The organism is Bifidobacterium sp. LH_419, assembly GCF_056356955.1.
Map to the genome: position 1 here is coordinate 1 of NZ_JBKEVG010000012.1, position 57,334 is coordinate 57,334.

The window sequence follows — 57,334 nt, forward strand, 5'->3', positions numbered from 1 at the left end:
TGGGTGGACGAACCTCCGGTACGCCGGTTGTCACGCCAGTGGCACCGCCGGTTGGCTGCGTTCGGAAGGGATAACCGCTGAAAGCATCTAAGCGGGAAGCCCGCTCCAAGATAAGTATTCCCTGGGCTTTTCGAAGCCCGTGACCCCCCATGTAGAACACGTGGTCGATAGGCCGGACGTGGAAGCCCCGCGAGGGGTGGAGCCGACCGGTACTAACGGGGAAGCGCGACACACAACCCACACCCCCAAGGAGTGTGGAGAGCATCGGCGAAGACTGCGCGAAACACACGCGACACGGAACAACGGTCCGTGACCACAAAAACGACAGGCAAGCGTCCACCATCCGGTCCCCAAACCACCAGCCATCAGGAGACACGGGACACGATTCCCTCCTGATAATTGAAGATTTGCGGCGGTCATGGCCCAGGGGAGACGCCCGGACCCATTCCGAACCCGGAAGCTAAGACCTGGCACGGCGATGGTACTGCACCCGACAGGGTGTGGGAGAGTAGCACGCCGCCGCACCACAACGAGAACAGGATCCCGGTCGAGCACACGCTCCCGGGGTCCACCCATACCCAGACACCGGACAAGCCACACACGCGGACGGGGGAAACAACCCGCCACGACACGCACGCCACGTCACCACACGCGCGTGCGACCACCCACCGACGATCACGCGCCACCACTGTGTTTTGTCAAGTTGATATGGGCCGTTTCGGCGTTTCTTTTGGTCCGTGTGAGCGGATGGTTTTAGGCCGTTTCGGTGTTGGCCGGTCCTGCTGTTGGTTTGGTTGTTGGTTATTGCATGAGGGCGTGGGTCTTGCGCCAGGATTCGCCCTCGAATCTGATCATCCTGCCGTGGTGGACGGTGCGGTCGATGATCGCGGCGGCCATGTTGGGGTCGCCGAAGATCCTGCCCCATCCGCTGAATTCGATGTTGGTGGTGTAGATGATGCTCTGGGTCTCGTATGCGTTGGTGACGACCTGGAACAGGAGTCTGCTGCCTTCCTCGTCGATGGGTACGTAGCCGAGCTCGTCGATGATGAGCAGCGGGGTCTTGCCGATCGCGGCGAGTTCACGGTCGAGCCGGTTGTCGGCTTGGGCCCGCAGGAGCCGCATGACCAGGCTCGCGGCCGTATGGTAGCGCACCGGGACGCCCTGCCGGCACGCGTTCCTGCCGAGCGCGATGGCGAGGTGGGTCTTGCCGGTGCCGGGAGGGCCGAACAGGACGAGGTCGTCGTGGCCGGTGATGAAGTCGAGGGTCGTGATCTGCTCGCGCCCGTAGTCGACGGGGAATCGGATCGGGGTCCAGTCGTAGCCGTCGAGTTCCTTGTCGGCGGGGAAGCCGGCGGCCTTGAGCAGACGCGAGCGTTTGGAACGTTCCCTGGAGTCGAGTTCGGCCCTCATCCAGGTCTCCATGAATTCCATCTGGCTCGGGGTCGCTTCGGCGAGTTGGTCGGCGAGGACCTGTCGGGTCAGGGGCAGTCGGCGCGCGAGGTCCATGATCGTTTCGATCCTTTCGCCGGTGGACGCGCGGCGGCGTTTCATGTCGGGCATGACGAGCGGCGGACGGTGCGAGCCCATGGCCTATGCCTCCTTCCTTTCCTCCGTCTCGCGGGGTTTCATGAACACGTCGTATCCGGTCAGGTCGGGGGCCGCCTGCTCGTACGGTCTTTCGCCGGCGGCGATGCGGCGGGCCATGGTGGTCAGGCTGGCCTCGTCGAGGGGATGGCCCTGTTCGACGAGGTGCTCGCCGGCCTTGACCGCGGCCCCGAACCCGGACTGGCCGCTGGCCTTGGAAATGAGCCGGAACGCGTTCCTGCGCGCCTTGGCGTCCATGCGGTCGATCGCGAGCCCGGGCTTGTCCGGGAAATCGTCGCGGATGGTGGAATCGGGCCATGCGTTGGTCTTGCGGCTTAACGCGGGCAGGAGGGTGGCGGGGTCGCGGATCGTGGCCGGCGAGTCCCCGTACACGCGGGGCAGTCTGGCGCAGGTGCGCCCGTCCCGGGTGCGGATGGTCACGTCGAACGCGCGCAGAGCGACGTCGAGCCTCCAGCCGCGCCACGAGGGGCCGGCGAGATAATAGTTGCCATCGACCTGCACGCGCCCGTCCTTGTCGGCCTTCCTGACCTCCCACCTGACCGCGTCGTACGGTTTGGCGGGCAACGGCTGCATGCCCGTCCTCTCCTCGTCGAACAGGCTCGCGATCGGCACGCCCTTGCGGTAGTGATCCGTCCTGGCCATCGCGTCGCAGCGTCCCAGCATGTACCGGGTCAGCTGGCCGTAGGACTCCGCGTTCAGGAGAGGCACCATGATATTGCGGCGCAGGAACCCGACCGCGTTCTCCACACTGCCTTTCTCGTTGCCCGAGTCCGGGTTGCAGAAACGCACCTCGAGCCGGTAATGCTCCACGAACAGTTCGAACACCCTGACGACGGTGACCTTGTCCCACGCGATCCGATGGCCGGCGCCGGTGGCGTTGTCGAGCACCAGCGTCAACGGGACCGCGCCGACATGCTCGAACACCGTGCGCAGCCCGGAGCACACGCATTCCGCGTTCTCCCCGGGCAGGGCCACGCAACAGCGCATGTTCGAGTACGGGAACGTGACGACCAGGCAATGCACGTCCGTCCGGCCCCCGCCGATCACGGCCTGCGCCACACCGAAATCGACCTGCGCCTCGCCCGGATGCCACTCGAGCTCGAGATACCCGTCCGACGGGAGCCGATGCTCCTCACGCCACCGCTTCACGTACCGCTGCACCGGCGAATACGAGCCCGCATACCCCTTCTCCGCGACGAGCCGGTCGTAAACGCGCTTGGCGGTGTGACGCTGCTTGCGCGGCATGAACCGGTCGGACTGCAGCCATTCATCGATCACGCCCCTGTACGGGTCGAGCTTCGACGGCCTCGAGACGGGATGCTCCGGTTCCGGCGAGCAATCCTCCCTCCCGGCGTACTTCGCGACCGTGTCACGGGCCACTCCCACCTCTTTCGCGATGCTTCTCCATGACACGCCACGCGCGTCAAGCACCCTGATACGTTGTTGCACGGACACCGGTACCGTCATTCCTTTCCTTTCCCGAGAAAACCTGATGGTTGCTTCCGACTCGGGAAACTAGTACGGGCAGGACGGGCCGGCGTTCGTTTCTCACCACACGCTGAAGTGGACTAAAACCCGCCACTCACACGGAAGACATCCACACGCTCACACGGCCCACTTCCCATTGAACAGACACACACCACCCGCCAACGGGAGGAAACACTATCGGACGGGGCTGGCGATACGGCCCAGGGCGATCGCGGTGGTCAGCACATAGGCCTCACGGGGATTCGGGGGAAACAAAGAGAGAGGGGACGCCGTTGTCCGATCCTGTTGGAGCATCTGATTTATCGACATGACCGTTGGGCGATCATGTTCGGCATCGAAGGCGATGCATCCTATCGATGCGCGACGCGCGGCAGGAAGACGGCTCATGCCATCCATGCCGCTGCTGTATCGTTCTTAGGCTGTTGCTGTTCAGCGGTTTTCGATGGCTTCGAATGCCTTGGTGGTGGCCTCGCTGTAGCCGGCCTGGGCGAGGGCGTTCATGCCGCTGGCCTCGAAACCACGCATAACGGCCGCCATGAACTTCTTTCCGTTCATCATGATGATGTCCTTTCGTTGGTGCGCCTGCGGCGCATGTGGGCGGTATCTCCGTCCATCGCCGCCCAGCATAATCCCATGCACCGACTTCTGTAAAGTTACTTTGTAAAATGCGTGTTTCGCGGTTCTTCGGTCGACGTCCTGTGAGGCGGGGTATCCGTTCTGGAATTGCTGAGCATCCATGCGGAGTGCAAAAAAGTATCAATTCTTGCCATCTAATGCGAGGAAACACCAGTGTTTCTCACGGGAGAATTGTATTAACGCTTCAACGAGGAGCGATAAAGACAACGAAGTTCAGGTAAGGAGACAACGTGGCTCGGGGATTGATGAGAACACTGCTGCCGGGGTTCCTGGCGATCGCGGTGTTCATGACGGGAGATGGCTTCGAGCTGACGTTCCTGTCGAAGTATGTCGTGGATCAGGGATTCAGCTCGTCGCAGGCATCGATGCTGTTCACGATGTACGGTCTGGTCGCGGCGTTGGCCGGATGGTCGTCCGGAGTGCTTGCGGAGATGTTCGGCGCCAAGCGCATCATGCTGGTCGGCGCGGTCTCGTGGATCGCTCTGCACCTGGTGTTCATCGGCGTGGCGTTGCCCAGCCACATCTATCCGCTGATGCTGGTGTCGTACATGCTGCGCGGCATGGGCTACCCGCTGTTCATCTATAGCTACGTGGTACTGCTCGCACAGACCGTGGACCCGGGCAAACTGGCCTCGGCCATGGGCTGGTTCTGGACCTCGTACTCCTTCGGCATCGGCGTGTTCGGTGCTTACCTGCCCGCGTTCATCACGCCGGTGATCGGCGAATACTACTCGCTGTGGGTGTCGCTGCCGTTCTCGATTGCCGGTCTGCTCATTTGCCTGTGGTTCGTGCCGAAGACCCGCAATGCCGATCTCGACGCGATGAGCACCGCCGACAAGCTGCGTGAACTCTCCCGCGGCGTCACCATCCTCAAGGAGAACCGCCAGATCGCCTTCGCCGCCGTGCTGCGCGTGATCTGCAACCTCACCCTCTACGGATTCCCGGTCATCATGCCGCTGTACCTCGCCACGCATACCAACGGCGGCGGCGCATGGTTCAAAGTCACCGAATGGTCCACCATCTGGGGGCTGCTCTTCGTCGTCACCGTGTTCGGCAACGTGTTCTGGGGTCGTATGGGCGACCGGTTCGGCTGGATGCGCCAGATGCGTTGGTGGGGATGCTGGCTCTCCGCCCTCGGCACGCTCGCCATGTACTACGTGCCCCAGTTCTTCGGCCGCAACTTGCCGCTCATGTACCTGTGCGCGGTGGTGCTCGGCATGGGCATCTCCGCCTTCGTGCCGATGGGTGCGGTGTTCCCCGCGCTGGAGCCCGAGCACAAGGGGGCCGCGGTCTCCGCGCACAACCTCGCCTCCGGTCTGACGACCTTCTGCGGTCCGTTCATCGCCACCGTGCTGCTGGAGACGGTCGGGTTCGCCGGCGTGTGCTGGGCGTACGCGATCTGCTACATCGGCGGATCGGTCGTCTCCCTGTGGATTCGACCGAAGCAACCCGGTTTCGATGAGAAAGGTCGTCGTATCGATCGGAGCACGTCCACGGAGACGATGCCGGCGATGGCCTCGCAGTCCCCGGCCGTGGTCTGATCCGTCTTTCCCATCCATATCAACCAACAACCATCAACAACCATCAACAACCATCCAATCAAAGGAGCATCATCATGAAGGCAGTCGTTCTCGAGAAGCAGGGCGTCATCAACGTGCGCGAGGTCCCGGACGTCCAGGCGCCCGGTCCCGGCGAACTGCGCATCGCGCCGCATACCGTGGGCGTGTGCGGCTCCGACCTGCACTACTACACGCACGGACGCGTCGGCAAGTACGTCGTCGAACAGCCGATGATTCTCGGTCATGAGGCCGCGGGCACCGTGCTCGAAGTCGGCCCCGGCGTCACCGATTTCAAGCCCGGCGACCGCGTCGCCCTCGAACCCGGCATCCCCGACATGACCTCGCGCGCCAGCCGACTGGGCATGTACAACGTCGACCCGGCCGTGCGCTTCTTCGCCACCCCGCCGATCGATGGCTGCCTGTGCGAAGAGGTCATCCACCCGGCCGCGTTCACCTACCACCTGCCCGATAACATGAGCTTCGGCGAGGGCGCGCTGCTCGAGCCCACCGCCGTGGGCATGTGGGCCGCCACCAAGGCGCGTATCAAGCCCGGCGACGTGTGCGTCGTGGCCGGATCGGGCACCGTGGGCATGCTCACCGCTTCCGCCGCGCTCGCCGGCGGCGCCTCCAAGGTGCTCGTCTCCGACGTCTCCGCCGTCAAGCTTGGCATCATCGGCCAGATTCCGGGCGTCATCCCGGTCGATCTGACGAAGGAGGATCTCGTCGAGCGGGTCCGCGAGGAGACCGGCGGCTGGGGTGCCGACGTGGCGTTCGAATGCTCCGGCGCACCGAAGGCCTACGAGACGTTCTGGAAGCTCATCGCCCCCGGCGGCTGCGCGGTGCTCGTCGGCATCCCGGTCAATCCGGTGTCGATCGACATCACCGAGCTGCAGGCTACCGAAGTGCGTATCGAGAACGTCTTCCGCTACGCCAACGTGTACCAGAAGGCCATCGATCTGGTCGCCAGCGGCAGGCTCAACCTCAAGCCCTTCATCACTGACACCTTCGCGATGAAGGACGCCAAGGCCGCCTTCGACCGTATGGACGAGGGCCGTCCGGGTGACATCAAGCTGCAGATCACCGTCGACCGCGACTGATCGCGGATGACGGACGGCTGCTTGGCGACGACGTGACGGCCGTCCGAGGGGTGCTATGGATAATCGATGACGGGCCGGCGGGATTCCCTTTTTCCGCCGCCGGCGCGCATCGGCATTTCCGGTGTTCCTCGGACGGTCGTCACGTCGTTTTCTGATGCCCGGTGGTATCCGTCGACGGGAGCCGGTGAACGATCGGCGATCGCGAGACATCGGGCGGCGGACGGTGCGGTATCGTGGAGGAATCGACGAGGAGGTTGGCGATGGATGCGCGTGACGCCGGCATGATCCCATACTCGGATGCTGGATCGCTGGAGGTGATCGTCCCCGATGGGGACGCCGCCATACGATGGTCGAGCCACGGGTATCCGAGCGCATTGGCCCGATGGCACTACCATCCGCAGATCGAAATCCACCTGATCCGTGAGGGAAGCGGACAGCTCATGGCCGGGGACGGACTCATGCCGTTCGAGGCGGGGCATGTGGCGATGATCGGCTCGAACCTGCCTCACAACTGGCTGTCGGACATCATCCCCGGCGAACGGCTCGCCCATCGTGACGTGCTGTGCCATGTCCGCCCGCAGACGCTGCGATTGCTGGCGTCGGCGTTCCCCGAGACCGCCGGGTTCGAGCAGGTGGTGCGTCGCGCGTCGCATGCACTCGTCCTGTCGGGAGACTCCGCGCACGAGGCGGGAGGCCTGCTGGAGACGATGGGGGAGCATGACGCGGCGCGGCGCGTGGCCGACCTCATCGCCATCCTCACGGTGTTCCAACAGGCGCCGGCGGATGAGGTTCGCACCGTGGTGACCCCGGGATACAATCCGCAGGTCGCCTTCGGTGCCGAGGACGACGTCAACGTCGCCATCGCCTATATTTCGTCGCATCTCGATACGGTCACGCTGTCGGATGCCGCCGAAGCGGCCTCGATGAGCGTATCGACCTTTTCCCGCTTCTTCAAACGGGTGGCCGGCATCGGTTTCGCCGATTTCGTCCGTCGCCTGCGCGTGGGGCGCGCCTGCCGCCTGCTGACCTGCACCGATCTGCCGATCGCACGTATCCAACGGATGAGCGGCTATGACAACGCCTCCAACTTCAACCGCCGGTTCCGCGACGAGACCGGCGTGACACCGTCGCAGTACCGTCACGCGCATGCATCCTGATGTGCGTCGCTCACGTCATCTCAGCAACGGGATCGTGCGCGTGGGTGAGCTGTTGAGGGGAAGTGTAATGCATGCACGCCGTTGTGTATGCAAGCGCTATGATAATCCAATCACGGCGGAAACATATTGATATTCCGCAGAATGATATCGCAGTTTTCTTGAGCGTGGCTCATATTGTGCAAGCGCTATTATCGTAGATGTCAACCAATCGGACATCACGATACGCAGCACACGACAAAGGAGTTCACGTGGTAGACCGCAATCTCTTCTCGCTCGGTACGCTTGGCGCACATCCGGCGATGAACCCGGACCGCATCATCCAGGGCGACCGGTGGCGCATCGGCGTCATCACCGAGTCGCTCATCCGCTTCGAATGGTCCGATTCCGGCCGGTTCGTCGACGACGCCACGCAGTCCGTGCTCAACCGCGACTTCGGCCCGGACGCCGCACCGGAGTTCACCGTCGTCGAACGCGACGGATGGCTGGAGATCGAAACCCCATCGCTTCACATCTCCTACAACCAGGCCCCGTTCAGCAAGGAGGGCCTGTATGCCACCATCAAGAACGTCAAGGCCATCGACAACACGTGGCATTACGGCGACGATCAGATGCGCAACCTCGGCGGCACGGCGCGCACCCTCGACTTCGCCAACGGCCGCATCCCCGTCGGTCCCGGCGTCAACGGCACCGACGGCTGGGCCGTCATCGACGATTCGGAGTCGAACATCATCCGCGAGACGCCGGAAGTCAACGGCAAGGCGAACCCGTTCGGCACGTGGGTGACGCCGAAGCCGGAGCCCACCACCGACTTCTACCTGTTCGCCTACGGGCACCGCTACCGCGAGGCCGTGCACGACCTCTACCGCCTGACCGGACCGACCCCGCTGCTGCCGCGCTTCACGCTCGGCAACTGGTGGAGCCGCTACCACCGCTACACCGAGGCCGAGTACATGACGCTCGTCGAACGGTTCGAGAAGGAGGGCATCCCGTTCACCACCGCCGTGGTCGACATGGACTGGCATCTCGTCGACGACGTCGACCCGAAGTACGGTTCCGGCTGGACCGGCTACACGTGGAACAAGGACTTCTTCCCCGATCCGAAGCGCTTCATGGCGTGGCTGCACGAGCAGGGCATGAAGATCACGCTCAACGTGCACCCGAAGGACGGCGTGCGCGCGTTCGAGGAACGTTACCCGGAACTCGCCGAGGCGATGGGCATCGACCCGAAGACCGAGGAGGCCGTGCAGTTCGACCTCACCGATCCGAAGTTCATGGAGGCCTACTTCGACAAGCTCCACCATCCGATGGAGGACGAGGGCGTCGACTTCTGGTGGCTCGACTGGCAGCAGGGCGGCACCACCCGCCAGCCCGGCCTCGACCCGCTGTGGGGCCTCAACCACCTGCACTACCTCGACTCGGCGCGCGCCGACGGCAGCGACTACGCCGCGCGCAACCCGCGCCCGCTCACCTTCTCCCGTTACGCCGGCCCCGGCTCGCACCGCTATCCGATCGGCTTCTCCGGCGATACGGTCGTCAACTGGGAGTCCCTGAAGTTCCAGCCCGAATTCACCGCCACCGCCTCCAACATCGGCTACGGCTGGTGGAGCCACGACATCGGCGGCCACATGTTCGGCTACCGCGACGAGGAGCTGGAGGCGCGCTGGTACCAGTTCGGCGCGTTCAGCCCGATCAACCGCCTGCACTCCACCGACTCGCCGTTCAACGGCAAGGAGCCGTGGAACTTCCACGGCGACGTGGCCGCCGCGATGACCGCCGCGCTGCGCCTGCGCCACGCGATGATCCCGTACCTGTACACGATGAACCGCCGCGCCGCCTACGAGGGCGAGCCGCTCGTCCAGCCGCTCTACTGGGACTGGCCGGAGATCCGCGACGCGTACAAGCTCGTCGACGAGTTCCGCTTCGGCACCGAACTGCTCGTCGCGCCGATCGTCGCCCCGGCCGAGAAGAGCGTGCAGCGCGCGAAGGCCGACGTGTGGCTGCCGCAGGGCACGTGGTTCGACTTCTTCGACGGGCGCCGCTACGAGTCGCGTCCCGCCGCCGGCCGTCGCATCGAGGCGTGGCGAGGGCTCGACCGCATGCCCGTCTTCGCGAAGGCCGGCGCGATCGTGCCGCTGCAGGAGGAGACGGCCGGCGAGCCGCTCAACTCGATCGCGAACCCGAAGTCCCTGCGCGTCGTCGCCTTCCCCGGCGCGAGCGGCGCGTTCACGCTGTGGGAGGACGACGGCGCGCCCGAGGCGTCCGTGCGTTGGGCGTCGACCGCGCTGTCGCTGACCGTGGGTGAGGCGGACGGCGACGCCGCGACGTTCACCGTCGCGCCGGTCGCCGGTGCCGCCGGCGTCGTGCCGGAGACGCGCGACTGGACGCTCGTCCTCCGCGGCGTCGACGCGGCGGCCGCCGCGAACGTCGCCGTCACATCCGGCGGCCGCGCGCTCGCCGCCGACGTCAGCTACGACGCGGCGACGTTGAGCACCGTCGTGCGTGTCTCCGGCGTCGCTGCGACGGACGGCCTCACGGTGACGTTCGCCAAGGGACTGCCGCTCGCCGGCGACACCGTGGTCGAGGACGCGTTCGCTGTGCTCAAGGACGCGCAGATGCTCTACCTCACCAAGGAGACCGCCTACGCGATGGTCAAGGAGCTCGGGAAGGACGCGCTGCCAGCCATGCACACGATCGAGGACCTGCACGGCGTGGACGAGAGCCGTGAATTCGATTCGCACATGCCGCAGCCGGTGATTCAGGCGCTCGCCGAGGTCCTCACCCGCGCCTGAACGGATTACCAACGGCTATGCGCGATTTTGGTGCGCGAATCGGGTGATTCGCGCACCAAAATCGCGCGGAGGGAACGGGCGCCTCACTCGCCGCAGATCTCGCTCAGATAGGTCTCCACGTATCTGAGGGCCGCGCCGATGATCGTCTGGTCTTCGGCGTGGGTGCTGCGGCGCAGCGTGAACCGTTCCGTGCCGAACGGGCTGCGTTTGATGACCCGCTGCTTGAGGTCCTCGATGTCGGAATCCTCCAGATACTGGGAGGCCTCGCCGCCGACGATCACGTCGCCGGCGATCACCGAGCGCGCGTTGACGATCGCCTGCGCCACGTAGTCGAGCCATTCGTTCATGCGCTCGCGGTGGTGGCGTTCGCCCTGTTCGAGCACGCTGAAGAAGCCGGGGATGGACTCGTAGTCCTCGGTGAGGGATTCGGGCGAGCAGTACGGGTCCATGCAGCCGCGGTTGCCGCAGTAACATTCGCGGCCTCCCGGCACGAGCGTCATGTGCTCGATGGTGCCGTTGCACATGTTCGGCCCCTGGTACAGTTTGCCGTTCACGATCACCGCGCCGCCCGGCCGCCGTTCGAGGTAGACGCATACGGCGTCGGTGAGCGAATGGTCGAACCAGAGTTCGGCCATCGCAGACGCGTCGGAATCGTGGATCATCATGCACGGGCGGTGGATGGACTGCGTGATCGTGTCGAGCGTGAGTCCCGTGTTGCGCATGATGTTGCCGAAGATGATCCGGTCGCCGGCGTGGCTGACGATGCCCTGGACGGAGAAGGAGACGCCGAGCACCGGCCCGTGCTTCTTCTCCACCTCCGCCGCGAAGTTCTCGATGATGGCGCCGACGCGCTGGTAGTACACGTTGGCGTTGCGGTAGGGGAGCGTGCGTTCGAGCCGTTCGACGACGGTGCCGTTGAGATCGACCGCGCACATGCGCACCTCGTTCGAGCGCATGGCCACGCCGATGGCGGTGCGATGGTCCGGGTTGAACTCGTAGCCGCGGGCCTTGCGTCCGCCGGTGGACTGCTGCAGTTCGCCCTGGCGGATGATGCCGTCCTGCTCCAGCGCCCGCAGGTTCTGGGTGATGGTGGGCAGGCTCAGTCCGAGCTCGCGTTCGATCTCCTGCTTGGTGACGTGTTCGTGATGGTACAGGTATTGGGTCATGGCGATGCGGTTGTGTGCCTTCACCGCCGTCGATGGCATTGCCTTCATGCGAGACCTCCGTTGGATGCAATACCGACAGTATGCTTGTGCTGATAGTGTACTTTTATAAAAGTGATTTTGCATATTGTCGGGCGTGGCGCGCGTATAGTGGCGCAATGACGCGGATGTGGGCGGTTGACTTTTGTGAAGTGGGTTTATGTATTCTAGTCTTAGGGGACGGCTTTTAGAAAACCACTTTTAAAAAGTGAGGCAGTGGGGCGTGTGGGGCGGCTGTGATTTTCATCAAAAAGTGAACAAAAAGCACCAAATTTCCGGCATTTGAGCGCTTTTGTTCGCCTTATCGCACAAAACATTACATAAAACGCCCATATTCGCACGCGAAACGCCGTCGATTTTGTGCGCATGCAGGTCGTTGACCAATTCGTTATATTGTGACGCAGGCCACAGAGAACGACATGAAGTCGGACCGGCCGAACGTTGTCCGCCCCAGCGGCGGGAGATTACAGAACACGAGTTTTGCTTAACGCACATCGAGGAGGATTCATGGCAGAAGCAAAGAAGACCGAGGCTCCCACCAAGCCGAGCCCGGAGGAGAAGCAGGCCGCCGCGCAGGCGGAGGTCGACGCGCTCGTCGCCAAGGGCCTCAAGGCCCTGGACGAGTTCGAGAAGCTCGACCAGAAGCAGGTCGACCACATCGTGGCGAAGGCGTCCGTCGCCGCGCTGAACAAGCACCTCGTGCTGGCGAAGATGGCCGTGGACGAGACCGGCCGTGGTCTCGTGGAGGACAAGGCCACGAAGAACATCTTCGCGTGCGAGCACGTGACCAACTACCTGGCCGGCCAGAAGACCGTCGGCATCATCCGCGAGGACGACGTCATGGGCATCGACGAGGTCGCCGAGCCGGTGGGCGTGGTCGCGGGCGTCACCCCGGTCACCAACCCGACCTCCACCGCGATCTTCAAGTCCCTGATCGCCCTGAAGACCCGCTGCCCGATCATCTTCGGCTTCCACCCGGGTGCGCAGAAGTGCTCCGTGGCCGCCGCGAAGATCGTGCGCGACGCCGCCATCGAGGCCGGCGCCCCGGAGAACTGCATCCAGTGGATCGAGCACCCGTCGATCGAGGCGACCGGCGCACTGATGAGGCACGACGGCATCGCGACGATCCTGGCGACCGGTGGCCCGGGCATGGTCAAGGCCGCGTACTCGTCCGGCAAGCCGGCCCTCGGCGTCGGCGCCGGCAACGCCCCGGCCTACGTCGACTCCGACGTGGACGTCGTGCGCGCCGCCAACGACCTGGTCCTCTCCAAGCACTTCGACTACGGCATGATCTGCGCCACCGAGCAGGCCATCATCGCCCACAAGGACGTCTACGACCGTCTGGTCGCCGAGCTCAAGCGCCGCAAGGCCTACTTCGTGAACAAGGAGGAGAAGGCCAAGCTCGAGCAGTACATGTTCGGCTGCACCGCCGGCTCCGGCCAGACCCCGAAGCTCAACTCCGTGGTGCCGGGCAAGTCCCCGCAGTACATCGCCAAGGCCGCCGGCTTCGAGATCCCGGCGGACGCGACCATCCTCGCCGCCGAGTGCTCCGAGGTCTCCGACAACGAGCCGCTCACCCACGAGAAGCTCGCCCCGGTGCAGGCCGTGCTCAAGGCCGACGGCAAGGAGCAGGCGTTCGAGATGTGCGAGGCCATGCTCAAGCTGGGCGCCGGCCACACCGCCGCCATCCACACCAACAACCAGGAGCTCGTGCGCGAGTACGGCCTTCGCATGCACGCCTGCCGCATCATCTGGAACCAGCCGAGCTCGCTGGGCGGCATCGGCGACATCTACAACGCGATCGCCCCGTCGCTGACCCTGGGCTGCGGCTCCTACGGCGGCAACTCGGTGTCCGGCAACGTGCAGGCCGTGAACCTGGTCAACATCAAGCGCATCGCTCGGAGGAACAACAACATGCAGTGGTTCAAGATCCCGGCCAAGACCTACTTCGAGCCGAACGCGATCAAGTACCTGCGCGACATGTACGGCATCGAGAAGGCCGTCATCGTGTGCGACAAGGTCATGGAGCAGCTCGGCATCGTCGACAAGATCATCGACCAGCTGCGCGCCCGCTCCAACCGCGTCACCTTCCGCATCATCGACTACGTCGAGCCGGAGCCGTCGGTCGAGACCGTCGAGAAGGGCGCCGAGATGATGCGCGAGGAGTTCGAGCCGGACACGATCATCGCGGTCGGCGGCGGCTCCCCGATGGACGCCTCCAAGATCATGTGGCTGCTCTACGAGCACCCGGAGATCAGCTTCTCCGACGTGCGCGAGAAGTTCTTCGACATCCGCAAGCGCGCGTTCAAGATCCCGCCGCTGGGCAAGAAGGCCAAGCTCGTGTGCATCCCGACCTCCTCCGGCACCGGCTCCGAGGTCACGCCGTTCGCGGTCATCACCGACCACAAGACCGGCTACAAGTACCCGATCACCGACTATGCGCTCACCCCGTCCGTCGCGATCGTGGATCCGGTCCTGGCCCGCACCCAGCCGCGCAAGCTCGCCTCCGACGCCGGCTTCGACGCCCTGACCCACAGCTTCGAGGCGTACGTGTCCGTGTACGCGAACGACTTCACCGACGGCATGGCCCTGCACGCCGCCAAGCTGATCTGGGACAACCTGGCCGAGTCCGTCAACGGCGAGCCGGGCCTGGAGAAGACCAACGCGCAGGAGAAGATGCACAACGCCGCCACCATGGCCGGCATGGCGTTCGGCTCCGCGTTCCTCGGCATGTGCCACGGCATGGCCCACACGATCGGCGCCCTGTGCCACATCGCGCACGGCCGCACCAACTCCATCCTGCTGCCGTACGTGATCCGCTACAACGGCCAGGTGCCGGAGGAGCCGACCTCGTGGCCGAAGTACAACAAGTACATCGCCGACGAGCGCTACCGCGACATCGCAATCAACCTCGGCATCGATCCGGGCAAGACCCCGGCCGAGGCCGTCGAGAACCTGGCGAAGGCCGTCGAGGACTACCGCGACAACAAGCTCGGCATGAACAAGAGCTTCCAGGAGTGCGGCGTGGACGAGGACTACTTCTGGAGCGTCCTCGACCAGATCGGCATGCGCGCCTACGAGGACCAGTGCACGCCGGCCAACCCGCGCATCCCGCTGATCAACGATATGAAGGACATCGCCGTGGCCGCCTACTACGGCGTCTCCCAGGCCGACGGCCACAAGATTCGCGTCGAGCGCGAAGGGGAGGCCGCCACTGAGGAGGCCTCCGAGCGCTGAACACGCTAGGCTAGGCGGTCTCCGGCCCTCTCGTCAGAGTGAGACCTGCGACCGGCCTTCCCCATAACGATGAGGTCCCCTTCCGTCAGGAAGAGGACCTCATCGTCTTCGCACATCCTTTTTCCCGCCGATTCAGTCGCCAACTGATGCCGTCCCACGTGATCCTCCCGATAATGGCCCGTGAACAACGTGTCGAACGAGAGAACAAGGAGCACGACATGCGTATGGAACGGAAGATCGCGGGCGGCGTGGCCTGCGTGATGGCGGCGGCGATGATGCTTGCCGGTTGCGGCGGTCCGACGGGCACCGGATCGAATGGCGCGTCCGGCGGCTCGGCGTCACCGGTGGCGAAGCCGCTGGACCTCTCCAAGCTCGAGACGAGCGTCGCGTCGACGCCCGTCGACAACCAGCGTCAGGACATGATGTCGTTCACGAACGGCACGAACGTCACCATCGTCGCCGTCTCACTCAACTACCGGCAGAAAAGCGATGTGACCGACGACCAGCGGCAGGCGGCGTTCGCCGACCTGCGGCAGGCCGTGACGATGATCGAGGACTCCGACTACGAGGAGCTCAAGACCGAACCGCTCAAATGCACGAGCAACCTCATCGTCAAGCCGGGCGCGACCAGCGAGAACGGCGAATGCACGATCGGCGGGTGGAAGGCCATCGGCGACTTCACACCGCTCATGGAACCGGACACGATGTCCGTCGCCTACCTGAAGGGCACGAACACAATCGGCAAAGCCACCTACGACTTCGTCAACAAGAAGACCACACTCGACAAGGCCGAAAGCAAGGCGAACCAGTGGGGCGACGACAAGCTCACCAAGACCCTGCCCAAGCCCGAATCGACGATCATCGGCGGCTCGGTGAACGACACGAGCGTCGGATACAGCGTCTACGGCACCACGCACGACAAGTTCGCCGCCTACGTCGAACAGTGCAAGCAGAAGGGCTTCACCGTCGACGGCGAAGGCGACAACTACGCGTCGATGAAAGGCTCGAACGGTTCCGATCTATCCGTGCACTACTTCCCCGACGACGAGAAGATGACCATCAATCTCCACACCGCCGACTGAGCCCGGAGCGGTCCCGTTCCCCTCGCCGTATGAGCAAGCTCACGGGAGTCGGAAGCTCTCGCGACATCATCGTCCTGTACAGTGGTCGACAACGGACGATCATCGACGAAGGGGCGTGACATGGGACTGTTCGACGGCATCAGGAACATCGTGGGCGGCGTGCTGGGCGATACGGTCGGCGACGCGGCGAACGGTGCCATCGGCAACATCGCCGAACAGTTCGTCGGCGGCGTCGACCTGAGTACGATCGGCGACCTGCCGGCGGCTGTGATCGAGCAGTTCGACGCCGGCCAGCTCGGCGAGATCGCGCAGATCGCCGGCGACCATCTCAACGCGGAACAGCTCGGCGACCTGACCGCACTGGCCGAGGAGCACATCTCCGCCGACCAGATCGGAAACGTGGCCGGCATGATCCAGGAGCAGGGCACGAACCTCGACCTCGGCTCGATTGCCGAACAGGCCGGTCTGCCCGGCGACGTCATCGGCCAGATCTCCAGCCTGCTCGGCCGCTGAGCCCGCGGCGGGTGCTGCCGTCACCGATGGCATCGACGCCGAATGGCCGGACGGACCCGCTCAGGCGGCGAGACGGCTGCGGATCGCTTCGGTGACGGTCACGCCGCCCAGCACGGCCATGATGCCCGCGGACACCAGACTCAGGATGCGGCGCGAACGGCCCGACTTGAGCCTGCCGGCGAAGAACGCGGCCATGCAGGCGAGCGTGACGAGCACCATCATGCTTTCCGTGAAGTGGATGAGCCCCAGCGAGACGCCCATCCGCAGGTGATCGACGCCCGGCACGAGGAACTGGGGGATGACGGCGATGTAGAACACACCGATCTTCGGGTTGAACAGGTCGGTGAGGAAGCCGCGCACGAACGAAGTGACGATGGGGGAGGCGAGCGGGCCGCGTCCGGTGCCCGCGGTCGCGACGGCCGCCGTCGGTTCGGCTGGTTCGGCCATCTCCGGTTCCCCGTCCTTGCCGGCCTTCGGCCTGCGGACGAGACTGAACGCCAGATAGAACAGGTACAGGCCGCCGAGCAGCCTGATCGCGTCATAGGCGAGCGGGAACGCGTTGATGATCGCGGCGAGACCGACCGCCGCGGCCACCGCCCACGCGAGCACGCCGAACGAGATGCCGCACGCCGCCGCGATGCCGCGCCGACGCGTCGAATTGATGGTCTCGTTGACCACCATCATCATGTCCAATCCCGGCAGCAGGGCCATCGAACCCGCCACCAGCGCGAACCCCAGCAGCGCCTGCACATACGTCATGTCGCATCTCCTCTCCCCATCGGACGCCCGCTTCCCGGGCATCCCGCGAACCGTCGATCGCCACCCACTGTACCGTCCGCACGTTGCGGCGGACGCGTCGCGTCCCGTTGGACGGCGCGGGTGTACGGTGTCGCGTATGAGCGTTTCCCCCGTGAGCCGTCCCGTGCGTCCCGCATACGACGACGTGATCTTCGATTTCTGCGACGTGCTGGTCGACTGGAGGCCGCGCGCCGCGGTCGACGGCGTCGTGCCGGACGCCGCCGCCGACCGGCTGTTCGACCGCGACGACCCATACGGATTCTGGCATTACGACGAACTGTCCGACCCGGGCTGGAGTGAGGAACGCATCCTCGCCGACTACGCCGCGCATCATGCGGCCGACGCGGCCGACGCGGGCGAACCGCCGGAACTCGCGGCGTTCCGCACGTATTTCGCACGCCAACGGCTCGCGCTCACCGGCATGCTGCCCGGCATGGACGGACTGCTGCACGACCTCGCCGCGGCCGGCGTGCGCTGCTGGGGACTGACGAACTTCACCGTGAAATACGTGGACGCCGCCCGCGAACTGTTCCCCACGCTCGGACTGCTGCGCGACGTGGTCGTCTCCAGCGCCGAACGCATCCACAAGCCCGACGCGGAGATTTACCGTCGCGCGGTCGCCCGCTTCGGCGTCGACCCGGCGCAGGCGGCGTTCGTCGACGACAAACAGCGCAACGCCGACGCCGCGGCCGCCGCCGTGCCCGGTCTGACCGGCATCCGCTTCACCGACGCCACGTCGCTGCGCGCCCGGCTGTTCGCATAGGGCGTTCACGCGGTTGCTCATGCGTGGTCCGGACGCGAGCGACCGCGGAATCGGCGCCCCGCTTACTGCAGGCAGGCCTCGATGTTGTTGCCGTCCGGGTCGTGGATGAACGCGGCGTAGTAGGTCGGGCCGTAGTTCGGGCGTGGACCGGGTTGGCCGTTGTCCGTGCCGCCGGCGGCGAGACCGGCCTCATGGAACGCCTTGACGACGTTCTGATCGGCGGCGCGGAACGCCAGATGCGCCGGGACGAGCGGATTGCCGTCCTTCGGCGACTGGATCCACACGCTGTCACCGTCCGCATCGTTCGCGAAGCACACGGCGCCCGGGAACTCATGCTTCTTCACGTATCCCAGCGGTGCCAGTAGCTTCTCGTAGAACTCCGCACGCTCGTTCGCATCCTTGACGAACAATCCGACATGATCGATCATGACAGCCTCCTTATGACTGGTCGCGCATATGTGCGGCGGCGATTCCGCCACCTCCCAGTCTAGTGATGGCGGAACGATTCGGACGGCGTGATCTCCCGCCATTTCATCGATTCTCAATCAAGCGAAACGATGAGGACGGCCCACTATGTGTCACAATGTGAAGAGCCGGCTCCTGTTCGTTCACTTGTCGACATGGTCCTTGAACAGATCGACGATGATTCCGGTGACGGCGCACAGCAGACCGCCGATCACCCATGACATCCAGAACAGCGACCCAGGGACGAGGAACAGCAGCGTCAGACCGACGATCGTGGCGACGAGCATGATGATGCCGCTCAACGCCCCGGACAGTTTCACGGATTGCGGCACGTCACCGGAACGTTGACGCCGACTCCGCTCGATTTCCTTGTTGTAGCCGTCGATGTTCATCATGTCGTGTCGCATGCCGCAGTAGACGAATCCGAACACCGCGGCCGCGGACAGCAGCAGCATGACCGCGTTCGGCCACCCCGCGGTGACTTCCCGCACCTCGTCCATGTACACGACGACCGCGATGCCGATCAGAATCGCCGCCACGCCCGCGACCACGCCGCATGCCAGAAGCCGGGATTCCCTGCGGCGGTCATCCTCAGTGTAGAAGTCCTTGACATACGGGTGATTCCGCCTGAACGCTGCATGCGCCATGGCACCCGGAACCAACAGAACCAGTCCGATGATCACTCCCACGCAGATGCAGACGAACATCAGGAAGTCATTGAGCGGATTGACGCCGATGATCGAATGTTCCGGGTCGAACAGGTTGGCGACGCCGACCGACGCGATGATTGCCGTCACACCGGATGCGATCAGCATCGAGAACCGGAGGCGGTGGGCGTCGTATCCGGTGATGTCCTTCGGCAGTGGCGCGGTCGGAGCTCCTTCCCGTTGTGCGACCGTGTGAGACTCATCGGCGATGGTCGGGGCGGTCTCGGTCGTTCCCGTGGTGACTGTCGGTCGATCCACGTCGCCAAGCACCAGATCGTCAAGCGTGCATCCGAACAGGTCGCAGATCGCCAGCAGCTTGTCCATTTCCGGGTACGCCTTCTCGGATTCCCACTTCGAGATCGCCTGCCGCGAAACGCCGAGCAGCATGGCCAGCTGCTCCTGCGTCATGTTGCGCCTTGCACGCAGGGTCTGCAGATTGGTGCGGAAAGTCATCGTCATCATCCCCTCTGGTCGGTGGTGTCGGCTCATCACGTCCGAACGATGATTCCACTGTGACACGGTGGCGTCGCTTTCGCCACCATCTTGCGGTTGCCATGGTGAAACGCAACCGGACAATGCCGCGACCACGGCGCAACCGGTGGTTGCATGGGCGTCAATCCGCCGTTTTCTCACGAATCCCAAGTATGAGGGGGGTCAGGAACGGCGATTCACCGTTTGCCGCGCAGATTGTAGGGGTCGTAGGTGTCTCCGTCCGTTTGTGCGCGGCGTTCCTCACGGATCTCCTCGGCAGTCTCGCGGGTGATGCGCCTCAACTCTTCTCGTTGCCGGTCGATTATCGTCTGGTCCTCGCTTCGCCATGGTCGTTCGAGGCCGATGATTTCCATCAGCCGCACCGCGCCGGCAGCGATGCTCGTAGCCGCGACAATCGTCATGTCCGTGTGCCAGAGGGCGGCGATCCACGGCAGGGAGAACGGCAACACGATTCTGGCGACGATCAGCGGCCATGGCATCGGCGAAATGATGCGGTTGGCGGCCCGGCGCGGTTCATAGTCGCAACGTGAATCAATCAGCGATATCCCGATCCATGTAATCGCCAGCATTGCGGCGAGCGTGCCGCCATCGAACACGATGCGCGCGATGAAGCGCAGCCCCAGCCACGCAATGATCAGACTGATTGGGAACGATACGATGGCATTCAGCAACAGGTGGCCGACGAATACGTGGGCGTATCGGGGCCTGTCCGAGCCGGTTGATCGGCTGTCGGTGTCGTCGCCATTACGGCCGTCCATATCGAACCTTTCGCTATGCCGGATCGGAACGAAACGTCAGTTCCTGGTCGGATCCTTCTGGAGGGTGAGGAAGACGAGGGCGATGGCGAGGAGGATCGCGATGGAGAGAACGCCGATGCTCGCGTTGCCGGTGATCGACGTGGTGGTGGCCACGAGGAACGTGCCGAGAATCGATGCGGTCTTGCCGAAGATGTCGTAGAGGCCGTAGTACTCGTTGGCGTGCTCCTTGGGAATGATCTTGCCGTAGTAGGAGCGGGACAGCGCCTGGATGCCGCCTTGGAACATGCCGACCAGAATCGCCAGCACCCAGAACTCGACGGCCGAGCGCAGGAAGAACGCGGCGAAGAACACGATGCACATGTACGCGATCACCGCCGCGACGATCATCGGCTTGCATCCGAACCGGCCGGCCAGACGGCCATACAGTATCGCGCACGGGAACGCGACGAACTGCGTCACCAGCAGCGCCACGACCAGCTGCGTAGAATCGATGCCGAGCTCGGTGCCGTACGAGGTGCTCATCGAAATCACCGTGTTCACCGCGTCGATGTAGAAGAAGAACGCGATCATGAACATCCACAGCGGCTTGTTCCTCACGAGCTTGCGCAGCGTGCCGCCGAGCTCGGCGAACGTGCCGCGTACCGCCTCGCGCGTATGGTCGCGCGTCGCACGGTAGTGCACCTGCCGGTAGCTGGTCAGCAGCGGGATGGTGAACGCCACCCACCAGACGGCGGTGATGACGAACGTGGCGCGCGTGCACGCGGCCGTCGACCAGCCGAACAGCGCCGGACCGCCGAAGATCAGCGCGATGCACGCGATGAACGGCACGGTCGAACCCACATAGCCCCAGCCGTAGCCGTGCGACGAGACCTTGTCCATGCGCTCGTTCGACGTGGTGTCGATGAGCATCGAATCGTAGAAGGTGAGCGAACCGTTGAGGCCGATCGTCGCCAGCACGTACACGATGAGGAACGGCAGCCAGGTCAGCGGCAGGGCGAGCGCCGCGCACGTGACCACGCCGGTGCCGAAGAACCCTAGGAAGAACTTGATCTTCATGCCCTGCACGTCGGCGATCGAGCCGAGCAGCGGCATGAGCAGCGCGATCACCAGCGAGGCGATGGTCTGCGCGTAGCCCCAGGCGGACACGATGTTGCCGTCCGCCGGCATCAGCGACTTCGCGTAGATCGGCACGACCGCGGTCGACAACAGCACGAACGCGGAGTTGCCCACGTCGTAGACGATCCACTTCTTCTCGCGCGGCGTGAGCTTCGCCGCGGCGGGCGACGCCGCGGCCACTGGCTGTTCGGACATGATGGAACTCTCCTCGACGACGGAAACTGCAATCCATCGTAGGGGAGTCCCCATGCCGCCCAGCGCGCCCGCCGGTGAACGCAGAGTGAATTATCGCGCGTATCTGTGTGTTGTCGGGTCACGGTCGGACCGCCACCGGACCGCTACCGCGCTGCGACGCCGGCCAGCGTGACCGCCTCCTTGTAGCTCGGGCAGACGGGCACGCCGGCGCGATGGCGCTGGATGGCGAGCGAGGCGGCCGCGTTGGCGATGTTCACCGCATCGGCCAGCGACCATCCCTTCGCAAGCATCGCGCACATGGCGCCCGTGTGGCAGGAGCCGGCGGAGCGCGTGTGCACGCCCTTCGTCGGATAGCCCTCCACATGCTGCACTTCGCCGCCGGGTTCGCGCACCCATGCGCCGCGCGATCCGGCGCGCACGACCAGCGGCGCGCGCAGCGTGTTGCCGAGCGCGTCGCACAACGCGTTCATCGCCTGGTCGAATCCGCCGCCGACGGTCAACGCCCCCGCCTCGCCGAGGTCGACGCCGAGACGTTCCGCCAGCGTGTTCGCCTCCTGCCGGTTGCAGGACCATGTGGGCCGGGCGAGCACGAGATCCTCGAGCAGGTGGTCGTTGACGAGCTTGAGCGTGTTCGTCGGATTGATGACGAGCCGGTAGGGGCGCGACTTCGGGTCGTCGCCGGCCCGGTGCATGAACTCGTCGATGCCGGCCGCCGTATGGTCGAGCAGCGTGTTGCCGCTGACATGCACCACGTCGCCCGCCTCCGGTTCGACCGCGTCGAACGTGCGCGCGTCGCCCTGCGCCTCCACGCCGTAGCGTGCGACGAACGTCTTGCGCCCGTCGTCGTCGTGGAAGACGAGACGGAATCCGGAGTCCGCGTCGAGCCGACACGGCCCCACGTGCGTGATGCCGTCGTGCTCGTACGCCTCGCGGATCATCGCCGCCCACACGCCGTTGCCGATGATGCCGGCGTGTTCGGCGGGCACGCCCATGCTGCTCACCGCGTCCAGCACGCGGTAGCTGCCGCCGACCACCGGGCGTGCGGCGTTGGAGACCGCGAAACCGCCCGGCTCGGGCAGTTCGTCCACATCCATCATGATGTCGACCCACACTTGGCCGAGTGAGATCACCGACGGGGTGTGGCCGCCGCTTGTGGAGTCCGACGACTTCGCGGCGGCCGCGGCCTTGTCAGCGGCGTCCGACTCCGCCACGGCCCGGTCGATGCGTCGTTCCTCCTGCCGCTGTTCGATGAATTCGCCCAGTCGTGTTCCCTTCGTTTCCCCGTTGATGTGCTTCGACAACATGGCGTCCTCCTTGAGCGGTCGATTGCACGCGTCCGACGCGATGCACTGCCACCATTCTATGGCCGTGGGCCCGGTGTATGGTGGATTTTAGGCCGTTCGGGGTGTGGCGCAACGGTCATCGGAGACGATTCTGCTGCGTATTCGCAGCGTATTCGCCGCGCCGCCGCCGCGTGCCGACCGTGCGCCGACCGTGCGCGGAACCGCATAGGATACCACGCGTGTTGCGTTTGTCGGGCCGCTGGGATATATTCGTGAAGTTGTGTGTTCGGCTAAGCGTGTTCGCATGCCCGGTCGAATCGCGAAAAAGACTTGATAGTCAAGGTTAAAGGGAGTCCATCATGGCAGCTCGTTGTGACGTGTGCGGCAAGGGTCCGCAGGTCGGATACACCGTGTCTCACTCGCATATCCGCAACAAGCGCACCTTCCGTCCGAACCTCCAGTCGGTCCGTACCACCGTCGAGGGCGAGAACGTTCGCCTGCGCGTGTGCGTCAAGTGCATCAAGGCCGGCAAGGTCCAGCGCGCGGTTGCGTGAGTGCGCGGATAGCGTCAACGTATCGAAGCCTCCATCGGTTCGCCGATGGGGGCTTTCGTTTTAGCCGCCGCGCGCGTCGTCGCGTGTGGGAGAATGGGACGTTATGAGCATCACCTGGGACACTCCGATCGCCGCGCTATTGGCGAACAAACGCCGCGCGTCCACGCTCAAGTCGTTCGGCATCGTCACCATCGGCGACGCGCTCACCTACTATCCGTTCCGCGTCGCCGACCCGGTGCCGGCGCGCGCGCTCGGCGAGGCGCGCGTCGGCGAGGCGATGGCGTTCGCCGGCACGGTGCGCTCGGCGCGCACGTTCCACGGTTCGCGCAACATGCGTCTCGTCGTCAACGTCGACGACGACGGATTCGCCGCCTCCCGCGGCTTACTGCCGTCGGGCGCGCAGTTCGTCTTCTTCTCCGGCAGGAAGGGGTATCTCGACTGGATGGCGCGCCGTCTCGCCCCCGGCACCGTCGTGGTCGCCTCCGGCGTCCCCGGCGAGTATATGGGTCAATTGCAGTTCAACCATCCGCAGGTAATCACCGTCGCGCCGGAATCGTCGTCGCCGATTGCCGGGCGGACGATGACGCCGGACGCGAACGACCCGTGGCGTGCGTTCGCGCCGTCGCCCGCCGCGCCCGCCGCGACGGCCATGCCGCGCGCGAACGGCTATGACGCACCGACCGTCGCCGAGGCGCTGGCGCGCGTTACCCGGCCGCGCCCCATCTACCATGCGTCCGCGCGACTGTCCAGCGAACGCATCCACGAGACGATCCTGAGTCTCATGTGGGCGCTCGGCGGGCGCGACATGCCCGCGCCCGGCACCGACGACATCACCCTGCAATCCCACGACGACGAGGAGCGCTTCGCCGGCACGCTCGCCGACGCCATCCCCGACGTGCTGCCCGAGACCATCCGCGCGGAACGGGGGCTCATGCACCGCGCCGAGGCGTTCCGCGCGATCCACGAGCCGAAGACCGTCGCCGACTTCCACAAGGGCATCGCCACCCTGCGCTACGAGGAGGCGTTCGTCTGCCAGGCCGCATTGCTTGAGGCGAGGCGCAGCGCGCACAAGTCCGCGGCGCATCCGTGCCCGTTGCCGGACGCGGACGCCGACGCCCCGTCCCTGCGCGACCGGTTCATCGCCTCCCTGCCGTTCATGCTCACGAACGGCCAGCGCGAGGTCATCGACGACATCGCCGCCGACATGACGCGCGACACCCCGATGCAACGCCTGCTGCAGGGCGAGGTCGGCTCCGGCAAGACCGTGGTCGCGCTCGCCGCCATGCTCCAGGCCGTCGGCGCCGGCTATCAGGCCGTGCTCGTCGCGCCCACGCAGGTGCTCGCCGAACAGCACGTCGCGACCATCACGCGCATGATCGCCGCGATGGACGACGCTGCCGGCGACGGTACGGACGCCGGCGACGCCGGTCCGTCCGTGCCGGTGACGCTGCTCACCGGCGGCATGAAGCTCGCGGCGCGGCGCAAGGCGCTCGCCGCCGCCGCGAGCGGCACGCCGGGCATCATCGTCGCCACACACGCCGCCTTCTCGAAGACGTTCCAGGCGCCGAGACTCGCGCTCGTCGTCATCGACGAGCAGCACCGGTTCGGCGTCGAACAGCGCGAATCGCTGAACGCGAAATCGACGGACGGCACCGCGCCGCACCTGCTCGTCATGACCGCCACGCCGATCCCGCGCACCGCCGCGATGACCTGGTTCGGCGACCTTGACATCTCGTGGCTCACCGAACTGCCCGGCGGGCGCAAGCCGATCCGCACGATCGTCGTCAACGAGGCGGACGGGCGCACGATGGCGCGTATGTTCGCGCATATCCGCGCGCGTATCGATGCGGGGGAGCGCGCCTACATCGTGTGCGCGCGCATCGACGCGGACTCGGACGACGACGGCGGGGCGCGGCGCGGCGGGCGCGGCTCGCGCGGCGAGGCGGCGGTGCCGGACGGCATCGACGACGCGTATGAGACGCTCGACGAGAACGGCGAGGCGGTCGCGAGGCCGCCGCTGCACTCGGTGGCGGAGATCACGGCGCGGCTCAAAGCGCTGCCGCAGTTCGCCGGCATCCGGTTCGCGACGCTCACCGGACGCGACAAGGACGATGTGAAGGCCGAGGTCATGGCCGGCTTTGCCTCGGGGGAGACGCCGATCCTCGTCTCCACCACCGTGATCGAGGTCGGCGTGGACGTGAAGCAGGCCAGCTGCATCGTGATCTTCGACGCGGACCGCTACGGCCTGTCCCAGCTGCACCAGCTGCGCGGGCGCGTCGGCCGCGGCGGCACGGACAGTTGGGCGTTCCTCGTCTCGCGCGCCGAAGCGGGCACGACGGCCGAGGCGCGGCTCGAGGTCATCCATGATTCGCTGGACGGCGCCGAGATCGCGCAGGCCGATTTGGAGTTCCGCGGCGCCGGCGATGTGCTCGGCGACGCGCAGTCCGGCGCGAAATCGAGCCTCAAACTGCTGCGCGTCGTCAAGGACGCGGACCTCATCACCGATGCGCGTGCGCGCGCCGAACGATTGCTCGCCGACGATCCCGCGCTCGACGGGCACGCGCAGCTCGCCGGCGCGGTGCTCGACTTCACGCGCGGCAACGAGACCTTCCTCACCTCCAACTGACGCCCGTTTTTCGGCTCCCCTTGTCAGGGGAGCTGGACCGCGTAGCGGGACTGAGGGGTAGTCCGTGCCGGCAATGGACGACGTGGCGTACCGCTAAAGTCGATGACCATGCGAGTGATCTCAGGACGATTCAAGGGCGTGGCGTTGGCCACGCCGAAGACCGGCACCAGGCCGACCACCGACCGCACCAAGGAGGCGATCTTCTCGCGTCTCGACGCGTGGGGCGTGCTCGACGAGGCGCGCGTGCTCGACCTGTTCGCCGGCACGGGGGCGCTCGGCATCGAGGCGCTGTCGCGCGGGGCCCGCGAGCTGGTGGCCGTGGAGGCGTCGAAGCCGGCGGCCGCACTCGTCGTGAAGACCGTCGCGCAGCTGAAGCGCAACCGGTCATGGTCGTCGGACCTCTCGGCACGCGTGATCATGCGCAAGGCGGAGGCGTACGCGGCCTCCGGCGCGGGCGCGGCCGGCGTGTTCGACGTGATCTTCATCGACCCGCCGTACGCGTTCGAGACGGAGGCGTGCGACCGGCTGCTCGCCAATCTCGCGACGAACGGATTCGCGGGGAAGGGGACAGTGATCATGCTGGAGCGTTCCGTGCGGTCCGAGCGGCCGACGCCGCCGGATGGCTGGGAGATCGCGGACGACCGCGACTACGGTGAGACGGCGGTGTACTACATCGAGCGGATCGCGGACTGAGAGCCGATCGGGGGCCTCGGGTTCCGGTGCGCCACGCCGGAGATACCTCGAATCGGGATATGCATGTATAGTCATATCTCGAAACGAGATATTGTGTGTGCGGCATGCGCATGTGCGGCCGCATCACGAACGAAAAGGGGAAACCATGTCCTTCGTCACCGCCCTTGAAACCCGCCGCTCCCAGTACGCGCTGACCGACGCCTCGCCGGTCAGCGACCAGGAGATCGCCGACCTCGTCAAGAAGGTCGTCGTCGACGTGCCGAGCGCCTTCAACTCCCAGCCGCAGCGCGCCGTCGTCCTGTTCGGCGACGCCAGCAAGAAGCTGTGGGACATCGTCAAGGAGACCCTGCGTAAGGTCGTGAACGACGAGGAGGCCTTCAAGTCCACCGAGGCGAAGATCGACTCCTTCGCCGCCGGCCACGGCACCGTGCTCTTCTACGATGATGAGGACGTCACCAAGCAGCTGCAGGAGAACATCCCGGCCTACGCCGCCAACTTCCCGGGCTTCGCCCGCGACGCCGCCGGCATGCTCCAGCTCGCCGTGTGGACCGCCCTCGCCGAGAAGGGCCTGGGCGCCTCCCTGCAGCACTACAACCCGCTGATCGACGAGGCCGTCGCCGCCGAGTTCGGCCTGCCGAAGAGCTGGAAGCTCCAGGCCCAGATGCCGTTCGGCGTCGTCGCCCAGCCCGCCGGCCCGGTCGAGAAGCAGCCGGCCGACGCCCGCGTCAAGGTCTTCGGCCTGTAAATTCAGGTGGTTGTGGCCCCCTCGTCAGAGGGGGCCAAATCATATCTACCGCAGTTTGCGGGGGTGGGCGGCGGAGACCTCCCAGCCCAGGGCCATCAGGGTCTTGCGGTCGGCCTTGTCCAAGGACTTGCAGTCCAGCCGTTCGATGAGATCGGGGCGGATCTCATCGGTGCGCGTCAGCGCCTCGTCGCGGCGGTAGCGGTCCACCTTGCCGTGATCGCCGGAGAGCAGCACGTCCGGCACCTTCAATCCGCGCCATTCCGCCGGCTTCGTATACTGGCGGTGTTCGAGCAGCGCGTTCGCGCCCGTGTATGACTCCTCGACGATGGAATCGGCGTTGCCCATGAATCCCGGAACCAGACGCGTGATCGCCTCCACCATCACCGAGGTCGCGACCTCGCCGCCGTTGAGCACATAATCGCCGATCGAATACTCGCGCACATCCACGCCGCGCGAACGGTAGTACTCGGGGATGCGCGCGTCATAGCCCTCGTAGCGGCCGCAGCCGAACAGCAGATGATCCGCGTGCGAGAGCTCGGTCGCGTCCTTCTGCGTGAACAGCGGCGCGGACGGGTTCGGGAAGATGAGCACCGGGCGGACCCCGTCGTGAATGGTATCGGCGTCCTCCTGCGGGTCCAGGCCCAGCAGCTCGTCGAGGCATTCGGCCCAGACGGCCGGCTTCATCACCATGCCGGCGCCGCCGCCCACCGGGGTGTCGTCCACCGAATGATGCACGTCATGCGTCCAGTCGCGCAGGTTGTGCGCCGTGATGCTCAGCAGGCCCTTCTCCTGCGCCTTGCCCATCAGGCTCAATCCCATCACGTCGAAATACTCGGGGAACACGCTCACGATATCGATCTTCATAAGCATCCACCCTATCGCAAGGGGTGCGGCCGGCGGCTTTCAGGTGAATATCTCGAATCGTGGTGCGGAACGTGAGATTACGGGGGCTTGCAGCGTGATATCACGAAAAATGATGGCGTCTCCAATCCGTGGACGGTCTGGGACTGATAACGCGCCATCAGATGATTTGATGACAAACGTTCCCGGGGCTCGAAACGAGGTATTACTCTTGCGCGGTGATGACGCGAGGGGGACGGGTCGTCGATTCCATACCTCTCGTGCGAATCGAATGAGAGGAAAACGCATATGACCAAGAAAACGACTTTCGCCACGCGCGCCGTCTCGGCGCTCGCGGCCGGCGTGGCCGCCCTGCTGCTCGTCGGATGCGGCGCGAGCAACGCGACCACCACCACGTCCACGCCCACGACGGTGGACGGCAAGCTCAACAAGATCGTCGCCACCGGCGACGCCTCGAAGAGCCCCGCCAAGGCCAACGCCCGCAAGGACACGTTCGTCGCCACCATCAGCTCGCCCAGCGGCGTGTTCCTGCCCTACTTCCAGGACAACGGCTGGGACGGCAACGCCACGCAGCCGATCTTCAACTCGCTGGTCCTGACCGACACCGCCGGCAACCCGATCCCCGACCTGGCCGAATCCTGGGAGGTCTCCGACAACGGCCTCGACTACACGTACCACTTGCGCAAGAACCTCAAGTTCTCCGACGGCAGCCCGCTGACCACCAAGGACGTGGCGTTCACGCTCACCCTGCTCAACGACCCGGCCTACTCCGGCAGCGCCGACTTCACCGACATCGGCATCAAGGGCGCCGACGAATACAAGAACGGCAGCGCCGACTCGATCTCCGGCATCAAGGTCGTGGACGATCAGACCATCACCATCGAGACCACCAAGGTCAACCCGCTGGCGCTGACCACGCTCGGCGGCCAGGTGCTCTCCAAGGCCTACTACGGCAAGGACTACAAGAAGGGCAAGCTCGACTACCTCAAGGACCTGTACTCCAAGCCGATGGGCGACGGCCCCTACCAGCTCGACAAGTACGTCGACGGCCAGGAGATCCGCTACAACGCGAATCCGTACTACTACGGCGGCAAGCCGAAGATCGCCCACCTGATCTTCAAGGTCACCTCCAAGGACACCGCGCTCGCCAACTTCCAGAACGGCGAGACCGACTTCGACGGCTTCTCCCCGGACCCGGACAACGTCGACCAGCTCAAGTCCTTCGGCTTCGCCTCCGTGCGCGAATCCACCGTGCCCGACATCGGCGAGATCTGGATCAACAACAAGAACGCGATCCTCAAGGACAAGAAGGTGCGCCAGGCCCTCGTCTACGGCCTCGACCGCCAGCAGATCATCGACGTGACCTACAAGGGCTTCGGCCAGGTCGCCAACGTTTACGCCGCGCCCACTCAGTGGTCCTACACTGACAAGGGCGTGAACCCGTACAAGTTCAATGCCGACAAGGCCAAGAAGCTCCTCGACGAGGCCGGCTGGAAGGAAGGCTCCGACGGCATCCGCGTCAAGGACGGCAAGAAGCTCACCATCCACTACCTGACCAGCAAGGACGACGACCAGGTCGTCCCGATTGCCACCGAGAACTACAAGGCCATCGGCGTCGACTTCCAGCCCGAGGTGCTGGACGGCGATACGATCATCCAGCGCTGGACGCAGGGCGGCGACTGGGATCTGGTCGGCGGCTTCCGCACCAATGGCCTCGTCGATCCGGATGACGCGATCAAGGAGTTCTACAGCACCAACCCGAGCGTCAACCTGACCGGCTACGACAACCCCGAGGTCACCAAGCTGGCCAAGGAGGGCATCTCCACCCAGGACAAGGCCAAGCGCAAGGAGATCTACGCGAAGATCTACAAGCTCCTCAACGCCGACGTGCCGACCATCCCGCTGGCCTACCGCCAGTCCGTGAGCGCCTGGAACGCCCGCATCAAGGGCGCCGACAAGTACTCCACCGGCAACAGCGACGTCTCCCAGGTGCTCGCCAAGCTCGAGATCGCCGACAAGTGACGCGACCGACGCTCCGGTGACGCTCCGACGCCATCGAACGGTCCCGTGACGCCCCTCGCCGGGCGTCACGGGACCAACCTATGACCCCCGAGACACAAAAGCTTCCCCATGGTTCGATACACACTCAAACGCTTCGGCCAGATGATCGTGATGATGTTCCTCCTCTCGATCCTGGTCTTCTTCCTCTTCGCCCTGATGCCGGGCGACTTCTTCTCCGGCAACCGCAAGCTCACGCCGGCGCGACTCGCCGAGCTGCGCGCCCTGTACGGACTCGACAAGCCGCCGCTGCAGCGCTACTTCATCTGGCTCGGCAACGTGCTCCACGGCGACTTCGGCTGGTCTCTCAAATACAACGAGAAGGTCACCGACCTGCTCAAGACGTACATGTTCAACTCGTTCATCGTCGCGCTCGCCGCGATGGTCGTCGCCTGGACCGTGGCCGTGATCATCAGCGTGTATTCCGCCGCCCACCAGTACTCGACCATCGACAAGATCGTCACGATCGTCGTGTTCGCCTCGATGTCGTTCCCCTCGTTCTTCGTGGGGCTTCTCGCGATCAAGTTCTTCGCCGTGGATCTGCACTGGCTGCCCGTCGGCGGCATGATCGATACCGGCAGCACCAGCACGGGGCTAGCCCATGCGCTCGAGGTCGGACGCCACATGATCCTGCCGGTGCTGCTGCTCGCCTTCTTCTCCGCCGGGTCGCTCACCCGGTACTTCCGTTCCGGGATGCTCACCGCGCTGCGCGCCGACTTCGTCAAATGCGCCCGCGCCCGCGGCATCAAGGAGCATGCGGTCGTGTACCGGCATGCGCTGCGCAACGCGATGCTGCCCGCCATCACGCTGCTCGGCTTCGAGCTGCCGGGACTGTTCTCCGGCGCGATCATCACCGAGCAGATCTTCGCATGGCCCGGCATCGGCCCGATCCAGCTCGAAGCGTTGAACGCCCGCGACTACGAGGTGCTGATGACCTGCACGCTGCTGCTGTCGTTCCTGACGATCCTCGGCAACTTCCTCGCGGACATCGCCTATTCGCTCGCCGACCCGCGCGTCAGGCTCGCGCAGAAGGCGCAGGCGTGAGATGGGGGTGACGACGATGAAGACGACGAAACCGAAGACGGCGAAATCGAAGAAAACCGACCGCACGCTCCCGCTGTGGCGCCGCTACGCGCGCGACCTCGTGCGCATCCGTGCCGCGCAGATCGCGATCGGCATCCTGATCTTCATGCTGGTGTTCAGCTATCTGGGCCCGCTGTTCAGCCCGTACGGTCAGAACCAGCTCGACGTGCGCGTCGCCGAACAGGCGCCGACGCTCGCGCACTGGCTCGGCACCGACGACTACGGCCGCGACGTGCTCACCCGACTCATGTACGCCGGTCGCGTCTCGATGCTCATCGGCATCCTCTCGACCGTCATGTCGATCGTGCTGGGCGCGCTGATCGGCGTGGTCTCCGGCTACTTCGGCGGACTGGTCGACGCGGTCGTCATGCGCGTAGCCGACCTGCTCATGTCCATCCCGAGCCTGCCGCTGCTCATCATCATGGCGGCGTTCCTCTCCGCGTTCAAGGTGCCGGCCGATTCGCGCATCTACGTGGTGATGGTCATGCTGAGCCTCATCGGATGGCCCGGCATCGCCCGCATGCTACGTGGCGAGGTGCTGTCGCTGCGCGAGGAGCTCTACATGAAGGCCACCGAGGCGCTGGGACTGAGCACCCGGTCCCGCCTGTTCCACCATCTGATGCCGAACGTCTACCCGCTGCTCATCGTGCAGACCACGCTGAGCGTCGCCGGCGGCATCCTGATGGAGTCGACGCTGAGCTTCCTCGGCCTCGGCGTGATGCCGCCGAACGCCTCGTGGGGCAACATGATGGCCGTCGCCTCGAACCTCATGGACTTCCAGAAACGCTGGTGGCTGTGGATTCCGCCGGGATTCGCGGTCTTCATCACCGTGGTCAGCATCAACGTGCTCGGCGACCGCATCCGCGACGTCGTCGACCCCCGCTCGAAGGAGGCGTGAATTGTCGGGCGACAACATCATCGGCCGGAACGACCGGAACGACCGGAACCAGCGCGGCGACGGCCCGCTGCTGCGCATCGAGGACCTGCACGTGTCCTTCCCGCAGGAGGACGGCGGCGTGCGCACGGCCGTCGACGGCGTCACGTTCGACGTGCCGCGCGGCGAGGTGACGTGCATCGTCGGCGAATCCGGCTCCGGCAAATCCGTGACCGCGATGTCGGCGATCAACCTGATCGACCGGCCGGGCCGCATCGACTCCGGCAGCATCGTCTTCGACGGACGGGACGTGCTCGCGATGAACGCCAAATCACTGCAGCGACTGCGCGGCGAAGACATCTCGATGATCTTCCAGGAGCCGATGCACTCGCTCAACCCGGTGTTCACGATCGGCGACCAGATGGTCGAGACGATCCTGACGCACATGGACGTCACCAAGAAGGAGGCGCGGAGCAAGTCCATCGCATGGCTGGAACGCGTCGGCCTGCCGAACCCGGAACGCATCATGCGGCTGTACCCGTACGAGCTGTCCGGCGGCATGGTGCAGCGCGCGATGATCGCCATCGCATTGAGCTGCGAGCCGAAGCTGCTCATCGCCGACGAGCCGACCACCGCGCTGGACGTGACCATCCAGGCGCAGATCATCGACCTGCTGCTCTCGCTCAAACAGGAGATGGGCCTGACGATCCTGTTCATCACGCATGATTTCGGCGTGGTCGCGGAAGTCGCCGACAAGGTCGTCGTCATGTACGAGGGCCACATCATGGAGCAGGGCGACGTCTACGCGATCTTCGACCATCCGACGCACCCGTACACCAAGGCGCTGCTCGCCACCAGGCCCGTGATCGGCGACCGTCGCCGCCGTCTCGCGACCGTACGCGACATCGCGCCGGAATTCGCCGACCTGTCCGACGGAACGTTCTTCAGCAAACGGTACGGTTTCGACGGCGCGACGGCGGACGGCGGCGCCGCGGACGGGACGGACGCAGGCCACGCCGGTCCCGCCGCGGCCGCGACGGACGCCGGCAACGCGACGGACGCGACGGACACGCTCGGCGGTCTCGACGACGTCGACCTGTCGCGCCGCGACCTCGGCGACCCGACCGCGCCGCTCGTCGAGGTGAGCCATCTCAAAAAGTACTTCCCGATCAAAACCGGATTGTTCAACCGGACGACCGATGTGGTGCGCGGCGTCAACGACGTGAGCCTCACGGTGAACGCCGGCGAGACCGTGGGCCTCGTCGGGGAATCCGGTTCGGGCAAGACCACGCTCGGACAGACGATCCTGCGCCTGCAATCCAAGACCGATGGCGAGGTGCGGTTCCGCGGGCGCGACGTCTTCGCGCTGCCGCCCAAGGAGCTGCGCACGCTGCGCCCGCAGATGCAGTACATCTTCCAGGACCCGTACAGCTCGCTCAACCCGAGGCTGCCGATCGTCGACGCGATCGGCGAGCCGATGGTCGAGCACGGGCTCGCCACGAAGGACGACGTGCGCGACAAGGTCGTGCGGATGCTCGGGATTTGCGGCATGAACGCCGACGCGCTCGACCGCTACCCGCACGAGTTCTCGGGAGGCCAGCGGCAGCGCATCGGCATCGCCCGCGCGATGGCGCTGCGCCCCGATTTCGTCGTTGCCGATGAGCCGGTCGCCTCGCTCGACGTGTCGATCCAGGCGCAGATCATCAACCTGTTCAGCGATCTGAAGGAGATCCGCCGGACGGCGTTCCTGTTCATCTCGCACGACCTGAGCGTCGTCGAGCACCTGTGCGACCGGATCGTCATCATGTATCTGGGCGTCGTGGTGGAAAGCGGCAGCCGCGAGGAACTGTTCAATAACCCGCTGCACCCGTACACCAGGGAGCTGCTCGACGCGATTCCCGTGCCTGACCCGCGTCGCCGCCACGCCGCGACCGGACTGCGCGGCGGGCGCGGCGGGCGCGACGGCGATCCGGCGACGCACCGCCCCTATGCGCAGGCAATCCGCGAGGGACATGTGCCGGCGCTGCACCGGGTCGGCGACGCCGATCACTGGGTCGCGGAAGTGTGAATGCGAGCGAGGCTGCGACCGCGTCCGGTCACAGCCTCGCTTTTCGTCTGGGTGGTTCGGGTGGTTCGAGCTCGCCCGGTCAGATCCCCGGAATCAGGCCGCCGGGCGGGTCGAGCGTGAGGTAGCCCTCCTCCACGTCGATATCCGGCACGAGCTCGTCGACGAACGGCACGAGCGCGGTCTTCTCCATGACCGGCGTGCCGTCCTTCGCCGTGCCGACCTGCACCGGTTCGGCGAGCCTGATCCTGAGCAGCGACTGGGCGGGGGAGTCGATCACGTCGACCACCTTGCCGACCACGTGGCTCTCCTCCACGCCGAGGCCGTTGCCTTCGGCCATGCGGGCCTCGAGTCCGATGAGGTCCTTCGGGTACCATTCGTCCGCTTCGAGCATCTCGTCCGGATCGTCGGCCTCGCCGTACAGTTCGGTGCCGTTGAGCGCCTCGGAGGCGTCGCGGTTGTCGCAGCCCTCCAGCTTGATGATCCAGCGCTTCTTGAACGTGCGCGAGGATTCGACCACGTATTCGGTCGCGCCGTCCTTCGAATAGAGCACGGAACCGGGCTCGAAGCGCCATTCCGGTTCGTCGGTGAACACCTGGACGGTGACCTCGCCCTTCATGCCCTGCGCCCGTCCGATACGACAGACCCTCAGCAGTTCGAGCTGCTGAGGGTCGTCATGCATATTCTGATCTGCCATGCCAAGCAGTGTACCCCATCGAGTACCTAGTCGTCCGTCGGCCTCGCCAGTCGGTTCAGTGGCGCACGTCCATGATGTCGACGCGCACCTTGTGGTCGGACAGCGCCTGGATCACGGTGCGAATCGCGTTGGCGGTGCGACCGGAACGGCCGATGACGCGGCCGATGTCCTCCGGGTTCACGCGCACGCGAAGCAGTTCGCCGCGCGCGTTCTCATGGGACTTGACGGACACGTCGTCCGGGAAATCGACGATGTTCTTGATGAGATGTTCCACTGCCTGTGCGAGCATTCCAATCAGCCTTTCTATGCAGCATTGCCTTCGACCACGGGTCGCTGATTACTCAGCCTACCGCGTCGAAGGCAATGTCGTCGTCAAGTACGCCTTGCGGCGTGGCTCACTCGGCCTCGGCCGGAGCCTCGGCTTCCTCAGCCGGAGCCTCTTCGGCGGCGGCAGCGGCCTCAGCCTCGGCCTTGGCCTTCGCCTCGGCTTCGGACTTGGCGGCCTTGAGCTTCTGGGCCTCGGCCTCGACGGCCTCGACGCGGGCGGCGGCATCCGGGCCGGCCTCAACGGTCTTCAGGGTGCCCTCGGCACCGTCGAGACCCTTGAACTTCTGCCAGTCGCCGGTGATGTTCAGCAGCTTGTAGACCTGCTCGGTCGGCTGGGCGCCGACGCCGAGCCAGTACTGGGCGCGCTCGGAGTTGATCTTGATCGTGGAAGGCTGGGTGTTCGGATCGTAGGTACCGATCTCCTCGATGGCGCGGCCATCGCGCTTGGTACGGGAATCCATGATGACCACGCGGTAGAACGCGTAGAACTTCTTACCCATGCGCTTCAGACGAATCTTGGTTGCCAAAGTGGCTCTCCTTAAAAATATCAGGGGTGTGTGTTCGGTTCGCATTGTGGGGCGCAGCTCGCCGAGCCCACGTGTTCCTCGCGGCACGGGGTGTAGAGGGCGCCACGCACTCGCGAATAACCGGTTCATTATAGCGCCGTGCCCCGGACTCGCGACACGCCTATGCGCGTGCGCTTCGGTGCGTGGGTCTCTGCGTGCGTGCCTCGGTGCATGCCTACGCGCGCACCGTGAGGCGGGCGGTCAGCGCGAGATGGTCGGTTTCGGGGATCTCGAACGATGCGACGGCGTCGAAGTCCGCCCCGCGCGTGGCGAGGATATGGTCGAGTTCGATGCGCGGCCACTTGAGCCAGCGGGGGAACGTGAGGTTCGGCCCCTTCGCCTGGGTGAGGCTCGCGTCGTGGAATCCGGTCTTCAGCAGCGCGCGGAAGCTCGGATGCTCGGTGGAGGAGTTGAGGTCGCCGAGCACGACGGCGATGGCGTGGTCCTCCTGTTTCGCGGCCTTGGCGAGTCCGCCAAGGCCGATGATGCCCGCCGACCATTCGCGCGGCCCCCTCATCGGCGACTTCGGGTGCGCGGACGCGAACGTCACGTCGCGTCCGCCCGCCATCGGCAGGGTGATCGACGGCACGTCGGCCGCCGGGATGGCGATCGCGTCGGATGTGGCGTCGTCCGGTTCGACGCGGGAGAGGATCACGTTGAACCCGCCGTTGTCGGTCTCCTTCGACTCGCCGGACTGGCGGTAGGGGAGCAGATCGGCGATGCCGGCCGCGTCGAGACGCGCGAGCAGGTCGTCGGTCGCCTCCTGCAGCGCGAGCACGTCGACGCCGCGCATGCGCGCCTCGCGCGCGATCGCGGCGGCGTCGGCGCGTCCGTAGCGGCAGTTGAGCGTCATCAGCGTGAGCGACGACGGCGGTTCGGCGGGTGACGTTTCACGCGATGTTTCACGATTGTCGGAATCTGTTTCACGCGACGTTTCACGGGATGCGTCACGCGCCATGGCCTCGGTGCGGTGCTCCCGCCGCGGATGCGGGTCCGTGCCCCAATACGCGATGCGGCGGGTCGAAGCGGACAGGGCGACGCCCAGCAGACAGCACATCGGACCCCACGCGTGGATGATTCCGGCGACCACGGCGCAGGCGACGAGCGGCACCCACAGGAACGGGATCAGGGCGATCATGTACGGGAACGGCATGCGCGCCTCCATGCCCGCGGGCAGCTCGCTGAGCAGCACCCACAGCATGCCGACGATCATCACGCCCCAAAGCAACCAGACCAGCATGAACAGACACCTTTCTTGAGGACAATTAAATAGGCCCCCTCGTCGAGGGGGCTGGCAGCCGTAGGCTGACTGGGGGAGAGACCGACCAAGGACGGACTACCCCTCAGTCGCCTTCGGCGACAGCTCCCCTGACAAGGGGAGCCGAGACGTGGTCTACCGGAGCAGGCCGGCCAGGCCGCCGCCGAGGTTCGGCGGGAGTTCGCCGCCGTTCGCGTCCAGCGCCTGCTGGAGGCCGGCGGGCAGGGCCGGGTTCTGCGGCTTGGCGAACGCGGAGCCGCCCGACTTCTTGCCGGACAGACGGTCACGCAACGCCTTCTCCTCGGCCTCGCGCTTCATCGGATTGCCGGAACGGCCCTTCTTGTTTTTGTTCTTGCCCTTGGCCTTCTTGTTCTTCTTGCCGCCGCCCATCGAACCGCCGAAGCCGGGCACGCCGCCGCCCAGACCGGCCTTGTTCGACATGCGCTTCATCATCTTCGCGGCCTGCTCGAACCGCTGGAGCAGCGCGTTGACGGCGGAGACCGTGTTGCCGGAACCATAGGCGATGCGGGCGCGGCGGGAGCCGTTGATGATCTTCGGGTTGCGACGCTCCTCGGGCGTCATCGAACGGATGATCGCCTCCGTGCGGTCGATCTCGCGCTCGTCGAACTGCTCGAGCTCCTTGCGGTGGGCCGCCATGCCCGGGATCATGCCGAGCAGCGACTTCATCGAACCGAGCTTGCGGACCTGCTGCAGCTGCTCGAGGAAGTCGTCGAGACCGAACTCGCCCTCGGCCATCTTCGCCGCGGCCTCGCGGGCCTGCTTCTCGTCGAACTGCTTCTGCGCCTGCTCGATCAGGGTGAGGATGTCGCCCATGTCGAGGATGCGGGAGGCCATGCGGTCCGGGTGGAAGACCTCGAAGTCCTTCAGTCCCTCGCCGTTCGAGGCGAACAGGATCGGCTTGCCGGTCACGGACGCGACCGACAGGGCGGCGCCGCCGCGCGCGTCGCCGTCGAGCTTGGACAGGACCACGCCGGTGAAGTCCACGCCCTCGTCGAACGCCTTCGCGGTGCGCACCGCGTCCTGGCCGATCATCGCGTCGATGACGAACAGAATCTCGTTCGGGTTCACGGCGTCGCGGATGTCGCGCGCCTGCTTCATCAGCTCCTCGTCGACGCCGAGACGGCCGGCGGTATCGATGATGACCGTGTCGTACAGCTTCTGCTTGGCGAAGGCGATCGAATCGCGCGCCACCTTCACCGGGTCGCCGGTGGTCTGGCCCGGCGCGGACACCGCGTCGCCGCCGTCCGACTGCACGCCCTTCTCCGGGGCGTACACCGGCACGCCGGCGCGCTCGCCCACCACCTGGAGCTGGGTGACCGCGTTCGGACGCTGCAGGTCGGCCGCGACCAGCAGCGGGGTGTGGCCCGCATCCTTGAGCCAGTAGCCGAGCTTGCCGGCGAGCGTCGTCTTGCCGGCACCCTGCAGGCCGGCGAGCATGATGATCGTCGGCGGGTTCTTCGCGAAGTTCAACGGACGGTCCACGCCGGCACCGAGGATCGCCGTCAGCTCCTCGTTGACGATCTTCACGACCTGCTGCGCCGGGTTCAGCGCGTCGGACACCTCGGTGCCGAGCGCGCGTTCGCGCACACGCGCGGTGAACGGGCGCACCACTTCAAGCGCCACGTCGGCGTCGAGCAGCGCGCGGCGGATCTCGCGGATCGTGCCGTCGATGTCCGTTTCGGAAAGCTTGCCCTTGCTCTTCAGATGCTTGAACGCATTCGAGAGCTTGTCAGTCAAAGAACTAAATGCTGCCATAATGGGCAACAGTCTAGCCGTGGCGGGGGAAAACGAAGGGGCACCTTCCTTGCCTCCCTCTGACGAGGGAGGTGGCCGGGCGAAGCGAGGTCGGAGGGAGAGACCGGTCGACCCCGTCCACAGTCTCTCCCTCAGTCGCGGCATCCGCCTACTTGAGGCTCCAGGTGGAGCCCTGCGGGCCGTCCTCGATGGCGATGCCGGCTCCGGCCAGCGCATCGCGGATCGCGTCCGCCTTCGCGAAGTCCTTCGTCTTGCGGGCCTCGGCGCGTGCGGCCAGCTGCTCGCCGATCAGCTTCTCCAACGCCGCATGCTCCGGCGACTCGTCGGCGCCGTCGCCGGCGCCGCCCGCGGCTCCGGCGGACACCCACGGCTCGGCCAGCGGGTCGAGGCCCAGGGTATCGAGCATCGCGCGCACGGCGACGAGCGAGGCGCGCACCTCGGCGCGGGCCTCGTCCGAGTCGGCGTGGTCGGCGAGCTTGGAGAGCAGCGTGTTGCCGGATCGGATTGCCGTGAAGATCGCGGCGGTCGCGCCGGAGACGTTCACGTCGTCGTTCATCGCGGCCGTGAAGTCGGCGGGCAGATCGTCGGCGGAGACGGCCTCGATCTCGTCGCGCGCGGGCTGGCCGCCCAGCGCGACACCGGCGCGTTCGATGAAGTTCGCGATGCGGTCGTACGCGGCCTGCGCCTCGACGAGCGCCTGATCGGACCACTCCAGCATCGAACGGTACTGGACGGAACCCAGCGCGTAGCGCACCACCCACGCGGAATGTTCGGCGAGCACGCTCGGCACGGACAGGCCGGTGCCGAGGGACTTCGACATCTTCTCGCCCTTCGCGGTGACCCACGCGGAGTGCATCCAGCGGGCGGCCGAATCGTAGCCGGCGGCGCGCGTCTGCGCCATCTCGTTCTCATGGTGGGGGAAACGCAGGTCGAGGCCGCCGCCGTGGATGTCGAAGCCGTCCTTCAGGTAGCGGTGGCTCATCGCCGAGCATTCGATATGCCAGCCCGGGCGGCCCACGCCGAACGGGGTGCTCCAGCGGGCGTCCTGAGGATCGGTGTCCTTCGGGGCCTTCCACAGGGCGAAATCACGCGGGTCGTGCTTGTCGGGGGAGGCATCGGCCGGATCGACCGGATTGTACTTGTCGTCGCCGGCGGCGTCAACGGACGGGCCCATGCGGTCGGCCACGGCCGCCGCCTCGTCCACCTCGGCGGTCTGCTTCTGGTGCGTCAGCTCGCCGTAATGCGGCCACGACGCCACGTCGAAGTACACGTTGCCGGTCGGCTCGCCGTCCGCGTCGGTCACCACGTAGCCGTGGCCGTTCGCGATGATGCGTTCGATCAGGTCGATCATGTCGGACATGTGGCCGGTCGCGCGCGGCTCGACCGTCGGCGGCAGCACGCCGAGCGTCTCGTAGGCGTGCGTGAACTCGCGCTCGTAGTAGTAGGCGCGCGCCCACCACTGCTGGCCCGCGGCGGCGGCCTTGTCGAGGATCTTGTCGTCGATGTCCGTGACGTTCCTCACGAACGTGACCTTGTAGCCGAGCTTGAGGAACCACCGACGCACGATGTCGAACGCGACGGCGGCGCGGATGTGGCCGATGTGGGGCGACGACTGCACCGTCGCGCCGCACACGTAGATGCCCACCTCGCCGGGCTTGATCGGCGTGAACACGCTCGTCGTATGCGAGGCGGTGTCGTAGAGCTTGAGGCCCGCGGCGGCCTTGGCGACCTTCACCGGAGTGAACGCGCTCGGCATCACGGAAGTGCTGAAATCATGCGGTTCTTGGCTGTTTCCCATAAGTCAACAGAGTATGTGCGGACGGCGACGGGCGCAACCGGATGGCCGACGCGCCCGTCGTTTACGTGGGTCGTGCCACAATAGGAGACATGACGCCACAAGTGCTTGTTCTGCAACATGTCCCATGGGAGAAGCCCGGCCGCATCGCCACCGCCTTCGACGAGATCGGCCTCGGCTATCAGATCCTCAACGTGGTGGACAGGAAGAAACCCGACCTCCCCTCGTTCGACGAGGTCGCCGGCCTGGTCATCATGGGCGGCCCGATGGGGGCCACCGACTATGACAAGTACCCCGGCCTGAAGGCGGAGGCGAAGCTGGCGCGCGCCGCCATCGCCGTGAACAAGCCGGTGCTCGGCGTATGCCTCGGCCACCAGATCATCGCCACCGCGCTCGGCGCGAAACTGCACCGTGGCGAGCAGCCGGAGATCGGGTTCGCGCCGATCAAGCGCGTCGACAAGCACGACTACTTCTCCATGTGGGACAAGCAGATCAACGTGCTGCACTGGCACAACGACGTGGTCGGGCTCCCCGAGGGCGCACAGCTGCTCGCCCGCTCGCCCCTCACCAAGGTGCAGGCGTTCCGCGCCGGATCGGCCCTCGGCCTCCAGTTCCATCTCGAGGTGAGCTCCGCCCTGATGGAGGAGTGGCTCGACGAGCCGAGCATGGTCAAGGACCTGAAGGCCGCCGGCGGTTCCAAGTCGAAGCTGCGCGAGGACTTCGCGCAATACAACCCGCTGCTGCACCCGCTCGCCGACCAGGTGTTCACCGGATTCGCCGCCCGCTGCAACAGCTACGCGCGCCGTCTCGTCCGCGAGGCGAACGCAAACGCCCCCAAGGACCCGGTCATCTGCTGATTTTCCCCGCCTTTCCATCCCATGGTGCGGTAAACCCCTCATGGTGCGGTGAGCGGGAATGGCGTCATTCCGCCATTATGGAGAAAGTGTGTTGCCGCACCATGGGAGAAAGAGCGCACCATGGGGTGCGGGAGGGGTGCCGTGGGGCGTGAGGGGCGGCGATGCCCGGTGGTGGCGCTAAGTTAGTGGCTTATGCCGACTTACGATATTGGACTGGAACACGTTTCGCTCGCCTTCGCCACCAAGACCATCTTCACCGACGTGACGCAGGGCGTGTTCGAAGGGGACCGCATCGGCATCGTCGGCCGCAACGGCGACGGCAAATCCACGCTGCTCCACCTGTTCCGCGGCACGCAGGAGCCGGATTCCGGCCGCGTGACGAAACGCGGCGGACTCACGTTCGGCATGCTCGACCAGCGCGATCCGCTCGACGACGACGCCACGATCCGCGAGGCCGCGCTGGAGGGGCGCGCCGACTACGAGTGGGCGTCCGACAACACCTCCCGCGAGATCGTCGAGGCGCTGCTCGGCGGCATGAGCCTCGACGCGAAGGTCGGCTCCCTGTCCGGCGGCCAGCGCCGCCGCGCCGACCTCGCCCGACTGCTCCTGAAAGACTGGGACATCCTCGCGCTCGACGAGCCCACCAACCATCTCGACGTCGTCACCATCCACTGGCTCGCCGAACACCTGAAGAACCGCTGGTCGAAGGGCGCCGGCGCGCTGCTGCTCGTCACCCACGACCGCTGGTTCCTCGACGAGGTATGCGAATCGATGTGGGAGGTGCACGACGGTGTCATCGAGCCGTTCGAGGGCGGCTACTCCGCGTACATGCTCCAGCGCGTCGAACGCGACCGTCAGGCCGACGTGCGCGAGACGAAGCGCCGCAACCTCGCGCGCAAGGAGCTCGCCTGGCTGTCGCGCGGCGCCCGCGCCCGCTCCACCAAGCAGAAGTTCCACGTCAAGGCCGCGCGAGAGCTCATCGCCGACGTGCCGCCGATGCGCAACACGCTCGAGCTCAAGCAGATGGCGACCTCGCGCCTCGGCAAGCAGGTCGTCGACCTCGTCGACGTGACGCAGATCTTCGAGAAGACCGACGTCGAAGTCGATCCGGACGCGGCCGCGCTCGCCGAATCCGCCTCCCGTGTGGACGTGGTGGAACCGATGTACGCGGAACCGCAGTTGCACGGCTCGGTCGAGGTGGCCGTGACCGATATGACGGACCCGCGTCTGGTCGACGCCGGCGTGCCCGAGGCGGTCGCCGCCGCCGAGGAGGCGCGCGCGAAGGCCGAGGCGGAGGGCGGCGCCGCGACGTCGGACGACGATCGCGCTGTGCGCCGCAGGAACACCGGCGGCGAGTCCATCGGCGTGGACGCCTCCGCGGCGGGCGCGGACGGCGGCGCGGCCGACGGTTCCGGCGACGGCACGTCCGCCGCGCGCAAGGTGACCGTCTCCGGCCGTGAGATCCTCGACGACGTGACATGGCTCATCGGCCCCGGCGACCGTTTCGGCATCGTCGGCGCGAACGGCGCCGGCAAGTCCACGCTGCTCAAGCTCATCGACGGCACGCTCACGCCGACCGTGGGCCGCGTGAACATCGGCAAGACCGTGCGTTTCGCCGTGCTCTCGCAGCGTCTCGACGAACTGGAGAAGCTCGGCAAGTACAAGATCAAGGAAGTGCTGTCGCGCTACAAGCCGAGCTACATCGTCGACGGCAAGGAGGTCACGCCCGGCCAGCTCATGGAGCGTCTCGGCTTCGAGTCGGCGCAGCTGATGACCCCGATCCGTGACCTGTCCGGCGGTCAGAAGCGCCGTATGCAGCTGCTGCTCATCCTGCTCGACGAGCCGAACGTGCTCATCATGGACGAGCCCGGCAACGATCTCGACACCGACATGCTCGCCGTGATGGAGGACCTGCTCGACACGTGGCCGGGCACGCTCATCGTCGTCTCCCACGACCGCTACCTGCTCGAACGCGTCACCGACCAGCAGTTCGCGCTGATCGGCGGCAAGGTGCGCCATCTGCCCGGCGGCGTGCAGGACTACCTCGACATGGTCGAGAGCCTGAAGAACGGCAAGGGGCTGCCCGAGGACACGCCCGGTTTCGCCGGCACCGGCGGCAAGAGCGGACGGAAGAGCACCTCTTCCTCCCCCTTGCAGGGGGAGGTGTCGCCACGCGACGGAGGGGGTAGCGCCGTCGAGGGAGCCGAGGACGCAGCCGCCGCCCCGAAGCTCACCGGCAAGGCGTTCCACGAGGCTTCGAAGCGCGTGGCCGCCATCGAACGCAAGCTCGCCAAGCTGGAGGAGAGCAAGTCCGAGCTCGAAGCGCAGATGGCCGCGCACGATCCGAGTGATTACGAGGGGCTCAACAAGCTCAACGAGCAATTGCAGGCCGTCACCGACGAATCCGACGCGCTTGAAACCGAATGGATGGAACTCTCCGAACAGCTCGAACAGTAGTCGGGGCGGGCGGTCAGTCTCGGGCGAGCCTCCGCAGAAACTCCGCGGACGTCAATCCCTGGTCGATGGCCGCGTAGGCCAATCCGACGATGCCCGCCCGCGCCTCGTCGTCGCAGGATTCGATGCGCAGCGGCGCGGCGGCAAGCGGCTGCGCGCGGGCCCATACGCGCTCGCGCACACCGCTCATCAGCAGTTCGCCGCAATGGGACAGCTCCCCACCGACCACGATGCACGACGGATTGAGCATGTTGACGCAGGCGGAGACCACATCGCCGATCAGACGTCCCGCCTGACGGACCAGCCGCACCGTCTCGACATCGCCATGCGCGGCGAGATCGACCACGTCCGCCAGTGTGCGCGCCGGTTCGCCGGCATCCTGCAGCGCCTCCAATACGGCCCAGCCGCCCGCGGTGGCCTCCACGCAGCCGAGATTGCCGCATCGGCATGGGCTTTCCGCGCCGGTCGCGCCGAACACGTGGATGTGGCCGATATCGCCTGCGCCGCCGAACGCGCCGTGCATGATCTCGCCGTTCGAGACGATGCCCGCACCCAATCCCATACCCGCGTGGATGTACAGCAGGTCGGCGACCATGCGCTCGCCGTCGGCGGCCATCCGGTGCGCCTTGCACAGGGCGCGCACGTTGGCGTCGTTCTCGACGAACGCCGGCACGTGGTAGCGCGCGGAGAAGTGGTCGCGCAGATTATGGTTCTCCCAGTGGCGCATCACCGGCGCCTGGATGATGTTGCCGGTGGCGGTCTCGACGCGTGTGGTCACGGCGATGGAGCCCGCGCACAGACGATACGGGCCGGTGGCGCCGTCATCGCCGGTGTCGGCCAGCAGCGCGTCCGCCGCCGTCTCGATCAGATCGAGCGCATGCTCCGGTTCGTCCTCGGCGCCGGTCCCGATGGTCCGGACCGCGGTCGGCACGCCGGCGAGATCGCACAGGGCGATCGTGGTGACCGTGGTGGCGATGTCGATGGCGAGGATGACCGCGCATGACGGATCGAACGTGAATCCCTGTGCCGGGCGTCCGCCGGTTCGGCTGGGCATGGAGAGTGGTCGGACGATGCCGATCGATTCCAATTCCTCGATGCGTCTGTTCACGGTCGGACGCGCCCATCCGGTCGCCGCGCCGATCTCGCTGCGCGTCATCGGGCCTCGCGTGCGCAGTTGGGTGAGGAGTTCGACGGCGCCGTCACCGAGTTCGGGTTGTTCCACGGGCTTATTCATATCAGTTAGCATAGCGCATCACTGTATTGACAATATCTTCACAATAATTGCTTCTATTTTGTATAGCACTATACAAAACTATGGTACATTTATGTACTACAAGGAGAGCAATGGAAGGCGGTGAAGCTTCCGGGGCACTCCAAGGCAAACACATGCGGATGCCGCAACCCGCACATTCCACAGGAGGAAACGACGATGACTGTCCATATCGCAGATTTCGAAGAAGCCAAGTCCCGCGTCGCCCAGCTGCTCGCAACCCATGAGCGCGTGATCCTCGGCATCGTGGGCGCGCCGGGCGCCGGCAAGTCCACGCTCGCGCAGCTCCTCGCCGAGGCGTTCGCAGAAGGCGTGCCCGGCGGCGATGCCGAGCCGAAGGACCATTTCGCCGCATGGGTGCCGATGGACGGCTACCATCTGGCCGACGTCGAACTCAGGCGTCTGGGCCGTCTGGAGCGCAAGGGCGCGATTGACACGTTCGACGCGCGTGGCTACCGCTCCCTGCTGCGCCGCATCCACGAGGGCGAGGACGGCGTCATCTACGCCCCGATGTTCGAGCGTGACCTGGAGCAGCCGCTCGCCGGTGCGATTCCCGTGTTCCCGTGGACGCGCCTCGTCGTCACCGAAGGCAACTACCTGCTCGATGAGGCCGACGCGTGGCAGGACGTGCGCGCGGCCATGACCGAGGTCTGGTACGTCGACGTCGACGACGAGCTGCGCCGCGAGCGACTCGTCGAACGCCATATCAGGTTCGGCAAGACTCCGGAGCGGGCGCGCACGTGGGTCATGGAGGTCGACGAGGTCAACGCCCGCCGCATCGCCGCCTGCCGCGACCGCGCCGACGCGACCGTCTCCCTGCCGCCGCTCGACCTGTGAGCGGACGGGGCGGTGTGGTGCGCCGCCGGTGCCCGCGCGCTACCGGCGGCCGTGCTCCCACGGATTGACGAGTGTGACCCCGGTGCCCTCGAAATCCTTGACGTTGCGCGTCGCCACGGCCGCGCCGTGCGCCCGCGCAATCGCCGCGATCATCGCGTCCTGCATGCCTATGGGGTGCCCTGATGCCCGTCGTGTGGCGACGATGGCGGCGTAATATGATGCGGCTGCGGTATCGAAAGGCAGTGTCCGCTGCCGGAAGTTGTCGATGATCGCCGACGTGGTCTGTTTGAGTGTCTCCTTCCTGCGTGATTCCGGCAGCAGGGCGATGCCATACAGCAGCTCGGCGATGGTGATACTTGTGGTGTGAAGGGTCTGAAGGCGTTGTGATATGACCCAATCGCGGACGTTGACGTTCATGGGACTTCTGCTGGTGACTTCGCTGATGACGTTGGTGTCAAGGACGGTGATCATCATCGTCCCCGCAATCGTCATCGTCGTCTCCAAGGCCGAGGTCTACGGAACGTGGCCCGAAATCGTAGGTATTGCGCGGCGGGCACAGCTCCTCGTCCGGTCCGAGGCCTTCGCCATCGAGCAGACGCTGCATTTCCGCCACGAGATCGGCGGAGGTGGTGATGCGGTGCGCCAGATACTCGGTGGTGCAGTCCTCCAGCAGCGAACGCACCTCCGCCTCCATCGAGCGGTTGTTGTCCTTCGCCATCTTCTTCAGCGTGGCCAGACAGTCCGCGGGCACCTTGCGGACTGTGATGGTGCCGGTCGCCTCGCTCGTGCTCATCGTCGCCTCCTCGCCGTTTCGTCATGGCAGCCCCTCGTGCTGTCATGATGCAGTCATATATGCAAGCACAATGCTAGCAGATGAATGCCAAGGAAAAGGGGGTTTGGGAATGTCTCGCGACACTCCCAAACCCCCTATGTCCCCTATGCGTGGGTCACCCAATCGGCGGCAGGCCGATGACTGAACTCAGCGGCCGGTGATCTCCGAGCCGAGGACCTTCTCGCTCAGCGCCTTCGGGCCGCGGGTCACGGCGACCGCGCCGGAGCGGACCAGTTCGATCACGCCGTAATGCTCCAGCAGGCCCAGCAACGCGTCGATCTTGCCTTCTGCACCGGTCGCCTCGATGGTGAGCGACTCCGGGTTCACGTCGACGACGCGCACGCGGAACAGGCGCACGATCTCGAGCACGTCGGAACGGTTGGACTCGTCGGCGGCCACCTTGATGAGCACGAGCTCGCGCTCCACCGTGGTGTTCGGTTCGAGTTCGACGATCTTCAGCACGTGCAGCAGCTTGTTGAGCTGCTTGATGATCTGCTCGAGCGGCACGGCCTCCACGTCGGCCGTGACGGTCACGCGCGAGATGTCCGGGCGCTCGGTGGGGGAGACGGACAGCGAGTTGATGTTGAACGCGCGGCGAGCGAAAAGCCCCGCGATGCGCGCCAGCACGCCCGGTCGGTTCTCGACCAGCACGGACAGCGTATGGCGTTCGGAACCGGGCTTGGAAGCAGGATAGTTCGCGGGCATGTCAGTTCTCCTTTCCATCCGACGCGGCGGCGGTCGCGGTATCGGCGCCGGCGGCGGCCTCGCGGGCCTCCTCGGCGGCGTTCACGTACGCGTCGCCCTCGGTGTCGTCCAGCAGGGGCTTGACGCCCGGCTTGTACGTCACCTCGTCGTTCGACGCGCCGGCGGCGACCATCGGCCACACCATCGCGTCCTTCCACACGCGGAAGTCGATGAGCACCGGACGGTCGTCGATTGCGTTCGCCTTCTCGATGGCCTCGCGGGCCTCCTCCTCGGTGAACACGCGGAACGCGACGCAGCCGTAGGCCTCGGCCAGCTTCACGAAGTCCGGCACCTCGAGCGGCAGCTCGCCGGCGGCAGCCTGCGCGTCGCCCTCGGCGCCGTGCGCCTCGCCGTCGAGCAGGTTCGTCTGCGAGTAGTGGTGGTCGTAGAACAGGGTCTGCCACTGGCGGACCATGCCGTACACGGAGTTGTTGAGCAGCGCGATCTTCACCGGCGTGCGCGCGAAGAACGCGGCCGCCAGCTCCTCGCTGGTCATCTGGAACGAGCCGTCGCCGTCGATGAGCCACACCGGCTTCCTGCCGTCGAACTCGCGGGCCGAGCCCACGGACGCGCCGATCGCGGCCGGCAGGCCGTAGCCCATCGTGCCGAGGCCGCCGGAGGAGATCCACGACTTCGGGTTCTCGAAGTCGATGAACTGGGACGCCCACATCTGGTGCTGGCCCACGCCGGTCACCCAGATCGTGGACGGGGCGGCCATGTCGGAGAGGGTCTTGACGACCCACTGCGGGGCGAGCGAGCCGTCGGTCGGTTCGTCCCACGTCATCGGGTACTGCTTGCGCCAGTAGGCGATGCGGTCCCACCACGGCTTGTGGTTCGGCTTCGGCGTGATTGCCTGCGCGCGTTCGATCTCCGGGATGAGGTCGTCGAGCACGGTCGCCACGTCGCCGACGATCGGCACGTCCGGCGTGCGGTTCTTGCCGATCTCCGCCGGATCGATGTCGATGTGGATGACGCGCGCGCCGGGCGCGAACGCGTCGAGCTTGCCGGTCACGCGGTCGTCGAAGCGTGCGCCGATCGCGACGAGCAGGTCGCAGCGCTGCACGGCGCCGGTGGCCGCCACCGTGCCGTGCATGCCGAGCATGCCGAGGTTGTGCGGGTCGGAGTCGGGCACGATGCCGCGTGCCGGCAGCGTGGTGACGATCGGGGAGTCGGTGAGTTCCGCGAGACGCTTCACCTGCGCGCCGGCGTTGGAGCGCATCGCGCCGCCGCCGACGTACAGCACCGGGCGGTACGACTGGTTGAACAGCTTCGCCGCGTCGGACAGCACGCGGCCGTGCGCCTTCGTCGTCGGGTTGTAGCCGGGCAGGATCATGCGCTGCGGCCACGAGTAATACATGTCGCCGACCTGCGCGGTCTTCGTGAGGTCCACGACGACCGGGCCGGGGCGGCCGGTGGCGGCCACGTGGAACGCCTCGGCGAGCACGCGCGGGATGTCCTGCGCGCGGGTGACGAGGTACGAGTGCTTGGAGACCGGGTAGGTCATGCCGACGATGTCGGCCTCCTGGAACGCGTCGGTGCCGATCGCGTTGACGCCCACCTGGCCGGTGATGACGACCATCGGCACGGAGTCCATGTTCGCATCGGCGATGGCGGTGACCACGTTCGTGGCACCCGGACCGGACGTGACGATGCACACGCCCACCTTGCCGGTGGCGATCGCGTAGCCTTCCGCGGCGTGGCCGGCGGCCTGCTCGTGGCGCATCAGGATGAACCGGAACTTCAGGTCGTCGTTGATCTGATGGTAGACGGGCAGGATGGCCCCGCCCGGGATGCCGAACACGTCGGTGACGCCGAGATCCTCCAGCGAACGGACCAGCGCCTGCGCGCCGGTCATCTTCTCACCGTCGACGATGGTCTGCTTGTCGCTCACGGGCGTTTTGGGCACGCCGCTGAAAGCCTGCAAAGGCGTGGGTAAAGCCATAATCCCTCTCACACTTCACTTACTGGTCCATGGCCGCCCTTCTCCGGGCGTGTGACCCGAACCGCAGGCGGCCCCGTTGCATGGAAAGCCGGGTCGTGGCCGGCTTTCGCGCGTGTTACCAGTCTATGCGTTCCGTGGATGTTTGCGAGACATGGCCCAATGGGCGGAACGCGCGTCGCCCCGGACGCGTGTGTTCCGCGCGTCCGAGGCGACGGAATCAGTCGGACAGCTTGTGCCAGGCGATCTCCGCCGCGGCCAGCTGCGCCTTGCGCTTGCTGGAGCCGCGCGCGGTGCCGAGCACCGTCTCGTCGTCGCCGAGCGTGACGCGCGCGGTGAACACCTGCGCGTATTCCGGTCCGGAGACGGACATGTGGTAGACGGGCTCCGGTCTGCCGAGCTCGTGCGCCTTCACCGTCAGCGAGGTCTTCCAGTCGAGCGCCGGGCCTTCGGTCGCGACCTCGGCGAGCGTATCGTCGACGAGACGGTGCACGACCTCGCGCGCGCCGTCGATGCCGTGTTCGACGAACGTCGCGCCAATCAGCGATTCGACGATGTCGCACAGGATCGAGCTCTTCGAGGCGCCGCCCTGCGCCGCCTCGCCGCGGCCGAGCAGGATGTACGGCTCGACGTGCAGCTTGGTGCGGGCGATCGCGCTCAGCGCCTCCTCGCTCACCGCCTTGGCCCTCATCTTCGCCAACTGGCCTTCGGTCATGTCCGGGTGGACACGGAAGAGGGTCTCGGTGGCGACGAGTTCGAGCACGGCGTCGCCGAGGAACTCGAGACGCTCGTAGTGCTTGACGCCGGGGTGCTCGTGCGCGAAGGAACGGTGGGTGAGCGCCTGCACGAGCAGGTCGGGGCTGATCGTCGTGCCCAGACGCTCCAGCAGTTCGTTCGCCGCGTCGGACGGGCCGGCGGTGCGGGTGGATGTGGTTTCGGTCATCATATGCTCCTTGATGTCCTTGGGGATTTCGCTGTCCTTCAGGCCGTTTGCGGACGGCCGCATGAAAACGGCCGCATGAAAACGGCCGCATGAAAACGGCGTGCAGCTATGCGAAAGCCCCGCCACCCGTCGATGGCAGGGCTTTCTTCATGCCGTTATTCGTGGCTATGCCGCGATGATCACTTGGCGTGACCGGGGCGGATGGCCTCACGGTAGATGCGGCCGCGGAAGGAACCGCAGCTCGGGCAGGCCATGTGCGGCAGGGCCGGCTCGCCGCAGTTCGGGCAAGTCACGGTCGCCGTAGCGGTCGCCTTCCAGTTCGCGCGACGCGAGTGCGTGTTGGCGCGCGAGGTCTTGTACTTAGGCAGTGCCATTTCAGTATCCTCTGTTTCGTTCGAACATTGAGCTTAAGCGTTCAGTACTGTAACGCACCGCCTGTACAAAGACGGTGCGCACGCCGCCGCGTGTCGTCACTCGCCTTGTCCGTCGGCCTCCAGCTGCGCCTTCAGCGCGGCGAGTCCGGCGAAGCGGATGTCGGTGGTCTCGTGGTGGTGGTCCGGGTGCTCGTTCAGGTCGACGCCGCACTGCGAGCACAGGCCCTTGCAGTCCTCGCGGCACAGCGGCTGCAGCGGCAGCTTCTCGACGAGCGTGTCGCGCAGCAGCGCCTCGAGATCGGCGAACGCTCCGCCCTGGAGCAGCGGGTACGTGTCCTCCGACTCCTCCTCGCCGGCGATGATATCCACCTCGCCCTTGCCGTCGTCGCGGCCGCGGTTCGCGTCGCGCTCGGATTCGTAGGGGAAGAACGCGGTCACGTCCACGCCCCAGTCGCGCCTGATCGGCTTGAGGCAGCGCGTGCACTCGGCGTGCACGGGCGCGGTGACGCGCGCGGTGAGGATGAGGCCGTCGACGATCGAGTCGAACGAGCCGGCGACGTGCACCGGCGCGCCCTCCTCGACGCCGATCACCTCGTCGCCGATGCCGCTCGGCGCGGGGAAGTCGGCGTCGACGGCCTTCGACTGGCCGGCGCGCGACGCGACCTGCGCGACGGAAACGGCCCACGGGGAATCTTCGGGACGGGACATGGTCCAAGCCTTTCTTTCGGTGTGTCTGTGTCTGTTGACGTGTTTGTTGACGTTCGGTCTGTCCGGGAGCATCCGCCGGTCAGCGCGACTCGGGGTAGTCGCTGATGTCGAGGTGCGGCATCTGCTCGCCCGCCGACTTGCGGCGCTCGTAGAGCACGTTGAGCCCGGCGTCCACGTCGCCGCTCATCTTCGCGAGCTGGGATCGCAGCGACTCCATCACCTTCGTCGAGTACTCGTCGGCGCCGCGCGTGAGCCGGTCGGCCTTCGTCTGCGCCGTGTTGAGGATCGTGCGCGCCTTCTGCCGCGCGATCTCGGTGACGTTCTCCTGCCCGGCGAGGAACTGCGCCTGCTCGTTCGCCTCCTTGACGATGTCGGCGGCACGGCTCTGCGCGGAGGCGACGATCGCGTTCGCCTGCGTCTGCGCGCCCTCCAGCCGGCGTTCCGCCTCGCGCATGAGCGCGGAGGCGCGTTCCAGCTGCACCGGGAGCATCTTCTTCAGGTCGCTCAGCTGACCGGCGAACTCGGCGCGGTCGATCTTCACCTGGTCGGGGAAGAAGATGCTGCCCTTCGCCTCCTCCAGCACGGCCTCCAGCCGGTCGATGATGTCGTAGACGGTGGTGAACTCGTCGCGGCTGGCGTCGATGTCGTCGTCATCGTCGTCGCCCTCGCGCAGGTCGGGCAGCGGGAACGGCGACTTGAGCACGCGTTCGTCGTCGCCCGCGTCGCTCCCGTCGCCGGCGGAACCGTCCGCACCGTCGCCGTCCGCCGGAATCGTCGGCGCGGCGACGGTGGCGGAGCCGGGCGCGGCCTGCGTCGCGCCTTCCGGCGGCGCCGGGACGGCCGCCGGAGCGGGTGACGGGACAGGCGACGGCGCGGGAGGCGCGAGCGTGGCCTCGCCTGCCGCGCCCGCATCGGACGGTGCCGGCGGCGCGATCATCGGCTCGAACGTCACGGGTGCGGAGCCGCCGTCGCCCGCCGGCGCGGGCGCGGCAGGCTGCGCCGTGAGGTCCACATAGCCTTCCGGACGCGCCTCGGCGCCGTCCGCGCCCTCCTGGTTGTCGTCTTGCGTTGCATCGGTCATGATGCGTTCCTTTCCTTCGACGCGCTTCCCGCGCGCCCACGATTGTCGGCGGCCGTCGCGTGCGCGGCCGTCACGCCCCGGCGCGTGCCTTGCGCGCGGCCGCCTCCCGCGACAGCGCCTCGGTGAGCATCGGCACCACGCAGTCGGGCACCATGCCGGTCACGTCGCCGCCGTGACGCGCCACGTCCTTGACGATGGAGCTGGAGATGTGCTCGAGCACCGGGTCGGCGGGAAGGAAGACGGTCTCCACGTCGCCGATCTTGCGGTTCACGAGCGCCATGCCGAGTTCCGCCTCGTAGTCGCCGTTCTGCCGCAGTCCCTTCACGATTACGGTGGCACCCACCTGACGACAATAGTCGGTGATGAGGCCGTCCGTGGAGGCGACGACGACGTTCGCGCAGCCGTCTTTGGCGAGGGCGCGGCGGATGATGTCGACACGGGTCTCGGTGGGGAACATCGGCGTCTTCGCCGCGTTCACCGCCACCACCACATGCACTTCCTCGAAGAAGCGCGCACTGCGTTCGATTACGTCAAGATGTCCGGCGGTCACGGGGTCGTACGAGCCGGGGCACACTGCTATGGTCATGGTTCACTAGCCTACCGCGTCGCGCCGCCAGCGTGCGGGAGGGCGCGACGATGCGGATGCGGCGGCGGTGGGCGTGTGCGACGGCGGCGGTTATGCGCGATGACGTCCATGCGCGATGACGGCAACTATGATGGTGGGCAGTATATAAGCCCGACATAAGCCCAAAATGGCCATGCAGGAGGTCGCCATGATGAACGATGATCTGAACGATGACAGGATTCCCGCCGCATTCCTCGACGCGGACACGTCGTCGCCGCTGTCCGACCCGGATGCCGGCACCGGCACCGCGGTGCTTGAACGCCCGGAGGAGAAGGAGGAGACCAGCCGCTCCGACGACGGCGACGCGGACCGTTTCGCGCACTACGTCTCGCGCGACCGCATCGCCGAATCGCAGATGACCGGCCGCCCGGTGGTCGCGCTGTGCGGCAAGGTGTGGGTGCCCAAGCACGACCCGTCCAAGTACCCGGTCTGCCCCGACTGCAAGCGCATCTATGACGAGATGCGCGGCTGGTGAGACGGCCTGGGAATTGAATCGGCCTTCGGCCGATACGATTCATTTGTGGCCTTCCGGCCGCAGTCTCTCCCCCACCCGGCTTCGCCGGGAGCCCCCTCGTCAGAGGGGGCCGGAAAGCCTCCCTCTGACGAGGGAGGTGTCAGCCGAAGGCTGACGGAGGGAGAGAAGTCCGCGGCTGGAAGGCCGCGAAAACATCGTATCGGCCGAAGGCCGATTCCTTTTCCTTGCGGCTATCGCAGCGAGATCTCGTCGATCTTGGCGAGTTCCTCGTCGCTGAACGTGGTGTTCTTGAGCGCGCCGATGTTGTCGAGGATCTGCTGCGGCTTCGAGGCGCCGGCGAGCACGGAGGTGACGACGCCGTCGTGCAGCAGCCAGGCGAGGCTCATCTCGGCGAGCGTCTGGCCGCGGGCGATCGCGATGTCGTTGAGCTCGCGGATTTGCTGGAGGCGTTCCGGGGTGAGCGCGGAGTCCTTGAGGAAGCGCGGGTCGAGGGCGATGCGGCTGTCGGCCGGCACGCCGTCGAGGTAGCGGTTCGTGAGCAGGCCCTGCGCGAGCGGCGAGAAGGTGATGAGTCCCTTGCCGAGGCGCTTGGCCGTGTCTTTGAGTCCGTTCCGCTCGATCGTGCGGTCGAAGATGTTGTAGCGGTTCTGGTTGATGACGAACGGCACGTGCAGTTCGTCAAGGATTGCCGCCGCCTTCTCCATCGTCGGGCCGTCGTAGTTGGACAGGCCGACGTACAGCGCCTTGCCGGAGTTCACGATCTGGGCGAGCGCGCCCATCGTCTCCTCGAGCGGGGTGTCCGGGTCCGGGCGGTGGTGGTAGAAGATGTCCACGTAGTCGAGGCCGAGGCGGGTCAGGGACTGGTCGAGCGAGGCGATGAGGTACTTGCGCGAGCCGTGGTCGCCGTAGGGGCCCGTCCACATCTCGTAGCCGGCCTTCGTGGAGACGATGAGCTCGTCGCGGTGGGCCTTGAAGTACTTGTTCAGCAGCAGCCCGCAGTTCTTCTCGGCCTGGCCGGGTTCGGGGCCGTAGTTGTTGGCCAGGTCGAAGTGCGTGATGCCGTTGTCGAACGCGGTGAACACGAGCTGCTTCATATGCTCGAACGACGTCAGGTCGCCGAAGTTGTGCCAGAATCCGAGCGAGACGGCCGGCAGTTTGAGGCCGGAGGCCCCGCAACGGTTGTAGGTCATGTGGTCGTAGCGGTCTTCGGCCGGCGTGTAGGTGGTGGTCGCTTCCAGCATCGATGCTCCTTGCGTGTGTTTCCGTGAATGTTCCGTGGTTACGCAATCATCGTCGCAATTCAAGTAGACTTGAACGCAAGTCGGCGTCCGCGGCGTGTCGCGCGACGGCGCGGCGCCGCGATGACGCGCGACGGCGAAAACGGAAAGGAACGGGACGACATGGCGACGTACACGATTCGCGAGGTGGCGGAACGCTTCCACATGCAGACCTCCACGCTGAGGTACTACGAGGACCAGGGGCTGCTCACGAACGTGGGGCGTGACGCGGCCGGACGCCGCGAATACGAGGAGTGCCACATCAACCGGCTGCGCGCCATCTGCTGCTTCAAGAACGCGGGCATGACCATCGAGGACCTGAAACGGTTCTTCGCCTACGAACAGGACGAGCCGGCGCATATCGACGAAATCCTCGACCTGCTCGAATCGCGCCGGAAGACGCTCGACGAGCAGCGGCGTGCGCTCGACGAGGCCGCGATGCACGTGCAGCGCAAACTGCACTACTACGGCGACATCAAGCGCGCGCTCGACGCGGGGGAGGGGTTGCCCGACTGGAAGGACTACAAGACCCGCGTCTACACCATCGACTGCTGAGCCGGTCCGGTTCTACAGGACTGAGTCGCCGTTCTACAGAACGGTGATCTCAGTAGCTGAGCCGTGAAACGGACACCCCGGTGGGGTGTCCGTAGGCGAAGTGAGCGATTGCGCTATAGGCAATCGCGAAGGATTCCTACCGAGTCGCGGTTCTACAGAACCGTGATCTCAGTCGGAATCACCGGGTCGCCGCGCATGAGGCTCTGGGCGGCGATGGGAAGTTCGGCGAGGGCCTTCGCGCGGTATTCGTGCGCGTTGACGATCGCGTCGTGGCCCTGCCACTGGTGGTCGATCTCGCCGTGGTCGACGAACGGCACGAGCAGGTCCTTCCACCCTTCCTCCGGCGTGAACGCGGCGAGCTGGTCCTCGGAGCCGGAGACCACGTGCTCCACGTCGGCGAGATTGTACTCGTAGGAGCGGTAGGCGAGCTTCCTGCCCGGCACGGTCGCCTTGTTCTTCGACTTCTTCGCGACCGTCTGCATCGTGCCGTCCGCGCCCTCGCGTTCGGTGAGCTTGTACACCATCGCGCAGGTGGGCGCACCCGAACCGGTGACGAGCATCGTGCCCACGCCGTACGAGTCGACCGGCGCGGTCTGGAGCGCGGCGAGCGCGTACTCGTCGAGGTCGTTGGTGACGGTGATCTTCGTGTTCGTCGCCCCCAGCGCGTCCAGCTGGTTGCGCACGCGCTGCGCCATCAGGGCGAGGTCGCCCGAGTCGATGCGCACGCCGCCGAGCTCCGGTCCGGCCACTTCGACGGCCGTCTTCACGGCCTCCTCGATGTTGTACGTGTCGACGAGCAGCGTCGTGTTCTTGCCGAGCGCGGCGATCTGCGATTCGAACGCCTGACGCTCGTTGTCGTGCACGAGTGTGAAGCAGTGGGCGGCGGTGCCGATCGCCTTGAGCCCGTACATCTGGGCGGCGAGCAGGTTCGCCGTGCCCTTGAATCCGCCGACCACGGCGGCGCGGGCGGCGGCCACGGCCGACCATTCGTTCGTGCGGCGTCCGCCCATGTCCATGCACGGGCGGTCCTTCGCGGCGGAGACCATGCGGGAGGCGGCGGAGGCGACCGCCGAATCGTAGTTGAGGATGGACAGCACGAGCGTCTCCAGCAGCGTGCATTCGCCGAACGTGCCCTCGATCTCCAGGATCGGCGAGTTCGGGAAGAACATCTCGCCTTCGCGGTAGCCCTTGATCGAGCCGGAGAAGTGGAAGTCCTCCAGCCACTTGATGGTCTCGGGGCTCACCACGTGCCGGTCGGCGAGGAAGCGCAGGTCCTCGTCGTCGAGATGGAAGCGCTCGAGCGCGTCGAGGATGCGGCCGGTGCCGGCGACCACGCCGTAGCGGCGGCCGACGGGCAGGTGGCGGGTGAACACCTCGAACACGCACTTGCGGTTCGCGGTGCCGTCCTTGAGGCACGCGTCCAGCATCGTGTACTCGTACATG

The 57,334-nt window shown here is 66.0% G+C and carries 49 protein-coding genes, 2 rRNA genes and 2 pseudogenes (1 of these 53 cut by a window edge); 24 read left to right on the forward strand and 29 right to left on the reverse strand.

The window, feature by feature from the left end; translation table 11 throughout:
* Together AC1AYX_RS08130 and rrf are read left to right on the forward strand one after the other, a co-directional pair.
* A 23S ribosomal RNA gene (locus AC1AYX_RS08130) occupies positions 1-236 on the forward strand; the annotation flags it as partial.
* A gap of 172 nt (positions 237-408) precedes the next feature.
* Positions 409-525, forward strand: a 5S ribosomal RNA gene (gene rrf / locus AC1AYX_RS08135).
* A 276-nt stretch (positions 526-801) separates the two neighbouring features.
* Here the strand turns inward: rrf and istB are convergent.
* The 3 genes from istB to AC1AYX_RS08150 all read right to left on the reverse strand — a co-directional run bounded on the left by istB (position 802) and on the right by AC1AYX_RS08150 (position 3,651).
* Positions 802-1,587 (reverse strand): IS21-like element helper ATPase IstB, encoded by a 786-nt coding sequence (gene istB / locus AC1AYX_RS08140; RefSeq protein ID WP_476503010.1) that lies wholly within the window; start codon positions 1,585-1,587, stop codon positions 802-804.
* 3 nt (positions 1,588-1,590) lie between these two features.
* On the reverse strand, positions 1,591-3,072 hold the full coding sequence (gene istA / locus AC1AYX_RS08145; protein WP_476503011.1) for an IS21 family transposase: 1,482 nt from the start codon (positions 3,070-3,072) through the stop codon (positions 1,591-1,593).
* 450 nt (positions 3,073-3,522) lie between these two features.
* Positions 3,523-3,651 (reverse strand): hypothetical protein, encoded by a 129-nt coding sequence (locus tag AC1AYX_RS08150; RefSeq protein ID WP_274518544.1) that lies wholly within the window; start codon positions 3,649-3,651, stop codon positions 3,523-3,525.
* A gap of 308 nt (positions 3,652-3,959) precedes the next feature.
* On the opposite strand from AC1AYX_RS08150, the gene AC1AYX_RS08155 reads away from it, so the two are divergent.
* From AC1AYX_RS08155 to AC1AYX_RS08170, 4 genes are all read left to right on the forward strand, one after another.
* Complete coding sequence (locus AC1AYX_RS08155; protein ID WP_476503012.1) at positions 3,960-5,270, forward strand: MFS transporter; 1,311 nt, start codon at positions 3,960-3,962, stop codon at positions 5,268-5,270.
* A gap of 74 nt (positions 5,271-5,344) precedes the next feature.
* A complete protein-coding gene (locus AC1AYX_RS08160; protein WP_476503013.1) occupies positions 5,345-6,385 on the forward strand; it encodes an NAD(P)-dependent alcohol dehydrogenase in 1,041 nt (346 codons plus the stop codon).
* 260 nt (positions 6,386-6,645) lie between these two features.
* Positions 6,646-7,542: an AraC family transcriptional regulator gene (locus AC1AYX_RS08165; protein ID WP_476503014.1), complete on the forward strand. Its 897-nt coding sequence runs from the start codon at positions 6,646-6,648 to the stop codon at positions 7,540-7,542.
* A 299-nt stretch (positions 7,543-7,841) separates the two neighbouring features.
* Positions 7,842-10,331, forward strand: coding sequence for a glycoside hydrolase family 31 protein (locus tag AC1AYX_RS08170; RefSeq protein ID WP_476503073.1), 2,490 nt, complete (start codon positions 7,842-7,844; stop codon positions 10,329-10,331).
* Between the two features lie 83 nt (positions 10,332-10,414).
* Here the strand turns inward: AC1AYX_RS08170 and AC1AYX_RS08175 are convergent, their stop codons facing one another.
* Positions 10,415-11,545: an ROK family transcriptional regulator gene (locus AC1AYX_RS08175; protein WP_476503015.1), complete on the reverse strand. Its 1,131-nt coding sequence runs from the start codon at positions 11,543-11,545 to the stop codon at positions 10,415-10,417.
* A gap of 495 nt (positions 11,546-12,040) precedes the next feature.
* Between AC1AYX_RS08175 and adhE the strand changes: the two genes are divergently transcribed.
* From adhE to AC1AYX_RS08190, 3 genes are all read left to right on the forward strand, one after another.
* Positions 12,041-14,770: a bifunctional acetaldehyde-CoA/alcohol dehydrogenase gene (gene adhE / locus AC1AYX_RS08180; RefSeq protein WP_476503016.1), complete on the forward strand. Its 2,730-nt coding sequence runs from the start codon at positions 12,041-12,043 to the stop codon at positions 14,768-14,770.
* A 224-nt stretch (positions 14,771-14,994) separates the two neighbouring features.
* Positions 14,995-15,852, forward strand: a complete 858-nt coding sequence (locus AC1AYX_RS08185) for a DUF6591 domain-containing protein (RefSeq protein ID WP_476503017.1) — start codon at positions 14,995-14,997, stop codon at positions 15,850-15,852.
* 120 nt (positions 15,853-15,972) lie between these two features.
* Positions 15,973-16,365, forward strand: a complete 393-nt coding sequence (locus AC1AYX_RS08190; protein WP_476503018.1) for a hypothetical protein — start codon at positions 15,973-15,975, stop codon at positions 16,363-16,365.
* A gap of 60 nt (positions 16,366-16,425) precedes the next feature.
* Here the strand turns inward: AC1AYX_RS08190 and AC1AYX_RS08195 are convergent, their stop codons facing one another.
* Positions 16,426-17,124 carry a LysE family translocator gene (locus AC1AYX_RS08195; protein WP_476503019.1) on the reverse strand — a complete coding sequence of 233 codons (699 nt, stop codon included), beginning with the start codon at positions 17,122-17,124 and terminating at the stop codon, positions 16,426-16,428.
* A 136-nt stretch (positions 17,125-17,260) separates the two neighbouring features.
* Here AC1AYX_RS08195 and AC1AYX_RS08200 point away from each other — a divergent pair, with 136 nt between their 5' ends.
* On the forward strand, positions 17,261-17,926 hold the full coding sequence (locus AC1AYX_RS08200) for an HAD-IA family hydrolase (protein WP_476503020.1): 666 nt from the start codon (positions 17,261-17,263) through the stop codon (positions 17,924-17,926).
* 62 nt (positions 17,927-17,988) lie between these two features.
* Here AC1AYX_RS08200 and AC1AYX_RS08205 read toward each other — a convergent pair whose 3' ends face one another.
* The 5 genes from AC1AYX_RS08205 to AC1AYX_RS08225 all read right to left on the reverse strand — a co-directional run bounded on the left by AC1AYX_RS08205 (position 17,989) and on the right by AC1AYX_RS08225 (position 22,963).
* Complete coding sequence (locus AC1AYX_RS08205; RefSeq protein WP_476503021.1) at positions 17,989-18,354, reverse strand: VOC family protein; 366 nt, start codon at positions 18,352-18,354, stop codon at positions 17,989-17,991.
* A 180-nt stretch (positions 18,355-18,534) separates the two neighbouring features.
* Entirely contained in the window at positions 18,535-19,551 is a 1,017-nt protein-coding gene (locus tag AC1AYX_RS08210) for a helix-turn-helix transcriptional regulator (RefSeq protein WP_476503022.1), read from the reverse strand.
* A gap of 215 nt (positions 19,552-19,766) precedes the next feature.
* The gene (locus AC1AYX_RS08215) at positions 19,767-20,348 is read right to left on the reverse strand and encodes a hypothetical protein (protein ID WP_476503023.1); all 582 of its coding nucleotides are present in this window, start codon (positions 20,346-20,348) and stop codon (positions 19,767-19,769) included.
* 36 nt (positions 20,349-20,384) lie between these two features.
* Entirely contained in the window at positions 20,385-21,659 is a 1,275-nt protein-coding gene (locus AC1AYX_RS08220; RefSeq protein WP_476503024.1) for an MFS transporter, read from the reverse strand.
* A gap of 143 nt (positions 21,660-21,802) precedes the next feature.
* The gene (locus AC1AYX_RS08225; RefSeq protein WP_084686220.1) at positions 21,803-22,963 is read right to left on the reverse strand and encodes a PfkB family carbohydrate kinase; all 1,161 of its coding nucleotides are present in this window, start codon (positions 22,961-22,963) and stop codon (positions 21,803-21,805) included.
* Positions 22,964-23,301: 338 nt separating this feature from the next.
* Here AC1AYX_RS08225 and rpmB point away from each other — a divergent pair, with 338 nt between their 5' ends.
* From rpmB to AC1AYX_RS08245, 4 genes are all read left to right on the forward strand, one after another.
* Positions 23,302-23,496, forward strand: a complete 195-nt coding sequence (gene rpmB / locus AC1AYX_RS08230; protein ID WP_034529605.1) for a 50S ribosomal protein L28 — start codon at positions 23,302-23,304, stop codon at positions 23,494-23,496.
* A 103-nt stretch (positions 23,497-23,599) separates the two neighbouring features.
* The gene (locus tag AC1AYX_RS08235; RefSeq protein ID WP_476503025.1) at positions 23,600-26,122 is read left to right on the forward strand and encodes an ATP-dependent DNA helicase RecG; all 2,523 of its coding nucleotides are present in this window, start codon (positions 23,600-23,602) and stop codon (positions 26,120-26,122) included.
* Between the two features lie 108 nt (positions 26,123-26,230).
* Positions 26,231-26,815 carry a 16S rRNA (guanine(966)-N(2))-methyltransferase RsmD gene (gene rsmD, locus AC1AYX_RS08240; protein WP_476503026.1) on the forward strand — a complete coding sequence of 195 codons (585 nt, stop codon included), beginning with the start codon at positions 26,231-26,233 and terminating at the stop codon, positions 26,813-26,815.
* Positions 26,816-26,960: 145 nt separating this feature from the next.
* Entirely contained in the window at positions 26,961-27,560 is a 600-nt protein-coding gene (locus AC1AYX_RS08245; RefSeq protein WP_476503027.1) for a nitroreductase family protein, read from the forward strand.
* A gap of 45 nt (positions 27,561-27,605) precedes the next feature.
* Here the strand turns inward: AC1AYX_RS08245 and trmD are convergent, their stop codons facing one another.
* Positions 27,606-28,424, reverse strand: a complete 819-nt coding sequence (gene trmD / locus AC1AYX_RS08250; protein WP_476503028.1) for a tRNA (guanosine(37)-N1)-methyltransferase TrmD — start codon at positions 28,422-28,424, stop codon at positions 27,606-27,608.
* Between the two features lie 285 nt (positions 28,425-28,709).
* Between trmD and AC1AYX_RS08255 the strand changes: the two genes are divergently transcribed.
* From AC1AYX_RS08255 to AC1AYX_RS08270, 4 genes are all read left to right on the forward strand, one after another.
* A complete protein-coding gene (locus tag AC1AYX_RS08255; RefSeq protein WP_476503029.1) occupies positions 28,710-30,443 on the forward strand; it encodes an ABC transporter substrate-binding protein in 1,734 nt (577 codons plus the stop codon).
* Positions 30,444-30,551: 108 nt separating this feature from the next.
* Positions 30,552-31,523, forward strand: a complete 972-nt coding sequence (locus AC1AYX_RS08260; RefSeq protein ID WP_476503030.1) for an ABC transporter permease — start codon at positions 30,552-30,554, stop codon at positions 31,521-31,523.
* A gap of 16 nt (positions 31,524-31,539) precedes the next feature.
* The gene (locus tag AC1AYX_RS08265) at positions 31,540-32,460 is read left to right on the forward strand and encodes an ABC transporter permease (RefSeq protein WP_476503031.1); all 921 of its coding nucleotides are present in this window, start codon (positions 31,540-31,542) and stop codon (positions 32,458-32,460) included.
* Between the two features lies 1 nt (position 32,461).
* Positions 32,462-34,504, forward strand: coding sequence for an ABC transporter ATP-binding protein (locus tag AC1AYX_RS08270; protein ID WP_476503032.1), 2,043 nt, complete (start codon positions 32,462-32,464; stop codon positions 34,502-34,504).
* A gap of 79 nt (positions 34,505-34,583) precedes the next feature.
* Here AC1AYX_RS08270 and rimM read toward each other — a convergent pair whose 3' ends face one another.
* From rimM to cysS, 6 genes are all read right to left on the reverse strand, one after another.
* Entirely contained in the window at positions 34,584-35,183 is a 600-nt protein-coding gene (gene rimM / locus AC1AYX_RS08275; RefSeq protein WP_476503074.1) for a ribosome maturation factor RimM, read from the reverse strand.
* Positions 35,184-35,253: 70 nt separating this feature from the next.
* Positions 35,254-35,487: an RNA-binding protein gene (locus AC1AYX_RS08280; protein ID WP_034530099.1), complete on the reverse strand. Its 234-nt coding sequence runs from the start codon at positions 35,485-35,487 to the stop codon at positions 35,254-35,256.
* A gap of 106 nt (positions 35,488-35,593) precedes the next feature.
* Positions 35,594-36,052: a 30S ribosomal protein S16 gene (gene rpsP / locus AC1AYX_RS08285; protein ID WP_476503033.1), complete on the reverse strand. Its 459-nt coding sequence runs from the start codon at positions 36,050-36,052 to the stop codon at positions 35,594-35,596.
* A 214-nt stretch (positions 36,053-36,266) separates the two neighbouring features.
* Entirely contained in the window at positions 36,267-37,328 is a 1,062-nt protein-coding gene (locus AC1AYX_RS08290) for an endonuclease/exonuclease/phosphatase family protein (protein ID WP_476503075.1), read from the reverse strand.
* Positions 37,329-37,484: 156 nt separating this feature from the next.
* The gene (ffh, locus tag AC1AYX_RS08295) at positions 37,485-39,125 is read right to left on the reverse strand and encodes a signal recognition particle protein (RefSeq protein ID WP_476503034.1); all 1,641 of its coding nucleotides are present in this window, start codon (positions 39,123-39,125) and stop codon (positions 37,485-37,487) included.
* 148 nt (positions 39,126-39,273) lie between these two features.
* Positions 39,274-40,923: a cysteine--tRNA ligase gene (cysS, locus tag AC1AYX_RS08300; RefSeq protein WP_476503035.1), complete on the reverse strand. Its 1,650-nt coding sequence runs from the start codon at positions 40,921-40,923 to the stop codon at positions 39,274-39,276.
* 89 nt (positions 40,924-41,012) lie between these two features.
* On the opposite strand from cysS, the gene AC1AYX_RS08305 reads away from it, so the two are divergent.
* The 3 genes and pseudogenes from AC1AYX_RS08305 to AC1AYX_RS08315 form a co-directional block, all read left to right on the forward strand.
* Complete coding sequence (locus AC1AYX_RS08305) at positions 41,013-41,777, forward strand: type 1 glutamine amidotransferase (protein ID WP_476503036.1); 765 nt, start codon at positions 41,013-41,015, stop codon at positions 41,775-41,777.
* Between the two features lie 192 nt (positions 41,778-41,969).
* Positions 41,970-43,070 (forward strand): annotated as a pseudogene (locus AC1AYX_RS08310) (ABC-F family ATP-binding cassette domain-containing protein); the annotation flags it as partial.
* A 129-nt stretch (positions 43,071-43,199) separates the two neighbouring features.
* A pseudogene (locus AC1AYX_RS08315) lies at positions 43,200-44,234 on the forward strand (ATP-binding cassette domain-containing protein); the annotation flags it as partial.
* Positions 44,235-44,247: 13 nt separating this feature from the next.
* On the opposite strand, the gene AC1AYX_RS08320 reads toward AC1AYX_RS08315, so the two are convergent.
* Positions 44,248-45,453 carry an ROK family protein gene (locus tag AC1AYX_RS08320; protein ID WP_476503037.1) on the reverse strand — a complete coding sequence of 402 codons (1,206 nt, stop codon included), beginning with the start codon at positions 45,451-45,453 and terminating at the stop codon, positions 44,248-44,250.
* 207 nt (positions 45,454-45,660) lie between these two features.
* Here AC1AYX_RS08320 and AC1AYX_RS08325 point away from each other — a divergent pair, with 207 nt between their 5' ends.
* Positions 45,661-46,338, forward strand: a complete 678-nt coding sequence (locus AC1AYX_RS08325) for a nucleoside/nucleotide kinase family protein (protein WP_476503038.1) — start codon at positions 45,661-45,663, stop codon at positions 46,336-46,338.
* Between the two features lie 39 nt (positions 46,339-46,377).
* Here AC1AYX_RS08325 and AC1AYX_RS08330 read toward each other — a convergent pair whose 3' ends face one another.
* The 9 genes from AC1AYX_RS08330 to coaD all read right to left on the reverse strand — a co-directional run bounded on the left by AC1AYX_RS08330 (position 46,378) and on the right by coaD (position 53,545).
* The gene (locus AC1AYX_RS08330) at positions 46,378-46,812 is read right to left on the reverse strand and encodes a PIN domain-containing protein (protein ID WP_476503039.1); all 435 of its coding nucleotides are present in this window, start codon (positions 46,810-46,812) and stop codon (positions 46,378-46,380) included.
* Positions 46,793-47,131: a FitA-like ribbon-helix-helix domain-containing protein gene (locus AC1AYX_RS08335; protein ID WP_476503040.1), complete on the reverse strand. Its 339-nt coding sequence runs from the start codon at positions 47,129-47,131 to the stop codon at positions 46,793-46,795. The genes AC1AYX_RS08330 and AC1AYX_RS08335 overlap by 20 nt, the downstream gene beginning before the upstream one ends.
* Before the next feature lie 186 nt (positions 47,132-47,317).
* Positions 47,318-47,875, reverse strand: coding sequence for an acetolactate synthase small subunit (gene ilvN / locus AC1AYX_RS08340; protein ID WP_476503041.1), 558 nt, complete (start codon positions 47,873-47,875; stop codon positions 47,318-47,320).
* Position 47,876: 1 nt separating this feature from the next.
* Positions 47,877-49,856 carry an acetolactate synthase large subunit gene (locus AC1AYX_RS08345; protein ID WP_476503042.1) on the reverse strand — a complete coding sequence of 660 codons (1,980 nt, stop codon included), beginning with the start codon at positions 49,854-49,856 and terminating at the stop codon, positions 47,877-47,879.
* Between the two features lie 217 nt (positions 49,857-50,073).
* Positions 50,074-50,796 carry a ribonuclease III gene (rnc, locus tag AC1AYX_RS08350; protein WP_101621811.1) on the reverse strand — a complete coding sequence of 241 codons (723 nt, stop codon included), beginning with the start codon at positions 50,794-50,796 and terminating at the stop codon, positions 50,074-50,076.
* A 179-nt stretch (positions 50,797-50,975) separates the two neighbouring features.
* The gene (gene rpmF, locus AC1AYX_RS08355) at positions 50,976-51,170 is read right to left on the reverse strand and encodes a 50S ribosomal protein L32 (RefSeq protein WP_476503043.1); all 195 of its coding nucleotides are present in this window, start codon (positions 51,168-51,170) and stop codon (positions 50,976-50,978) included.
* A 96-nt stretch (positions 51,171-51,266) separates the two neighbouring features.
* Complete coding sequence (locus AC1AYX_RS08360; protein WP_476503044.1) at positions 51,267-51,878, reverse strand: YceD family protein; 612 nt, start codon at positions 51,876-51,878, stop codon at positions 51,267-51,269.
* Positions 51,879-51,957: 79 nt separating this feature from the next.
* Entirely contained in the window at positions 51,958-52,815 is an 858-nt protein-coding gene (locus AC1AYX_RS08365; RefSeq protein ID WP_476503076.1) for an ATP synthase subunit B family protein, read from the reverse strand.
* A gap of 214 nt (positions 52,816-53,029) precedes the next feature.
* A complete protein-coding gene (gene coaD, locus AC1AYX_RS08370; RefSeq protein WP_476503045.1) occupies positions 53,030-53,545 on the reverse strand; it encodes a pantetheine-phosphate adenylyltransferase in 516 nt (171 codons plus the stop codon).
* 187 nt (positions 53,546-53,732) lie between these two features.
* Here coaD and AC1AYX_RS08375 point away from each other — a divergent pair, with 187 nt between their 5' ends.
* Positions 53,733-54,059, forward strand: coding sequence for a DUF3039 domain-containing protein (locus tag AC1AYX_RS08375; RefSeq protein ID WP_476503046.1), 327 nt, complete (start codon positions 53,733-53,735; stop codon positions 54,057-54,059).
* 230 nt (positions 54,060-54,289) lie between these two features.
* On the opposite strand, the gene AC1AYX_RS08380 is transcribed toward AC1AYX_RS08375, so the two are convergent.
* Positions 54,290-55,300, reverse strand: coding sequence for an aldo/keto reductase (locus AC1AYX_RS08380; protein ID WP_476503047.1), 1,011 nt, complete (start codon positions 55,298-55,300; stop codon positions 54,290-54,292).
* Between the two features lie 159 nt (positions 55,301-55,459).
* Between AC1AYX_RS08380 and AC1AYX_RS08385 the strand changes: the two genes are divergently transcribed.
* Complete coding sequence (locus AC1AYX_RS08385; protein WP_476503048.1) at positions 55,460-55,891, forward strand: MerR family transcriptional regulator; 432 nt, start codon at positions 55,460-55,462, stop codon at positions 55,889-55,891.
* Positions 55,892-56,043: 152 nt separating this feature from the next.
* Here the strand turns inward: AC1AYX_RS08385 and AC1AYX_RS08390 are convergent, their stop codons facing one another.
* On the reverse strand, positions 56,044-57,334 hold the 3' portion of the coding sequence (locus tag AC1AYX_RS08390) for a nicotinate phosphoribosyltransferase (RefSeq protein WP_476503049.1). It continues 29 nt past the right edge of the window; only the last 1,291 of its 1,320 coding nucleotides appear in the window; its start codon lies beyond the right edge, outside the window; its stop codon occupies positions 56,044-56,046.

Bases quoted from the DNA above. Each gene is read 5' to 3' on its own strand.
- istB (WP_476503010.1), bottom strand. From the start codon at position 1,587: ATGGGCTCGCACCGTCCGCCGCTCGTCATGCCCGACATGAAACGCCGC.
- istA (WP_476503011.1), bottom strand. From the start codon at position 3,072: ATGACGGTACCGGTGTCCGTGCAACAACGTATCAGGGTGCTTGACGCG.
- AC1AYX_RS08150 (WP_274518544.1), bottom strand. From the start codon at position 3,651: ATGATGAACGGAAAGAAGTTCATGGCGGCCGTTATGCGTGGTTTCGAG.
- AC1AYX_RS08160 (WP_476503013.1), top strand. From the start codon at position 5,345: ATGAAGGCAGTCGTTCTCGAGAAGCAGGGCGTCATCAACGTGCGCGAG.
- AC1AYX_RS08165 (WP_476503014.1), top strand. From the start codon at position 6,646: ATGGATGCGCGTGACGCCGGCATGATCCCATACTCGGATGCTGGATCG.
- AC1AYX_RS08170 (WP_476503073.1), top strand. From the start codon at position 7,842: ATGAACCCGGACCGCATCATCCAGGGCGACCGGTGGCGCATCGGCGTC.
- AC1AYX_RS08175 (WP_476503015.1), bottom strand. From the start codon at position 11,545: ATGAAGGCAATGCCATCGACGGCGGTGAAGGCACACAACCGCATCGCC.
- adhE (WP_476503016.1), top strand. From the start codon at position 12,041: ATGGCAGAAGCAAAGAAGACCGAGGCTCCCACCAAGCCGAGCCCGGAG.
- AC1AYX_RS08185 (WP_476503017.1), top strand. From the start codon at position 14,995: ATGGAACGGAAGATCGCGGGCGGCGTGGCCTGCGTGATGGCGGCGGCG.
- AC1AYX_RS08190 (WP_476503018.1), top strand. From the start codon at position 15,973: ATGGGACTGTTCGACGGCATCAGGAACATCGTGGGCGGCGTGCTGGGC.
- AC1AYX_RS08195 (WP_476503019.1), bottom strand. From the start codon at position 17,124: ATGACGTATGTGCAGGCGCTGCTGGGGTTCGCGCTGGTGGCGGGTTCG.
- AC1AYX_RS08200 (WP_476503020.1), top strand. From the start codon at position 17,261: ATGAGCGTTTCCCCCGTGAGCCGTCCCGTGCGTCCCGCATACGACGAC.
- AC1AYX_RS08205 (WP_476503021.1), bottom strand. From the start codon at position 18,354: ATGATCGATCATGTCGGATTGTTCGTCAAGGATGCGAACGAGCGTGCG.
- AC1AYX_RS08210 (WP_476503022.1), bottom strand. From the start codon at position 19,551: ATGACTTTCCGCACCAATCTGCAGACCCTGCGTGCAAGGCGCAACATG.
- AC1AYX_RS08215 (WP_476503023.1), bottom strand. From the start codon at position 20,348: ATGGACGGCCGTAATGGCGACGACACCGACAGCCGATCAACCGGCTCG.
- AC1AYX_RS08220 (WP_476503024.1), bottom strand. From the start codon at position 21,659: ATGTCCGAACAGCCAGTGGCCGCGGCGTCGCCCGCCGCGGCGAAGCTC.
- AC1AYX_RS08225 (WP_084686220.1), bottom strand. From the start codon at position 22,963: ATGTTGTCGAAGCACATCAACGGGGAAACGAAGGGAACACGACTGGGC.
- rpmB (WP_034529605.1), top strand. From the start codon at position 23,302: ATGGCAGCTCGTTGTGACGTGTGCGGCAAGGGTCCGCAGGTCGGATAC.
- AC1AYX_RS08235 (WP_476503025.1), top strand. From the start codon at position 23,600: ATGAGCATCACCTGGGACACTCCGATCGCCGCGCTATTGGCGAACAAA.
- rsmD (WP_476503026.1), top strand. From the start codon at position 26,231: ATGCGAGTGATCTCAGGACGATTCAAGGGCGTGGCGTTGGCCACGCCG.
- AC1AYX_RS08245 (WP_476503027.1), top strand. From the start codon at position 26,961: ATGTCCTTCGTCACCGCCCTTGAAACCCGCCGCTCCCAGTACGCGCTG.
- trmD (WP_476503028.1), bottom strand. From the start codon at position 28,424: ATGAAGATCGATATCGTGAGCGTGTTCCCCGAGTATTTCGACGTGATG.
- AC1AYX_RS08255 (WP_476503029.1), top strand. From the start codon at position 28,710: ATGACCAAGAAAACGACTTTCGCCACGCGCGCCGTCTCGGCGCTCGCG.
- AC1AYX_RS08260 (WP_476503030.1), top strand. From the start codon at position 30,552: ATGGTTCGATACACACTCAAACGCTTCGGCCAGATGATCGTGATGATG.
- AC1AYX_RS08265 (WP_476503031.1), top strand. From the start codon at position 31,540: ATGAAGACGACGAAACCGAAGACGGCGAAATCGAAGAAAACCGACCGC.
- rimM (WP_476503074.1), bottom strand. From the start codon at position 35,183: ATGCATGACGACCCTCAGCAGCTCGAACTGCTGAGGGTCTGTCGTATC.
- AC1AYX_RS08280 (WP_034530099.1), bottom strand. From the start codon at position 35,487: ATGCTCGCACAGGCAGTGGAACATCTCATCAAGAACATCGTCGATTTC.
- ffh (WP_476503034.1), bottom strand. From the start codon at position 39,125: ATGGCAGCATTTAGTTCTTTGACTGACAAGCTCTCGAATGCGTTCAAG.
- cysS (WP_476503035.1), bottom strand. From the start codon at position 40,923: ATGGGAAACAGCCAAGAACCGCATGATTTCAGCACTTCCGTGATGCCG.
- AC1AYX_RS08305 (WP_476503036.1), top strand. From the start codon at position 41,013: ATGACGCCACAAGTGCTTGTTCTGCAACATGTCCCATGGGAGAAGCCC.
- AC1AYX_RS08325 (WP_476503038.1), top strand. From the start codon at position 45,661: ATGACTGTCCATATCGCAGATTTCGAAGAAGCCAAGTCCCGCGTCGCC.
- AC1AYX_RS08330 (WP_476503039.1), bottom strand. From the start codon at position 46,812: ATGATGATCACCGTCCTTGACACCAACGTCATCAGCGAAGTCACCAGC.
- AC1AYX_RS08335 (WP_476503040.1), bottom strand. From the start codon at position 47,131: ATGAGCACGAGCGAGGCGACCGGCACCATCACAGTCCGCAAGGTGCCC.
- ilvN (WP_476503041.1), bottom strand. From the start codon at position 47,875: ATGCCCGCGAACTATCCTGCTTCCAAGCCCGGTTCCGAACGCCATACG.
- AC1AYX_RS08345 (WP_476503042.1), bottom strand. From the start codon at position 49,856: ATGGCTTTACCCACGCCTTTGCAGGCTTTCAGCGGCGTGCCCAAAACG.
- rnc (WP_101621811.1), bottom strand. From the start codon at position 50,796: ATGACCGAAACCACATCCACCCGCACCGCCGGCCCGTCCGACGCGGCG.
- rpmF (WP_476503043.1), bottom strand. From the start codon at position 51,170: ATGGCACTGCCTAAGTACAAGACCTCGCGCGCCAACACGCACTCGCGT.
- AC1AYX_RS08360 (WP_476503044.1), bottom strand. From the start codon at position 51,878: ATGTCCCGTCCCGAAGATTCCCCGTGGGCCGTTTCCGTCGCGCAGGTC.
- AC1AYX_RS08365 (WP_476503076.1), bottom strand. From the start codon at position 52,815: ATGATCGCGCCGCCGGCACCGTCCGATGCGGGCGCGGCAGGCGAGGCC.
- coaD (WP_476503045.1), bottom strand. From the start codon at position 53,545: ATGACCATAGCAGTGTGCCCCGGCTCGTACGACCCCGTGACCGCCGGA.
- AC1AYX_RS08375 (WP_476503046.1), top strand. From the start codon at position 53,733: ATGATGAACGATGATCTGAACGATGACAGGATTCCCGCCGCATTCCTC.
- AC1AYX_RS08380 (WP_476503047.1), bottom strand. From the start codon at position 55,300: ATGCTGGAAGCGACCACCACCTACACGCCGGCCGAAGACCGCTACGAC.
- AC1AYX_RS08385 (WP_476503048.1), top strand. From the start codon at position 55,460: ATGGCGACGTACACGATTCGCGAGGTGGCGGAACGCTTCCACATGCAG.